Below are 57,671 nucleotides of genomic sequence, written 5' to 3'. Positions count from 1 at the left end.
AGCAAGGCGCCTCCGCCCCCTGATATGGTGGATATAATGTAACCGACTGTTCCCGCCAAATAGAGTAACAATAAGTTTACAAAGTCCGCTTCTGAGATTAGTTGGATCAATGATGTTTTAGCTGTTGTTCAATAATTTGCTAAGTGTTGCTTTTTCGGTCTATGGATTAATAAGGGTGAGGGGACTAGTAATGCCAGTAGTGAGCTGGCTGTGGTTTAGACCGTTGCAATGCCTATAAATAGCTTTTTTTGTATTTGTCAGAAGAAAACTGTCAATTGGTGCTATGGTAAGTTTTTTTCTCAAGTGCTATTATTTGCGTCTCAAGAAAATTTAATTGGCGTTCTATTACTTCGAATTGCTTGTTTTTCAATATTTCATTGTTCTTTCTAAGCGTTTCCAGTCTTATATGCAGCTCTTGCAAACGGGCTTTGACTGTTTCTTGTCGGAAGGCAAATTTACTTCCATTGATTTCGGACGTTATAAAAAAGTCTTTCATTTTCAAAGTTGTTGTGATAAAAATATTACCTGATAAAAATAATTTTGTTTGACCTTAATAGTAAAAAAGCAGAACAAGGTGTTCTGCTTTAGGTGGTTAAGTTGTTGTTTTTTTTTGGTTAGTTAAAACTGTTCTAATATCTGGATTCTTTTTTCTATAGGTGGGTGTGTGGCAAAAAGCCCGGTTATAGAAGCCATCAACCCTGATGATTTATCGGGCCGGTTTTCAATGAACATTTCTGCGACATCGGGGCTTTTTACAGATTTTACCTGATAGTTCCCAGATATTTTTCTCAGTGCAGAGGCCAGCGCCCTAGGGTTTTTGGTCATTTCTGCGGCACCACTGTCTGCCATGTATTCCCGGCTTCTGGAAATGGCAAACCTGAACAGAATGGACAATAGGTAAGCTACAATTGCGAGGACTAAAGCAATCAATAAGGCTTTATTGTCTTTGTCTCTTCGCCTATGACCTCCAAATAACATACTTCTAAAGGCAATTTGGGCTATGAAAGAGAAAATGCCCACAAATATGATACTGATTATAAGCAGTCTGACGTCTTTGTTTTTTATGTGCATCAGTTCATGCGCTATGACGCCTTCCAGCTCGCGGTCGTCCAGCTTGTTAATAATGCCTTCTGTAAGCGTAACAGTATAGGTTTTTTCGTTAATACCACTGGCAAAGGCATTGAGCGAATTGTCTCTGATGATGTTGATCTTAGGCATAGGCATTCCTTCGCTGATACATAAGTTTTCTACCAAATTATAGACCCTCATATTTTCTTTCCGTGAAAGGGGTTGTGCGCCTGTAGCCATTTTTATCATAGAACTGTGCATGAGAAAAGCTATGGTAAACCATATGGCTGTCCCTATGAAAACTACAGGTATAGCATCAACAAAGTAGTTGTTGACAGTAGACATGTCAGTATGCCCATTGGGGTCGTACATAGTAAAAAAGAAAAACAGCCAAACAGTGGCAAGTATCAGTAAAGGGAAACCCGCCAGGAGTAGCACCGATTTTTGGTTGTTTTTCCTGATCTGGGTTTGTATTCCTACATATTTAGCCATAGTAATCTTAGAATTTTATTTCAGGCGCTTTGTCCATATTGCCTCTGTCGGGGCCTACATCAAACATTGGTTTGGTATGGAATCCGAACATTCCAGCCAGCATATTAGCCGGAAAACTCTGAAGCGATGTGTTGTACTCTCGGGTGGCTGAGTTAAAGAACCTCCTAGAGGCTGCCAGTTTGTTTTCAATATCAGATATTTCAGCCTGTAGGTGCATGAAATTCTGATTTGCTTTTAGGTCAGGATAGGCTTCTACTTGCACGCGTAGTCCCTGTAGTGCAGAACTTAATTGGGATTCAGCCTCAATACGGCCATCCAAGCTGCCTGCATTCATAGCTTTGCTTCTTGCTTCTGTAATCTTGGTTAAAACACCTTCTTCATGTTTCATATATCCCTTTACACTGCCTAATAGTTGAGGGATAAGGTCATGGCGTTGTTTTAGTTGAACATCGATGTCTGCAAAAGCATTTTCTCTTCTGTTTCTCAGGCTAACCAATCTGTTATAAATACTGATGGTCATAATTACCAGAAGAGCTGTTACTCCTATTATTATCCAAGTAGTCATACGTGGTTTGTTTGGGTTTTAAAAATAATTAGTTAGTTGTATGATTTTTAATTTTAGTTGTCTTATTACAAGGTGTTTTTGCTTAAACAATCCTAGTTATAGGATGTAATAGTATTTATGTTTAAAATTGTTATTGTAATTATTTATTGTTTCATTCTATAACGCCTAAATCTATGAAAAAAACTTTACTTTTTACAGTATGTGCATTTTTTACCCTTTAACTTGTTTGCTCAGACTCAATTAATGAATGGTGATTTTGAGGAGTGGATAGATGAAGATGATTATATGTTAGCTGAGCATTGGGGGGCTATGAATTTTTGTGCGACTTTTGGAGGACAAAGTTCTTGTATGATAGTTTTAGAACGTAGTGATGATGCTCAGTCTGGGAACTATGCAGCTAAAATTATGAATTCGGAAGACGCAGGAGGGGATGTCACGCCTGGATATATGTGGAGCTTTGAAGATATGGAATCTTTTGGCCACCCTTTTGATGGACGACCTATCGCATTGACTGGTTACTATAAGTTTAACCAAGAAGGAAATGATGTTGGGGATTTATCTGTAGGTCTTTTTCATGATTTTGATGAGGATGATATGGATGAAGGTGCAGAAGGTCTAGCTGGGTCTGGATATTTAGAGTTTACATCTTCAGTGAGCGGTTGGACTCATTTTGTTATTCCTATCAATTACACAAATGAAGGGGAAATTGAAAGAGTCGTGGTTACGGCTAGCAGCAGTCAAGACGATGATAATGCTACGGCTGGAACTTATCTTATGCTTGATAACCTGCATTTTGCATATACAGAGGATGAGCTTGAAGAACCAACTTCTGTTTTGACCTCTCTTGAACTTTCTACACAGGTTTATCCTGTTCCTGCCAGTACACATGTAATTGTCGAGTGCCCTGTAGACATTCTTGGTACACGTGTATTGAATATGCATGGAGCTGTAGTGCCTGCTTCTTTTTCGGGAAATCAATTGAATATCGGCAACCTTAGTGGAGGGGTGTATATGGTAGAATTGGAAACTGCTGAAGGAGTGTTTAGGAAAAAAATCATTAAGCAGTAAAATCGGGTCTCTGACTTTAAAGCTTAATTAATAGGTATAAAACCAGTTTATAAATAGTTTTGGCCGTCACTATGTCAAGTGGCGGCTTTTTTCGTTTTTTGCAGGAAAACTCAATTGACTGTTTACTTGTTGGGTTCATGTCTATATTGTTCTTCAAAAAATTATGAAAGTAAAAAAAGGGTTAACGGTGTCCAGTTTTTTAATTATAAGTTTTCTCTTAATGGGCTATGTGGTTGAAAATCCATATAAGGCTCAGGATGGAAAGAAGCGTACTGTCAGCAAAGTAGTTAAAGCATCTAGTTCAAAAATTGGCTTTATCACCATGAAACAGCCTTTGCCTACACGTGGGATAGACCAAATAGATCCATTTCTGCTACTTCATCACCATGGCCCACATGAGGTTCAGCCTAACAATCCCGGACTTCCTTTTGGACCTCATCCTCATAGAGGGTTTGAAACGGTAACTTTTATTTTTAAAGGAGATGTCAAACACAAAGACAGCAACGGGTTTGAAAGTGTGATTAAAAGTGGGGGTGTGCAGTGGATGACAGCCGGTAAGGGGATTGTTCACTCAGAGCGATCGTCGGAAGCGTTTAAAAGAGACGGAGGCCCGCTTGAGTTGATTCAGGTTTGGGTGAATCTGCCTGCTAAAATGAAAATGTCTGAACCAAGTTATCAAGGGTTGCAGAAAAAAGATATTCCCTCTATAGTCAGTAAAGACGGAAAAACTACTATAAATCTTGTTTCTGGTTCTTGGGGTGATAAAACGGTGCCTCAGCGTGGGCTACACCCTATAGACTTTGTGTCAGTAGAAATGAAAGAAGGAGGTGTGCTTAAACGTGAGGTGGACAGGGAAAAAAATATTCTTTTTTATATACAGGAAGGAAGTCTGGAAGTAAACGGTACAAAAGCTAGTGCCCATCAGATGGTTGTTTTTGAAAATGATGGTGAGCTTCTGGAGGTTGCTGCTACTTCTGATTGTCGCTTTATCCTAGGTGCTTCTAAACCTATAGGTGAACCTGTAGCTTCGCAAGGGCCTTTTGTAATGAATAGTGAAGAAGAGTTAAAGCAAGCCATTGTGGATTACCATGAAGGGAAAATGGGCGTTTTAGAAGAGTAGGGGCATTAAGGAAAAAAGATGCTTTATGGAACATAAAAGTTAAAATTAGCATTGATAGGAGCATATTAATATTAAAAATATGCACCTCTTAAGACTTTCTTTAATGTTGTTTGTCGCAATATTGGCCTGTTTGCCTTCCCAAGCACAATCTGATAAGGGCGAAATGCCACGTTCTGTTATGGCTGATGAAACTAAGCTAGTCTTAAATGGTGAGGGCACGAGAAAGAAATTTTGGATTAACCTTTTTGATGGGGGACTGTACCTGAAGGAAAAGTGCAATGATGGCATGCGGGTTACATTGGCGAACGAGCCTATGGCTATTAAGCTAAAGGTTACCTCTGAATTGGTTACCGGAAAAAGGTTAGAAGAAAATATCCGCTCAGAGTTTGCCCGGGTTACGAATAATCAGATTGAACCGCTAAAGGCTCGAATCAATGCATTGTTGGAAGTTTTTAAGGAAGATATTGTTATAGGAGATATTTTTGACTTGGTTTATATTCCTGAGAAAGGCTTAGAGGTATATAAAAACAACTCCTTGCGGACTAGTATTAGAGGACTGGATTTTAAGCAAACTGTTTTTGAGACCTGGTTTGGTAATGATCCTGCAGACGCTAAATTTAAGAAAGGGATGCTGGGCAGCACCTCTTAATTCAGCCAGAGAAATCCTTGGGGTAAATGTTAAAGTTTTGGTAATTAGTATGATTTTAAGAAGTTACCGTTGTTGTTAGTGAAAAATTTCCATCTTATTTTGTAAATTTGTCTTGCAAAGGCATTATTTGCCATAAAAAGAACGTTACTTTCTTTATAAAAAGGAGCTTTTACATTAAATTTCCAGCTTTTAAAAAAATCGGAATAGAATAGGATGAAAAGAATAGTTTTAAATTTGCTTTTGGTGTTTCTTGTTACAGGAACCGCTTTTGCTCAGGACGCACCTGCTACCCTTCATCAGAAATGGGAAAATATCATAGACAAGTCTAATTCCTACCAGCATTATAAGGTAGTGCAGAAAACAGATCTCAATGATTTTTGGAGGAACGTTCAGGATACGCTTACCCAAATGAAAATGCAGCTTGCAAATGAGCAAAATCAGATTGTACAGCAGCAGGATCAGATCACGCAGCTTCAAAATGAAGTTAAAGATATTACAGCCAATTTGGAAGCCGAAAAAGCTGAAAAAGAAGAAATCCTTTTTCTCGGAAATTCAATAAATAAGTACACCTATGCCAACACACTTTGGATTATCGTAGGGTTGATTTTTCTTGGATGTGCTGTTTTGTTCTTCCTGTTTAAAAATAGTAATCGGGTTACTAAGCAAAAGATTGCAGATTATGACCACCTTTTCAATCGCTTCGAGGACTATAAAAAGAATACAATAGAGAAGGAAAGAAAGTTGAAAAGGGAGTTGCAGACGCACATCAACCTTATCGAAGAATTGAAAAATAGAAAGAGTAAAGTATAGGTATATCTTATTGAAATTTAAATTATTATATCCCTGTACTGCCTGGTGCAGGGATTTTTTTTGATCTTTTCAGTGCAATACAGATGGTTGGTATTGCATATTTCAGGCTTCAGGTAAATAGAAATCCCTAAAATATTAAGCCAAAGCTTTTTTATAAAAATTTAGAGTTGAACAGTCATAGACCCTATTCGTTTATCTATTATAGGAATTTTTGGTAATGGATAAAATATCACTTCAAAGGGTCAACGGAGTAATTTTCTTTCTTTTTGCGACTATTGCCGCTTTATACATTGGGTCTGCGTTTTTTATACCCTTGGTGGCGGGTATTTTTATTGCCACTTTGGTAGGGCCGCTTTGTCAAGCGCTTGAGAGTAAGGGAGTGGGTAGGCTGTTGTCTTCTTTACTGGTAACTCTATTTGTCTTTTTTGCTACCTTAGGAATTGGTATTTTATTAGTTGTTCAATTGCGGCAACTGATAGATGATTTGCCTCAATTAGAGCGAGAGTTGGAAAGCTTTCTCCGTAGGGTACAAGCATATGTTTTTTCTCAAACAGGCTTTTCGCCTGAACAGCAAAGGCAATTTATCCTGAATAGGTCAGATCAAATTTTGGCTCAATTGGAGAGTGTGATCCAAAAGGTTTTAGGGAATATCTTTACCACTACCCTTCACTTCCTACTGCTGATGGTTTATTTGTTCCTGTTTCTTTTAAAAAGGCACAAGTATGAGACCTTTCTCCTTATGTACCTGCCACAATCTAAAAAAGAGAAAGGTAAAGAGGTTATAGCCAAAACGACCCATGTAGCCCATCAGTATTTATGGGGGCGCATTCAAGTGATGACTTTGTTAGCTATAATGTACTTGATCACTTTTTGGATTTTTGATTTACGCCACATGGGTTTATTGACACTTTTTGGGGCTTTGGTTACTGTTATTCCTTTTGTTGGGCCTTTTGTAAGTGGTATTGTTCCTGTTGCTATGTTCATAATTGCAGGAGAAAGTATCAGCATTGTTTTGCTTTTCGCTTTCGTTGTACTTATCGTACAATTGATTGAAAGCTATATTTTTGAACCAATTATTATGGGTGCAGAGGTTCATTTGGCGCCTATTACCATTATTATTGCTATTATTTTAGGGAATATGATATGGGGGATTCCGGGAATGATCTTATTTGTGCCTATCTTTGCCATTGTAAAAATTGTTTCAGATCAACTGGAAGCTTTAAAACCCGTAGGCTGGCTTATTGGAAAACCCGAAAAGGGGCCAGGGGGAAGTATACGGAAAATGATCTTGGTCTTTGTTCAAAACGTCAAAAGGAGGAAATGACCTCTGCACATTAATGGTAGAAAAAATTCTAGATAACCTAAATATTACTGCTCTCAATAAAATGCAGGAGGCTTTTCTTGCCTCGGAAAACTTTAATAAAGATGTTATTTTACTATCTCCTACGGGAACTGGTAAGACCTTGGCGTTTTTGTTGCATGTAGTGCAGCGGCTTAAGCAAGGCAGTGGAGTGCAGGCCCTAATTATTAGTCCTTCCAGAGAATTGTCCTTGCAGATCGAACAGGTATTTCGCAATATGGGGACTGGGTTTAAGGTAGCCTGCTTTTATGGTGGGCACCCTATGAAATTAGAAAAGCAAAGTCTTATAGAACCGCCTGCGCTTCTGATTGGCACCCCTGGTAGATTGGCTGACCATTTAAGAAAAGGTAGTTTTGATCCTGTAAACATAAAGTCCTTGGTTTTAGACGAGTTTGATAAGTCTTTAGAGTTAGGGTTTGAAGATGATATGTCATTTATCATTGGTGAGCTTTCGGGGCTGAAAAAGCGTATACTTACTTCGGCTACAAAAATGGAGCAGGTACCGGCTTTTGTTAAAGCTGATCAACCAGTGACCATTGACTTTCTTTCAACTTCTACTCCTGACAAACTTACTATCAAGGTGGCAAAGTGCGACTCCAAATACAAGCCTGACAGTCTTTTTAACCTGGTGTGCGGTTTTCAGGGAGAGCAGTCCATCGTATTTTGTAACCACAGGGAGGCTGTGGAAAGGCTTTGTGCTTTAATAGCAGATCAGGGCGTGGGCGTAGAAATGTACCATGGTGGCATGGGGCAGGAGGAAAGGGAAAAAGCTTTAATTAAATACCGAAATAAAAGTGCGCAGGTGCTGGTATGTACAGATTTAGGTGCCAGGGGGCTTGATATACCTTCTGTAAAACATGTGGTGCATTATCAATTTCCTGTAGATGATACTGTCTGGACGCACCGAAATGGGCGGACTGCTAGGATGGGGGCTTCTGGTAGCGTTTGGTTGCTAATGACGCAGGACGAATATCTGCCTGCCTATCTAAAAGGTTTGCCAACGGAGGAAGAGGAAGTTTCTGAATGTGCGAGCCCGGTTTTGTCTGAATGGGAAACGGTTTATTTTGGTGCAGGGAGGAAGGATAAGGTCAATAAGATCGATATTGTCGGTGCTTTATATAAAAAAGGCCAGTTGTCCAAAGATGATTTGGGGTTGATCGAGGTAAAAGACAAAGCTTCATATGCCGCTGTCCGCAAAAGCAAATTAAAGAACTTACTCAAGCTCTTGGCGGGAGAAAAAATTAAAAACAGGAAGGTTAAATTCGGGATCCTTCGTTAAACCTAGGTTATGCATTAGAACTTTTTATTGTGTGGCAAAACAACAATGCGAGCGAAGTGGTTGGTTTAAAGTTGTTTTGCTGCTTAATCGAAAGTTTATTGCATATCTCAGGTTGAAAATTATTGTATTGAATGGGGGAGCTGCTTTTGCTTAAAATACAGTTTAAAGGTGGTGCCCTCGCCAACTTTGCTTTCTACTTCTATTTTTCCGCCCGCATTGTCTATCATTCGCCTTACGATGTATAGTCCTACACCACTGCCGTCTACGTGGTCATGCAACCTTCGGAACATCTCAAATATTCGGCTGATGTGTTCTTGTTTAATGCCCAAGCCATTGTCTTGAATTTTTAGTAAAATAAACCCGTTTGATGTACAGGTGGATATGTTGACCACAGGCGGTCTGTTCGGGTGGCTGTACTTAATTGCGTTATTTATTAGGTTGTAAAGTATGCTCCTAAAGTTTTTTTTCGTAAAGGTTATATTAGGAGCAGCGTCTACGTCTAAGGTGATTAAGGCACCTTTTTGTTTTATTTCTTGCTGAATTGTTTCTTCTATATTCTTTACCTCTTCTTGTACATTATTGATTACTTCGTTTTCTCCAAAGCTTTTTTGGGCTTTACTGATATCGGTCAGGTCTTGTATAGTGCCCCGGAACTTATTGATAGATGAAAATATAAAGGTTATAATTTCCTTGTATTCTTCATCAAAGTGCTCTTTCTCTTGTAAAAGTTCTTTTAGAGTGGATATTAGCCCTTCAATATTGGAGATAGGTGCCCTTAGGTCATGCGAAGCAGTATAAATAAAGTTATCTAGGTCATTGTTTATTTTTGTAAGCTCTTCGTTTTTAGTTAAAATGGTTTCTTTAAATTGCTTTTCTTCAGTTATATCCCTTACCTCGATGATTGTGGCTACAGGTTTGTCATTTTCAAAAATAGGGCTTGCAGCACAGGATACCGGAAAACTTGTGCCATCTTTTCTAAAGAAGACATCTTCATGGGCCCTGATTCTAGAGTTATCTGGAAGTGCTCGGTCTATAGGGCACTCTTCCATCGGATAAGGGGAGCCATCAGGACGGTGGTGGTGAATCATATAGTGCAGTGGCTTAGCACTTATTTCTTCAAAAGAGAACCCAAACATTTTCTCACCTGCCGGATTCATAAATCGGCAGAAACCTTTACTGTCCATTAAAAAAAGGCAAGAGGTTGCATTGTCCGTGATGGTTTTGTTTAGCTTGCTTTGATAGGCTAGAGCCTCACGGTTTTTCTTTTCTGAAGTTATATCCTGTTGTACACAAACAAATAATTTTCTCTCGCCAAGCTGAAGTGTAGAAATATTGCAATAAGTGGTAAAAGGTGTGCCATCTTTTTTAAGGTTTTCCCATTCCCCTTTCCAAACATCGTTATTTTTTAAATATTCTATGATGCTGTTTACTTTGCTTGAATTTTCTTCTTGCGGTAAATTGTTCTGTATGGTAACATGTTTTCCAATAAGTTCTCCTTCTTCATATCCAAACATCTCGTCTTCAGCCTTGTTGGTATAAAGTATATAGCCGTCAAGATCTACAAGGCTTACACCTTCAGCCATATTGTTAAGCACATGCGCTTGGAGCTTCAATGATTCTTCTGTTGACTTTTGGTCATGAATATCCGTTAGTGTGCCAAACCATTTTATAGCTTTGCCATGTTCGTTTTTCATAGGCAAAGCTCTTGCAATATGCCAACGGTACATTTGATCCGAGTCCCTTCTAAACCTATACACAGCCTCATACATTGTACCTTCTTCCCTTGCTTTTACCCATTCTGAAATAGCTTTTTGCAAATCTTCTGGATGAATGGGTGAGTCTCCTAACCTCGTATTAGAATTACCAAGCGTTAGCCCTGTATATTTTCTCCACTTCTCATTTACATATTCTAAGTTTCCTTCACTGTCTCTGATCCATACAATTTGAGGAACCGAGTCAGCTAATAATTTAAACCTGTTTTGACTTTCTTCTAAGGCTCTAGTTCGCTCCTTGACACGTAAATCTAGTTCTGCATTTGTTTTTTGAAGCTCTTGGTGTATCTCATCCAATTGCAGGTTTCTTTGATGGAGTGCCTGGTTGGTTTCCTGTAGCTGTAAATCTTTCTTTTTGCGTTCTGTGATATCTCTTATCCCAATAACTCTTACGCTTTCTCCTTTATACTGCATTTGCCTACCAATAATTTCAACAGGGAATACTGTGCCGTCTTTTCGCTTCCCCAGGGTTTCATAAGACGTTTCAGAAAGTGTTTTTACTTTCTCCAAAATTTTCGGATATTCTTCCTCCGTGGTAAACACTTTTATATGGCTGCCTATAAGCTCGTCTTTGCTGTAACCATACATTTCTGCTGCTACATGGTTAGCTTCTAGTATTTTAAAATTACTGTGTATGACAATTCCTTCAAAAGAAGCTTCTGCCAGACTTCTGAAATTTTCCTCACTTTGTGCTAGTATGGCGGTATTTATTTCTGTATAAGCTTGAAAAGCCAGATACTCTTTATATGTGTAATAGTCTTCAATTTCTTTTACCAGCACAATAATTTCTTCGGGGTCTGAAGTATATCTGGGGAGGAAATGAAAAAATGTATGCTTCTTAACATTGTAGGTTAAAACAGTGTCATCTACTACTACTCCTTCTTTAGGAATGTTTTCAAGCTGGTCGGTCTTAAGCTTTTCTATTATTTTTAACGCCCCCTCTACAGCTTTGTCTTCGGCTAGCTCTGTAAGTATATCTGCTGCGCGTTCTTTTAGAAATTGAAACCTTTCTTCTTCTGATAAATGACTAAAAAGGTTCAATAGGGGAAGCGCTACCTCTTTAGCCCTTTTTAAATCTTCTTTTACTACCTCGTCTAAATGATTGTCAAGTAGAAATCGTGCGTAGGATTGAAGCTTATATAGTTTTAAAAGTTTTTTGTTCATTTTCTGTTAATACAAAAAGCTATTATTCAAACCTGTATTTAAGGTTATTGTTTGGCGGAAAAGCTTTCAGCGATTAAAGCATTTTTTTTAATCTAATGCGCATAATGAAATTAGCCAAAATGAAGGTCGTTATTTTTTTCTAAATAATCCAGCCAACGTTTTTCCTAAATCATCAAGCTTACCAAGGTTTTCTCTTAGCGGTTGTAATACAGAAGGGTTTTTGTAGTCTATGTTATTGTTTACACCCAGTTGCATAGGGTACACCAATATAAAATTGTTTTCTTGAAAATATTTGTTTAGGTAAGAAGGTATTTTAGCCATTTTGTTGTGCCAAGAAGCAAGACCTTTTCTGCTAAGTATAATGAGCAAGTTGTCATTAGGTTTTACTTCGCGAGAAATGATAAGAAAGTCGTTCCAGTCTGAAAATTCCTTGAACTCGGCTTCTACTGGATGTTTGGCATGAATATCTTTTAGGTATGTAATAGTTGTTGACGAAGCGTAAAAGACCAATTTTGCGCCAGTGTTTCTTCCAATATTCCATACCCTGATCAACCAAAAAGGAAAACCTATTTCATTTTCAGCTTTTTCTGGCACTATGATCACATGTTTCTTGATCGTGGATAGTGGTTGAACCGATTTGTAAATCATAGTGGTGATGTTGCACCTGGAGAGGATGCCTTCTGTAAGCTGCCCTAAGAATGAATCGGTAATGCCTTTTTGTTTGTGCAGCCCTATGATCATGTCACTGATCTTATGTTCCCGGACTACGCTGTTTATGCCATTGGCAATGTTAATGTCGTAACGTAGTAATTGATGAAGGAAGTTGTCAGTTGCCGATGCTTTGACGGCGGCTTTGTCTAGGAGCTTTCTGGCATTTCTTTCAGCAGCGCCGTCTGTGCTGTTGTTGTTAATGATGTTTAGGGCGTATAAGCCTTCTTTGTTATGTTTAGATTTTACCGTTATACTGAGGTTGATCAATTCGTTGACACTTTCAGGATAGTTAATGGGTATTAAAATTCTCTCGGACTCATCCACTTCTTCTTCCTCTTTGCCAGAAGCTTCTTGCAATGCTATGTTTTGAGCTCCTTTTTGCGCTACGAATGATGCAATCGTGCAAGTAATTAGAATCATGAGTATGGTGCCATTCAGTACACTTTCATTCAAAAGCCGTATGGGGTCACCATCAGGAGTCTCGCCTATGATGATATTATATGCCACCAAAATGGCTGCCAATGTAGCTGCGGCCTGTGCATTGCTTAGTCCAAATATAAGACGACGTTGGTCTTTGGTGAATTTGAAAGATTTTTGTGTTAGCCAAGCAGCCAAAAATTTTGCAACAGTGGCAGTGGTTGTCATGGCTATGGCAACAATGATGGTGTCCAAGTCACGCACAAATGCTCTAATGTCTATAAGCATGCCCACGCCTATCAGGAAAAATGGTATAAATAAGGCGTTGCCGACAAACTCAATTCTGTTCATTAAGGCAGAGGTATGGGGGATAAGGCGGTTAAGTGCTAGCCCTGCAAGAAAAGCTCCAATAATGCCTTCCATGCCTGCTGCTTCAGCCAAGAAAGCTGCCAAAAAGACCATGCCTAGGACAAATATGTATTGGCTAATATTGTCATCAAATCTTTTGAAGAACCACCTTCCTAAAACAGGAAATCCCAGCAGTACCAAGATACCAAAAATCAGCACTGACATACTCAACCTTAACCAAAATTCGTGCGATAGCTCTCCTGTAGTCATGCTGACAATGACTGCTAGTACCAACAAAGCCAAGGTGTCTGTGATCATCGTGCCCCCGACAGTAATGTTTACTGCCTTGTTTTTGGATACACCCATTTTACTAATGATGGGATAAGAAATTAAAGTGTGCGAGGCAAACATACTGGCAAGGAGTACGGAGCTGGTCAGGGGGAAATCTAAAATATAAACCCCTACGGCAGTTCCTAGGATCATTGGTATTAAAAAGGTGTAGAGACCAAAAATGATACTTTTGTCGCTATTTTTCTTAAAGTCTGCAAGGTCTATTTCTAAGCCTGCTAAAAACATAATGTATAAAAGACCTACCGTGCCAAAAAGAATAATGCTACTGTCGCGTAGCATGAGGTTTAAGCCGTTAGGGCCTATTATTGCTCCCGCAATGATCAAGCCTATCAAGTGCGGTATCTTTATCTTATTTAGCAGGATAGGTGCAAAAAGAATGATAAAGAGTATTAATGAAAATATTAATATTGGGTTCTTTAAAGGAAAAGTTACCTCAAGCCCGGTTAGGAATATCAATGAAAAAAAATTAAAGTTTATTATACTTTCCATTCAAAGTAGCAAATGCTTCCATACAAAGTTATGAATTTTTTTATGTTTAAATAGTCAACTAGAATCTACAGCAGTACATGTATCAAGCCAAGGGGTAAAGATAGTTTTAAACTCTTTACATTTAACATTTCCTTTTGCACAAGGTTTTAGATTAAGGTAAAAAACAATAGACGGATATGAAAGTGAAGGTTTTGATGATGTTTGTAGGAGCATTGTTTCTACTAGGTTCATGTGGTGAACGCCCGGCAACCAGCGAAAGGAGAGGGCCTGCGCCTGAGGTGACTGACGCTAATTTGCTCAATGTAGTTGAGGAGGCATTGGCTGATATGAGAGATGTGGAACTGACCGGAGATCCGGATTATGATTTTGCAAGTCTGATGCAACGACATAAAGAGGCGGGTATACAAATTGCAGATGAACAAATAGCTAGGGGGGATGATGTGTTGCTTATTGAACTCGCCGAACGAGTGGTTCGGAATAGTGAGAGGGACTTACTAAGGTTTGAAGAGTTTACTGATGAGTTTACTCCTGAGGATGATAGAAGGACTTTTCGTGATGCAGTGAGCCGGTATTTGGAAGTGGCCGAAGATGAAGTGGGTGAAGTGGAAATAACTGGAGATGATATCGACAGCGAGTTTGCTCAAGCCATTGCCCTTCATCACGATCAGGGAGTAAGGCTGGCCAGGATCTATGAAACTTATGGACGCTCTGCTGAGCTTGTTGAGCTTGCAAGAAATATAATTGCTACCCAAGAAGCAGAATTGCACGCCTTAGATGCGTACATCAACGGTGAAGATGAGGATATTTAGTTACCTTAGGATTTTTTCTAGATAGGAAAGATGTTGAAGTTATTTTGCCACGCAATAGAAAGTTCAAATGCATATTTCAGGTTAAAACAAAAGCGTCTGCCGACTATCCAAGGCAGACGCTCCCTTGGTACCGGAAATTTATTTTTCCGTCAGAAGGGTATAACCAGAGAAAGTTTCAATCTGTCTATCTTAAAACCATTTATCAGGGTATTTTCTCAGTCCTGAAATGTTGTAGAGCAAAACGGCCACAATCAACAAGATGACAGCTCCCGTCCCAACCGGGAAAAGCACATACCAGTAGCCCATACTGGTAATTTTTTCACCCCCAATTACTGCTATTAATGCAGTTGCGCCTCCCGGTGGGTGGGTAGTTGATGTTAACTTCATTATTAATAGGGCCAATGAAACTGCCAATGCTGCAGAAATCCATAGTTCCGACACTGGCAGTAAAGCAATAGTAACACCAACCAAAGCTGATACGATATGTCCCCCCACCAAATTGCGTGGTTGAGACAATGGGCTCTTGAATTCTCCATAAAGTAGAATTGCAGAGGCACCAAATGAACCAATTAGCATGATAACTTCTCTTGAAGAGAATATTAAAGAATTAAGCAATCCTAAAATAGCTATTCCCATAAACCCTCCAAGCCATGAAAGCAAGTAGTCTAGCAGGTACACCTTGTACGCTACTTTGTACTGAAGCCTTAATTTTCTCACAAGTTTCGCCATTGTTGAAGAATAAAATTTTGTTTTGCTTTATGCTTTATTAAGTCTGTAGTATAAATTTTTGTTAACTGTAAAGTTAAAGAAATATTATTTTGTATGATATCAGTGTTATTACTTATATATTAGCTTTCGTTGTATAAGTATTTTTTATTACTTATAATGCGTGGATGTAACGAAGTATAATATGTGTTTTTGACTTGTGCTTAGGTTTTGTACGCACAATGTCTTTAGTTTGGTAAACTTTTTATATTATATAAGATTATTTATATATAGACGAAATATAGAATTTGACGTTATAGTTAGGTATTGCTTTTGTTTACTTTAAACCTTTTTTGATGAGATTTAATAAAGCTATTCTTTTTGTACTGTTTTTGTGCGCTCCAGTATTGTTTAGTTATGGTCAGAACCTGGCTGATAGTCTTGCTAATAGATACTGCAAAGAAGTATCCTTGGCAGATACTGTAACTAAAGAGTCTTTTGAGGAAATTTTACCTGATATTGACCATGAAATTTACTTCAAAGAGCCAGAGTTCGTAAAAACAGTAGCGGAAGAAATTGAAAAACAGAATATATCTTTTGAAGAGTTTTATGCCAATGTGTATAGCAACTTTTCAAAAAATTGTGAAGCTTATCAGGCGATATACCTCAGCAGTGAAGAAAATGAGCTGGAGTTGAAAAACCCTGATTTCTTTTTGGAGTCGTGGTGCGATTGCTTTGATAAGCATACTGAAGGTTTTATCGGCACTGGAGACTTGAGCAAGGTGATGAAAGACTGCAACGAAGAACTTACAGGAAAAAGACCATATAGAAGAAATGTGAAAAAAGAATTGAGAAGTAGGCATATGTCTGAAGAAAGCTTCTCAAATATGATTACCGCAGACTTTCTTACGCAGTGTGATCTAATTGTTAATCACATTTTCAGTGTACGGGCCGGTGAATTGGCCAAGAGCAGTAAACTATTGCAAGTTCATTTTCAGATGATGGAGAATAAATAAAGTTTATTTGTTTAGGGGGAAAAGTGAAGGGGGAAAGAATATGAAGTTTGTTTTTATATCTGACACACATGGAATGCATGACTTGGTTGAACTTCCTAAAGGGGATGTTTTGATACATTCCGGTGATGTGTCTCAAAAAGGTACGGAAAGGGAGATTAAAGACTTTCTGAAATGGTTTTCTAAACAGGACTATCAATATAAAATATTCATTGCCGGAAATCATGATTTCTTTTTTGAAAAAAAGCTGCCAGAGGAAATAAAGCCTTTAATTCCTGATAATGTTATTTACCTCGACGACAGTGGCACAGAAATTAATGGCTTGAAAATTTGGGGGTCGCCCATTCAACCTTGGTTCTACGACTGGGCTTTCCAGCGTCAAAAGGGGGAAGATATACAAAAACATTGGGACTTGATTCCCGACGATACAGATATTTTGGTCGTTCATGGTCCTGCATATGGTGTACTGGATAGCACTGTGTTTGACGAAAAAGTTGGTTGTAAGCAGCTTTTAAACAAGATAGAAGAGGTAAAACCTAAAGTGTTTATTTCTGGCCATATACATGAAGGCTATGGAATGGTGGAGCAAAATGGCATCAAATTTATCAATGCTTCGTTGTTGGATAAACATTACTTTTATAAAAACCAACCTGTGGTGCTTGAATTCTGATAGGATCAAGCACTACAGCTCAAGGTTAGTCAAGGTCGGAACCTCATTAGGTGGCACACACTTATGATTTTCTCAGCAGGCCCTATTTAATATTTAGTGCGATTTCGCCACGTGTTCTAAGGTAAATTTTCAGGTATTGTGTATCTGGGTCTGCTACAACTCCTAAAGGCTCAATGCTGTTTACCTTGCCTGTCATGGATACAACTTCTGATAGATCTTTATTAATGACAGAAGTTAGTGCCGTACAGGACTTTTTTAGCTCTTCGTCCAGCTCAAAAACCAACCTTTCGTTAATAAGGTCCTTAAAGTGGCTATGTTTTAACCAATCGGCTGTTTTCTTTAATATGTTTTTGGTCTCAAGGCTATAATCAAAGTCTTTGATTTTAATTTGCTTAGATTCTTCGTCATAGTAAGGTATGCCTGTAAACCATAATGTGCCATCTAGGGCTCCACTCACTTGCAGTTTTACAAACAATGCATTGCCTGAACCGCTGACCTTAATATCATTGACATATAGTTTTCTCTTTCCTATTTGAAAGACAGAGTCTGTATTGGCAGCGGCTAATAGCGAAGCCTCTTCAAAGGAAAGTCCGCCTGTAATGAGCAGGTCAAATCCTTCAGGAAAGGTAGACATTCTCTGGGGTTCGGGTACCTTTGTCAACGGTTTAGGCGAAGGTGTGTCTTTGTATAAAACTTCAGGTGCGGCTGTGAGTGCTGTTTTGATCTGTATTTTTTCCCCTGTCCAGTAATGTCGGATAAGTATATGTTTTGGGGGTTGAGGTTTATCCAAAGATTCTCTTGCAAAAAGTGGTGTTTGTTTAACTCTTGCCAGACAAGGTCCATGGTTTGAGGTAGATTTACATTTTGCTGGATTTGGTCATTTATTTCAGGCGTCAGGTCCGACAGAGCATTTTGTAGAGATTTTTTGACTTTATTGGTCACGTCAATGTTGATGGCCGTTAATTTGCAACGGTTTACCGGAACTATGTCCAATGGTTGGATGTGGTTTTTTAAATGCCAGTCCGGTGCAATGGAAAAATTGGCTGAAAAACCAATATTGTCAAGTGTTCGCTTGGGTTCTTTTATGCCACACGAAGTTGATACCAATGCGATAACCCGGGTTCTGCCTTCTGCTGCATACTTCACAGAAGTTTGTGCTACGACTTGGGCATTGTGCGTTGATAAAGTTATTGGGCTTCTTTCTGCATGGTATTTATATTGAAAGTCTTTGTTGATTTTTCCAGTTACCTGCACTTTTTCAGTTAGCCAATCATTTCCAGAAGAAATATTCTTGGGAATTAAATGATTTAATGTGTCTTCTAAAAAAGCTAAATCAATATTTACAGGTATGTTTATAAACGATTGGTGGTTGATAGGTATGTGGGACAAGGTGTCAGATACCGAGGGTGCTGACGGGCTAATTCTTTTGTTGCAAGAGTGAAAGAAAGGAAAAGTCAGCAACACTGCAAGAGCGAAAAAAGTACTTTTTACCATTATTGCATTTTTAAATAGATGTCTCATATAGGGTGCGCTGAAAAACGCCCGAAATATTGATCTGTTTATATTTTATTATGAGGTATAGGTACAAAGTTTTTTGGTCTTCATGTAAGGCCATGCGTAGTGTAGCCACAGGCATGCTTTGTGGCTACGCACACTTGTGACTTCTTCAGCAGGCACTAATATATAACTTTTAAATCTTTTACTTCCATATGGGCAATATCTGAGCAAAGGTCAATTGGATCTTGATAACAATCTATTCAATAAGTGGGTTTCTTATTTGCTTAAAAAGTAATTCGTATGAATAGAACTTCCTTCTGCATGGTGATTTTTTTATTTTCAATAATACTGCTGTCGGCCTGTCGGGAAAGGCATATGCCTACAGATGGGGGGCGCTTGGGTGATGAAGTGCCTGGGCATGTCACAGCTTCACTTTCTGAGTTAATGTTTCAATCATTGGAACAGATGAGGGCCATGGAGCTTACAGGAGACCCTGATTATGATTATGCCTCTTTGATGGTCATTCACCATCAAGTAGGTATTGCCATGACAGACTATCAAATAAGACGGGCGCAGGATACCATTCAGGTGGAAGTGTCCAGAGATATACAGGCTGTTCAGGAGCGGGAGTTGGACTATTTTTCGAACTACATTCATGCAGTTCATCCTATGCCTAGAAATGGGGCGCATTTGCCCGAACTGGAAAATTTTCTTCAGGAATTTGAAGAAGAAAAGGCAGCAGTAGATACGAAGGATGATGTTGAGGAAGATTTCCCTGCACTGATGATTTTACATAATGAAAAAGGGATTCAACTTGCCAATTTGCAAATGGAACACGGAAGGGTAGAGGAGGTGGCCGCAGTTGCAGAAGAGTCTGCAAACATAAAGCAAAGCCAGATTGAAACCCTTGAGGCACTTCAGGCCGGGGAGTAAGCTGTAGCAAAGGTGGAATACCCTGTAAAATCAGAAGCCGCACTGCGAGGAGTGTGGCTTTATCAAGATTCTGGCTCGTCTGGCATAGCATCCTCTTCATCAAGGGCATTTTCCCTTCGGGTTTGGATCTCTGCACTTTCATAAGTTTCACCATCTTTTATCTCATCGGGCATATTTATCCTAATGCTCTGGTGAAACTCTTCATGTTTTATATTGCTGTAGTTTTCTACTTCCACTTTTCCTGCTTTTTCTACATGCATCCATTTCATTTTGGCGCCGGCGGAAAATTCTACATCAGGTTCCTCTAGCGGTTTGTCTGATTTGAGTTTTTTGCCTTTCTCCATGCTATTTATTTCTCTTTGCTGGTTTTTGTTTCTCCTGTTTTGGTGTTTATTATTTTCTTGACCCACCTTTTGGCTCCTGCCGCTTTTCTGAGTATGATATTCCTATGGGTGGTTTCATTTTTCACTTCACCTTTTTTCTCGTCTTTGATGACGTTGTGCTTTTTTGTTTCAGAGGCAGCAGAAATCTCTGCTATATACCTACGGCCCTTTTCGTCTCTCTTTTCGTCTTCTGCCATAATTAAGCCTTGCTAAATGTGTCAAGATTTTGAAATTTTCTCTCCCGCTTTCTGAACCAGTTCTCCTGCTTTGTTTTCGCCTAAAGATTCCCCAGCAGATTGGATTTTTCCCCCTACTGTATTTGACTTTTGTCCATTGGAAGCGTTTATTTTATCCAGAGGGATAAGGTTTTTAAGCGCATCTGGGTTTTCGTCCAGGTACTTAAGGGTTCTTAACAGTATGTTTTCAACCCGTTTCAGTCGAACGTTGAGGTGGGCTTCTGCTTCAACCTCTTTTATCTCCAGCTTTACCTTTTCTATATGTACTTTGGTTCCTACTTCAATATTGACAAAGTTAGCAAGTTGGGCTTTGACAGAAATTTCAGCGTCAAGGTTTTCTACATCTAACTTGATTTCGCCCACTTTAAGCTTGGGAACATCAAGGATTACATCAGGTTCAGGCACTTTTTTCTCAGACGAGATATCAAAGTCTTTTTGTTCTTCGTGGCTGTTGTTTTTCTGGTCTTCTGACATAAATATTTGTTTTTTATAAGGTTAAAAATACAAAGGGGACAGGCCGCTTAACTGGCGGCCTGTTTAGTTCCTTGTCCTACTCCGCTGAGTGTGCCTTTGGCGCCCTCACCAATGCTTCCCGTGGCACTTCCGGCGCCTTCACCGATTTGCCCGGTAGCCTTTCCGGCACCTTCGCCAATTGGCTTTAGCACTTCAGTAAGCATATCAGCATTGTTGTCGAGCATTTCCATTACTCGAACCAGTACGCTTTTGACCCTTTCCAAACGTACTTGCAGGTATGCTTCGGCCCTTACACCCGTTATGATTACCTCTACCTGATCGAGATGGGCATGAACCCCGGCGTCTATATGTACCAGGTTCAGGGCTTCTACATGAAGGTCTACTCTTGCATCAATGTCTTCTACATTGATACGAATTTTATCTACTTTTACCTCAGGCACCTCAAGTATTACATCTACCTCTGTGCCATCTATTTCAGAAGGAAAGCCTAACGTATGCTTTTGTAGCTTTATTCTTTCCTCTCTGCTTTTCTCCTTCTGAGGTTTGTCTTCTGGTGTTACGTCTACCTCTGTTTTATCCTGGTTTTTCTTTTTCAGCTCCAGGTTCTGCTGCTTGTTGTTATTTTCCTTCCGCTCTCTTTTGGCTCTGTTTTCGTCCTTGTCTCTCTTTTTGCTCTTGTCCCTCGTAAACAGTTCTTTCAGCTTCATCCCTCTAGTATTTATGTTGTTATGTTTGCAGACATACTTCTGCTTTTAATATAGTGACGGCTTAGTGTTTTAGAAGACGTTTACATTTTTAAGCATCTTCTTTATGCCGACACCTAATTTAATGTTGCTAATGGCGTCTCCGGCTTTAGTCACTATGCCCTTAGCTCCTTGTCCCACACCTTGAAGAGTGTCTTTAGCACCTTGGCCGATGCTTCCAACTGCGCTTCCTGCTCCTTTGCCAACTTCACCAGTGGCTTTTCCTGCACCCTCTGCCACTGGTTTAAGTAGTGACTTCAGGATTTCAGGGTTATGGTCTAGTGTCTGAATCGTTCTGTTAAGAATTGTTTTGACCCTTTCCAATCTTGCCTTCAGGTATGCTTCAGCCCTTACCCCTTCGATTTCGATGTCTACTTTGCCAATGTGTACATTAGCACCGACATTAACTTTTACGAAATCAGCAATTTTGGCATTGACTGATACATGAGCATCCAGATTGCGTACTTTGACTTTTATTTCGTCAACTTTTACCTCCGGGATGTCAAGTATAACATCTGGCTCGGTTGGTTTGTTATCAGAAGTTTGTATTGTTCCTGATGAGTTCTTTTTTTGCTTCTCCTCGTCTTTGTCCTTTTTGTTGTTCTTGCCCCACATAGCCTTTCAAGTTTAGCATTGCACCATTAAACGGGGGACTGTTTATTAGACTTTTAGTCCCTTATAAGGAAAACAAAAATAATAGGCGCATGTTCATTAAAGCAAAATGAAACTTATAGCGTGTAGGGGAGAGGGGGAATATGATGTTTGCTGCTTGTTTTTATTTCTGTTTATACATCCAGCGAAGAAAAAGAGAAAGCGCTAATACTCCTATAAGTAAAATAATTATTGAGCCAATAGTTACGTTTTCGAAAGCCATAATGGTGAAGGATTATTCTTTTATAAAGATACTACTTTGGCCTAAGTTTGCAAAGGAAATTTTCGGATCTTGTTTTTGAGCAAATGAAAAGCCACTCCGGTTAGAAGTGGCTTTATTCGGTTAATGATTAATACAATATTGCATCTTCACCGTCATGCTGCCCATCTTCGTATTCTCCTTTCGTTTCATCACCAGCATTATCACCCTCACTGGCAATATGTAGTTTCAAAAAGATACTATCTCCTACAACTTCAGCTCCCCACATTTCTCTTTTGTGCATCAACCTATTATTATATTACCAGATGCGGTACAGCATGTTTGAAAAAAATACAGGTAAGGCAGGGGCAGGCCTAGAACCGCTTCGTGCAACGTCTCTACCTATACCACGGCCTCAAGTAACCCGGTCACAAATAAAAACGAACAAATGGCAGCTATATCCCCGAAAGCGAATACCATTCCAGCTGTTGTGCGTTCTTATAAGTCTGCTGTAACCAAACACGCTAACCGGTTGGGTTTAGAACATGCCTGGCAACCCCGGTATCACGATCGTATCATCCGAAATGAGACAGAATTCCAACGTATTTCGAATTACATTAAAAACAACCCAGCGAAATGGAAGGATGATAAATTTTTCGCAGCATGAGAGTTTTATTACACCCTTGTTGGCGGGGTAAAGTCGCCATCATCTGGTTGCTAATTGGCATTTAGCATAAAGAAACAAGCTCAGTTTACAAACCGAGCTTGTTCTGTAAGTATATAAAAACTAATTCTTGATGATCTTAAGTACCGAGATATTTTCCTTTTCTAGGACTTGCACAAAATAAATACCATTGCTGAGTCCGGAAAGATTAACATTATAGGTGAACACGTTGCCAGTTTTTTCAGCTTCAAAGGATAAATGTTCTCCTCCTGTAACGTCTAGCACCTTTATTTGTACAGGGCCGTTATAACTACTGTTTACCTCCAATGTAGCTTCAGCGTTTACTGGATTAGGGTAAACTTTAAAGCCGCTGTCCATTTCTTCAGCATTTACGCTGGTAATGATAACTTCATGTTCGTCTGACATAATTTTACAGCCTGCCATTACCTCTATTTTTACACTGTACATACCTGACGCTTCAGCAGTCATAGATCTATTGGTTTCACCATCTAGTCGTTCGCCGTTTCTATACCATTGGTATGATATCCCTTCGGAAGCTGTTAGCACGTTGTCTTCAGTCAAGACATATACATTAGGTTCTTCAAAAATCACAGTTACAGGTTCTGAAACATAAACTTTCCCGTCAACCTCAATGCGTACATGGTAGTCTCCGCTGCCTAGCCTGTCACTTTCAAAGATTCCGATACTGTAGGCCCTCTCATTGATGTTGTCCAGGTGATTCCCATCTTTATACCAGTAGTAGGTTGCGTTTTCTTTGTTAGGTACGCGTAAAGTAACTCTTTTCCCCGGGCATACCACAAACCTTCCATCATCGCCTGGCTGTAGGAAATTACCATCTTCATCTCGGACAATAAGGTCTACAGGTTTGGGGTCAGGGTCTTTTCTGACAATTGTAAAGTATTCATCAGTCACTATGCTGTCCTCGCAAAGAGAACCGAGAATTAGCCTATAAGAGCCGGCCTTCGAAATTGGAAAATCCCAATGCCAAATTGGCTCATCTAAAGTGTAACTCCATTCAATAAGATCTTCTCCTGTTTCTTCATGGACAATTTTATACAAATGACCAGCTATATTGTAAGTAAACCCTATATCTATAGTCGTGTCTTGTGATATCTCAATAATTCCGTCAGGCGCAAGACTTGCTTGTTCAGGGGCTACAGGAGTGACAATGTCTAACGTGTCAATTGTTTCAGCTATAATTCCTTCTTCTGGATGTATGGCCCTTACTGTAAAAATATTGTATCCTAATGGTGCAGATGGAGCAGTTGAGGGAAACTCCAATGGGAATCTCCTTTCATGGCTTTCTATCGGCCCCAAGGTAGTTTCGTGAGAGCCGACAAATTGTATTTCATGAACTCCCGTAAAAGTTATATCTCCCGACACATCTCCTTCCACATCAAAACCAAGTTCGAGGGGGCCATCTATAAGGCATGCAAAGTCATTGGCGCTAGGTATATGTAAATTTGTGATCTGTAGGTCTGGCAATGGAGGTTCATCGGTACGGGTTATAGTAAAATAGCCGTCAGTTACCACACTGTCTTCGCATAGTGACCTGCCAATTAGCCTGTAAGTTCCCGGTTCTGAAACATCCATGGTAAAATGTTGTATATGTGGTGGGTCTGAGATCATTTGCCAGTCGGTAAAATCCTCGCCAGATTCTTCGTGCACAATTTTAAAGAAATGTCCAACACCTCCACGTCCTCCGTCAACAACAATGGTGAAGTCGAATATAGTATCTTGGGAAATTTCAAAATCTACTTCTGGATGTGTAAACCCGGCATTTTCTACATCTACCTTTTGGACTACTTCGAACGAGCGACTGGATGTGAGTAGGGTATCACCGCCATTTATTGCGGCTACAATAAATAGGTGGTTTATAGTTGGGGAAGAAGGAAAACCTAAATCTGTGAACTGGTCTGTAAAGCTTCTTTCGTTATAAGGAATGGTGTCTAACCTGTTTTCAACAAAGGTCATCCATGAGTGTCTGTGAAAAGCCGTGAATTGTACGTCTTCCGGTACTTCGCCTTCCACATCAAATGCGAGTTCATATTTTCTGTCCTCGTCCAGACACACCCGGTCGTCATGGCCTACAATTCTTATGTTGGTGATTTCGAACTGCGGTTCTTCGTTATTTATGTCATTTGCTATGGCTGTAGCTTTCGTTGAGAACAATAATAGAAGCAATAGTAGATGGAACTTTAAAGGTTCTATCTCGGAAAATATGCGTGTAAGTTTCTGCATGACAAATAAAGTTTGTGATAAAGTGAGTTAAATGAAAGTATCAGTTTCCGAGTTCACGGTCAAAAGCAAAAAACTTTTGTTAGCTGGTTGTTAGTTTTTTATCTCATGTCGATTAGGGTTTGTATTTGGGAAAACCGAGTGCAGTATAAAATGTTTCATTTTTGGTTGTGGGTGCTATTATGATTGGTGGGTAATGGAAATTGCTAGTTTTTTAGTAATCTGGAAGGGGGTTACTTGCAGCTTTACAAAAGGGGAAGGGGTAGGAGGCCTAAATTGCTTAAAACACGACAAGCTTGGCCAAAGATGCCAAGCTTGTCGTGTTTTTTTGAGAATTTGATAGTATTTAATTCTTGATGATCTTAAGTACCGAAATATTCTCATTTTCCAGAACTTGCACAAAATAAATCCCATTGTTGAGTCCGGAAAGATTAACATTATAGGTGAACACGTTGCCAGTTTTTTCAGCTTCAAAGGATAAATGTTCTCCTCCTGTAACGTCTAGCACCTTTATTTGTACAGGGCCGTTATAACTACTGTTTACCTCCAATGTAGCTTCAGCGTTTACTGGATTAGGGTAAACTTTAAAGCCGCTGTTCATTTCTTCCGCATGTACGCTGGTAATGATAACTTCATGTTCGTCTGACATGATTTTGCAGCCTGCCATTACCTCTATTTTTACACTGTACATACCTGACGCTTCAGCAGTCATAGATCTATTGGTTTCACCATCTAGTCGTTCGCCGTTTCTATACCATTGGTATGATATCCCTTCGGAAGCTGTTAGCGCGTTGTCTTCAGTCAAGACATATACATTAGGTTCTTCAAAAATCACAGTTACAGGTTCTGAAACATAAACTTTCCCCTCAACCTCAATGCGTACATGGTAGTCTCCACTGCCTAACCTTTCACTTTCGAAGACACCAACACTGAATGCCCTTTCATTGATGCTTTCCAGGTGTTCCCCGTCTTTGTACCAGTAGTAAGTAGCGTTTTCTTTATTAGGAACTCGTAAAGTGGCCCTTGCGCCTGGGCAGATAACAAACCTTCCATCATCGTCTGGCTGTAAGTTGTTTCCATCTTCATCTCTTACTACAATCTCTATAGGCTTTTCTTCTATTTCTCTATGTTTGATCGTAATGAACCCATCAAGTCTGATACTGTCGAAGCACACTATTTCACCATCACTTGATACGCCTCTTCCGTACAACCTATAGGTTCCATCTTCAGAGATGGCTTCAGAAAAAGTAGCTGCGCCTAGTCTGTGGGTTACCCAGTCGGTAATACTGCTTCTAGTTTCTTCATGTACCAGCTTGTATTGTATCCCTTCAACTTGTTGTCCTGTGGGGGTGACCTCTACAAATTCACCTTCTTCTGGATTTATATATACAACCTCGTCCATTACTGTCCTGGTTTCCTCGCCACCGAGTACTGTGCCTGAAAGGTTGGCATTGGTCGGAACTTCAATGATTTCAGTAAATAATGTATCGCTTTGCTCGATTGTACCATTGTCCCTCGCTTCTATAAAAATACCATAGTCGCGATTCGCATAAGGGATATCTTCTGGAAAGCTCAATAAAATTTTATTGTTATCCGTGGCAGGAGTGCTACCAATTTCTGTAGAAGCAATCATGTCTGCGTCCGTCATCATGGCATAAAAAACAGTCCCCTCTGGGAAAGAGCCCTCCGTTTCAAACTCTAAGTAATAATCTTCTTCACGGTCAAGGCAGAGCACCCCGTTTTCAGAAGCTGGTAAATTGATGCTAGTGATTTGGCCCTCTCTTTCTTCAGTCCGTATAACAGTGAAATATTCATCAGTTACAACACTGTCTTCACAGAGAGATTGGATGACCAGCCTATAGGTTCCCGGTTCAGAGATTTCAGCATTTTGAACTATCACTGGAGGGTCTGGGATTCCTGCCCAATGGGTCAAATCTTCACCGGACTCTTCGTGTACAACTTTAAAAAGGTGGCCTATGCCTCTTTCCGCAGGGTCAGTACCCATGTAAAGTTCTATAGTAGTATCTTGAGTTATTTCAATTTCAGAAGGCATGCCCAAAGCAGCAGTTTCTATATCAATATGCCTGACAATATCAAAAGACTGGGTGTCCGCTGCTATTGTCTGGCCATCTTGTATGGCTTTCACCACGAATAAGTGCCTCCCGTCTGGAGAGGATGGAAAGTACTCTTCTGGAAATTCTCCGGGTATACTCCGTTCCTCGCTTGAAACAGTATCAAGATTGTAATATGCGACTGAAAGATAAGATATTTGGTATTCTGCCGTAAACTCTACATCGTCCGGAATGTCTCCTTCTGCATCAAAAGCTAGATCGTACGACAGGTCTTCGCCCAAACATACCAGTTCATCGTGACCTGAAATTCTGATGTTCGTTATTTCGAATTCTGGCTCATCTTCTTGGGTTACGGTAAAATAATCATCCGTTACCACACTATCTTCACAGAGGGATCTTCCTATCAGTCTATAGGTGCCTGGTTCGGAAACTTCAATAGATTTGTTAATGAATGGTGGATCAGTGATCATTTGCCACTCCGTTAAATCTTCACCGGACTCCTCATGAACTATTTTAAAAGAGTGGCCAATGCCCCCACTTCCTATGTCTACACTAAGGAATAGGTCCAGAATAGTATCTTGCGAAATTGCAAAATCCTCTTCGGGAGACATGATTTCAGCATTTTCTACATCTATCTTTTGGACTACTTCGAACGAGTTACTGGATGTGAGTAGGGTGTCATCGCCATTTATTGCCGCTATAACAAATCCGTGGTTTGTAACGGGGGAAGAAGGAAAGCCTGAATCTGTAAATTGACCTGTAAAACTTCTTTCGTTATAAGGAATGGTGTCTAACCTGTTTTCGACAAAGGTCATCCATGTGGACCTGTGAAAAGCCGTGAATTGTACGTCTTCCGGCACTTCGCCTTCCACATCAAATGCAAGTTCATATTTTCTGTCCTCGTCTAGACATACCCGGTCATCATGGCCTACAATCCTAATATTTGTGATTTCGAACTGCGGTTCTTCATCATTTTGTGCGTTGAGTTTTTCATAAGGTGTAATTATAAGTAGCGTTAGAAAGACATACTTTAATGTGAAAAATTCTGGTACAGTTTTTCTCATAATCTGTTTTGTTTGGTAAAAATTAACAATTCAGTTTAATCATCCGTGAGCTACGGGCATGGGACTATAATAAAAGTGGCTTTTGGTAACCTTGGATAGATGTTATTTAGAAGACGAAGTTTTATTGACCATCTGACTCTTTATTAAACCTGAAATATGCATTAGAACTTTCTATTGTGTGGCAAAATAACTTCAAATCAGACGCTTCGCTCGCATTTGGTTAACCATGTTTTAGCTTTTGCCGATTAATTTCCTGCTATGTATAATTGGGTTAACAGGATAGTGTAGAGATTGTTTGAGGTAAGAGGGGTATAAAAAAAAGCCTTTGCTGGAAACAAAGGCTTTTAAAAGGAGTGTTTTTAATTATTTGCTTAAGTATTTTGTATATGGTCTGCTTGATGTCGCTTCGTCGCCCGGTCTGGCTTGATACCACATGATTAACCTGCGGGAGCTAACTTCCAAGATATTGTAGATGCCTTTTCTTTCACCTTCATCAATGATAAGCTGATCACGGTTAATTTTGAAGTAAGCAGTATCTGTTTGAGCTGTTTCGGTGAAGATAATAGTCTTTTCGTGTTTGTCTATGGTAATGACCTGATGCGGATACTCAACATTCCTGATGGTCGTGTCAGGAAGATTGGTTGGTTGGAATTCAATACTGTCAGTTTCCCATCTGCCATGTAAACGGTCTTTAAGCGTTACTTCAGGGCTTCCGCCAGTACTTGGCCTGTCTTCAATCTCTTGGTCCTCTTCTGGTACCGGATCTTTTTTTGAGCAAGACCCAAATGTGAACAATGCTGTGAGGCCAAGTAAAACTATCGCTTTAAGGGTATAAGAACTCATTTTAAAATTGTAGGTTTTTGTAAAAATACACTATTTTGGAATTTTACAAAAGGTTTTTGTGTGAATATAACAGTCGTTATATTATTTTGTACTTTATTAATTTGGGGTTTGGGAAATGGCATAATATACTTTAAACAAAATAGTTCGATTAGCTAGTGTCAAAGAAAATACCTATTTATAGTATCAATGAATTTAGCCATAACAAATTGGCCAATGTCAAATATCAAGTAGAGGTCTTTGATGCTAATCGACATTTTAAAGTTGAATACCCACACAGGCACCATGGGTTTTATGAGGTGCTTTTTTTGACTAAAGGTTCAGGAAAACATGTTATAGATTTTCAAACCTATGTTATTCGCCCTTATAGTGTTTTTTTCCTGTCGCCGGGTCAAGTCCACACCTTAGAACTGTCAGATGACATTAAAGGGTATATATTTCTGTTTACTTCTGAATTTTACCTTTTCAACAAGCATAACAAAAACAGGCTGTTAGAGCTGCCTTATTTTTATCATTTGCAGGCAGAAACACCGCCGCTTTACATAGAAGATCCCGCAGATTGCCAAACGCTTGTGTCTTTATTTAAGTCAGCTTGTCGAGTACTTGATATTGAAGATCAAGAAGATAAAGAGGAGTCGCTCGCTGCATTGTTGGACTTGATTTTGCTCCACTGTAAAAGGTTGTATCCTAGTGTATCAGTGACTGGAAGTGCTAAAAAAGGGCGTTTGTTGGTAAAAAGGTTTAAGCAGCTTATTGAAGAAAACTATCAATATAACTACTCTGTAAGAGACTATGCGAATATGCTTGCCGTAACCCCGGGTCACTTGACTGAAACAGTAAAAGAGCTGACAGGAAGAACCTCTAACCAGCTTATTCATGAAAGGACTATTATAGAGGCTAAAAAACTGTTACAATATACTGAGTTAACAGTCACACAAATCTCACACGAACTTAACTTTAAGGACCAGTCTTATTTCGGCCGTTTTTTCAAAAAGCATACTGGTGTCACTCCTGATGAATTCCGTAAGCAATAGAGATGATGACAAAATCGGTTATTTATCAAAAGGAGGGGATTGTTAATGGTGGGATAAAATAAGCCCACAACTAATAAAGTCATGGGCTTAAATTTATATTCCGACTTAATTATGGTCTGGCTTAATGTTTGGGTTGTCAGGGTTTGTTACCCGCTTTTTTTGTTGCTCTTTACCTTTTTCAACCTCCACATCTTGTCTTTTTACCCGGTCTCTGATTGTTTCTTCTTTTTCCTTGACATCTTTTTTAAGATGGACTTCTTCTACGACACGGGCTTCCTTGTTTACTACAGGAACTTCTTTTTTCTCTCTGGCCTCTATGGATCCCTCTTTGAAGTTTTCTAGCTCGGCTTCAGTAGCTTTCCGATTAACTGGATTCCTCTCTACATTAATCTTTTCGGTTCTTAGCCTTAGTTTTTCCTCTACCGGCTTGTCTATAATACGGCTGCGCAATTTCACGCCTCCAGTATCTACTTTTTTCTTCCCGACATTCATTTCTTCCTCTATCACAGGAATAGTTTCAGACTTGTCAGTTGTTCTCTTTGAGCCAGTTTTTTCCTGATATCCTTTGTCTTTCTTTAGCTTTTCATCAATATCTACAGCACCGTTTTCATCAAGGATTCTGGCAGCGGTTTCAGCTTCTTGTGTTGACTTGCAGTGTACTGTAACCAATGTGCCTCCTGTTCTTGCGGCGTGGCTGTATGTGCGGGATTCTTCTGTATCTCCAAATAGGTTGTTGAAGAACTTTGAGAAGCTATCTTCCTCTTTCTTTTCACTTTTGGCGATGTTCTCTGGATGTTCTTCTCCCGCAATATCAATATTGTTAATTGGTATCCCAGCTTCTATTAGCTCCTGGGCAGCAATGTGTGCTTTGTCTGAGTAGTTAAATAATCCAACAACTGTTTTTGCCATAGTTTTTTTAGTTTAATTTTTGTTTCCCTTGTTTTTACCTCGCTCTACTTCTACCTCTTCTTTTCGAAGGGTTACTTTTTGTTGATTGGCACTGGTTGTTTTCTTTCTCGTTACCCTTACCTCTTCAACAAGTACTGTACGTTTTACAACTACTTCCTTTAGGACACTTATAACCGTGGTGTTCCCCTCATTTCGAATGGCAGGAGGCGGCTCGTCTACAAATTGATTTACCTCCACCCGTTCTACTTCCAATTCCTCATTTACCACAGGTACATCTACTTCAACCTCTTTTTCAGTTACATGCTTGTAAATGTGCACACTGCCGGTTTCTTTCGTTTCTTTTTCTACTTTTACCTGCTCTTCTATAACCGGAATTCTCTTTTCTTCCGGTTGAAAGTCTTTTGTCTCCTTTTGTTTACGGCCCTGGCCCGATGAATAGTCCATGTATCATTCGTTTGCTCATGTTCTGATATAGTAACAAAGGTATATGGGTAAAGTGTTTGAAAAGTGTTGTGTATAAGTTTAGTATTTTGGTTTTCAGTAGCTTTGTTCTTGTTGGATGAAGTGTTAAAACTTAGAGTTGGAAATAATAGTAAAATTTTTGTGAGGTATTGGTGACAGCGTTTTCCGGCCTTGTTTTTTCTGTACAGTAATCTAATGATTTCTTTCGGGCTAGCCACGGGCGCAAAGTCTATTTTTAAGGTCTCACGATTTTAGTAAATCCTATAAATCCGTGAAAAGTACCTAAACAAACGTGTAAAGCTTCATTGTTTCTGAAAAATAATTATGCAAATTTGTAGCGATGTAATCTGACACATCAGAATGATCATAAATAAACCTAAAATAACCAATGGCAAATTATTTTAATACCCTTCCGTTAAGGGAGCAATTAAACCAATTAGGTACTTGCGAATTCATGGACAGAAGTGAATTTGCAGACGGTGTAAATGCCCTAAAAGGAAAAAAGATTGTAATCGTAGGTTGCGGTGCGCAAGGTCTTAACCAAGGCCTTAACCTTAGAGACTCTGGACTTGATGTCTCTTATGCACTGAGAAAAGAAGCAATAGAACAAAAGAGACAAAGCTGGAAAAATGCTACTGATAATGGATTTACAGTAGGTACTTACGAAGAGCTTATCCCTACTGCAGACCTTGTTAGCAACCTGACACCAGATAAGCAGCATACTTCTGTAGTAAGTGCTGTTATGCCTTTAATGAAAAAAGGTGCTACGCTTTCTTATTCTCACGGTTTCAATATCGTTGAAGAAGGAATGCAAATCCGTGAAGATATCACTGTAATTATGATTGCCCCTAAATCTCCGGGCTCTGAAGTAAGAGAAGAGTATAAAAGAGGTTTCGGTGTTCCTACCCTAATTGCGGTTCACCCTGAAAACGATCCCGAAGGTAAAGGACTTGATTATGCTAAAGCATATTGCGTAGGAACAGGTGGCGACAGAGCAGGTGTACTTATGAGTTCATTTGTTGCAGAAGTTAAGTCTGACCTTATGGGTGAGCAGACTATCCTTTGTGGTCTTCTTCAGACTGGCTCTATTCTTTGCTTTGACAAAATGGTTGAAAAAGGCGTTGACAAAGGGTATGCTGCTAAACTTATCCAGTACGGTTGGGAAGTTATCACTGAATCTTTGAAGCATGGCGGTATTACTGCTATGATGGACAGACTTACCAATCCTGCTAAAGTTAAAGCTTTCGAACTTTCTGAAGAGCTTAAAGATATTATGCGTCCATTGTTCCAAAAGCATCAGGACGATATTATGAGCGGTCATTTTTCTAAAACTATGATGGAAGATTGGGCAAACGACGATGCCAACCTTCTTAAGTGGAGAGCTGCTACTGGTGAAACTGCTTTCGAAAAAACCGATGCATCAGATGTGAAGATAAAAGAGCAGGAGTTTTATGACAATGGCCTTTTAATGGTTGCTATGGTTAGAGCAGGTGTAGAACTTGCTTTCGAAACTATGACGGAGGCTGGTATCAAAGAAGAGTCAGCTTACTATGAGTCGCTTCACGAAACACCACTTATTGCGAATACCATCGCACGTAAGAAGCTTTTCGAAATGAACCGTGTTATTTCTGATACTGCAGAATATGGTTGCTACCTTTTCGACCACGCTTGTAAGCCACTTCTTGCCGACTTTATGAAGAAAATCGATACAGATGTAATCGGTAAAAACTTCAATGACGGAAAAGATAATGGTGTAGACAACAAGTCAATTATCGAAATAAACGAGGAGATCCGTTTCCACCCTATAGAAATTATAGGTGCTGAACTTCGTGCGGCTATGACTTCTATGAAGCAAATTAGCTTAGGTCAGGAATAATCTTCAGGTGAAGATATTTTAATTTTTATAGAAAGGCTGTTTCCGAGAGGGGGCAGCCTTTTTTTTAGTTCTTTTTAATGGAGTAGGTAGCTAGGGCGCGCTGAAAAACGCCCAAAACATTGATCTGTTGATATCTGTATAAGAATTAGGAGGTATGGATGCAAGGTTTTTTCGGTTATTTCTTATTTTTCCGTGCACATTAAAGTGAGAAGCTTTTAACCCAATACTTTTTTGGGCTAGTCACAAGCGCACAATCTACTTTATGGCCTTACATTCGAAGTATTCCAATACGTCTTCATGTAAGGCCATGCGTATCTTGCACACTTGTGACTTTTTCAGCAGGCCCTAACTAAAAAAGAAAACGGCTTGAGGTTGTCCCCAAACCGCTTTGTTTTTTGTTTGCTAACACTGAATCCTCTCTATATCCTTTTCAGGAACCTTACAAACATTGCCTTCTTTGTCTTGGGTTACTAAAACCTGAAGTTCATCTTCCCCAGGATATAAATCTCTTAGGTATTCGTCATTCATGACGGTCGTTTCCCTCCCTAAAACCCGGGCTTCAAGTTCCTCTCCAAACTCCATGGCAGATGGCGATTCGTTTATTATGAAAACCCTACATAGTCCATTTTCTGTATTTTCTTTCATGCTGATACCTTTTTTATTCAAGAACACATGTTTTATTCAAGAACACATGTGCCAAAAAATGAGTTGCAGGCTTGTGTTTCTTGCTCCCCTACTATTTTCTGTGATAGGATTTTGTGTCCTTTATAAGTTTTTTAATCAGAATATCTAAGGTTTATTAAGTATAAAATATGTATTTGAGGGCTATGTTTTTATTGAAACATTAAGGTTGTGGCATGGTTGTACTGGTATCGGAATTTAACTGAACCCATATGCCGCATTTTGCATCAGCTTTATACAAGGATTTATATAAAGGCATGCTTGAGAACCTGCCTGATGCTGTAATAGTTGTTAATCAGCAAGGAATAATTCGTGCAGCAAATAAACAGGCGGGAGAGCTTTTTGGGTATAGTGTGAATGAGCTGGAAAATAGCGAGCTGGACATCTTAATACCCAAACCTAGTAAAGAAATCCATAAGAAATATGTAGAGCAATATTTTGAAAGCCCTGCAAGACGGAGAATGGGGAACCATAGGGTTGTTAAAGCGCTTCGGAAGGATGGGTCGGAGTTTTATATTGATATAATTCTTGCTCCTCTCAAAGTGGAAGATGCGGTTTATTCTGTAGCCTCTTGTAGAGATATTGATGCTCAAAAAGGGCAAGAAGAAATTCTTTTTGAGGATAATTTAAAGCTTCAAACTATCAATAAGGAGCTGGAAAAATTTAGCTATACTATTTCTCATGATCTGAAAGCCCCACTGGCTAAAGTACAAGGTCTAATGGATATGCTCTTAGAAGATGTAGAAAAGGGTAAAAGTGCAAAAGAGCTTCAACAGGTTTCTCAATATATCAGTGAAAGTCTTTCTTCTATGAAAAATATGATTTCTGATGTATTGGATACAGCTAAAAATCGACCCTCAGAGGAAAGTGTCCATATCCGGGAAGTACTGGAAGAGCTTTACCGGTTGATAATTGTACCTCATAATTTCAAGTTAGTACTGGATTGTAATTTTGCTGTTGTATCCGGAGGAAAAGTTCAGCTTCTGCAGGTTTTGCTCAATTTAATAACTAATGCTATTAAGTACAATGACAAAGAAAGCGGGGAAATAGAACTTACTTGTCATAGTAAAGACGGGATGTATGAGTTTTGTGTTTCAGACAATGGAAAAGGTATTTCTGAAGAGCGACTGGAAAAAATTTTTGAGAAATTTGAAAAGGGGCAGGAGGAGGATTCTGACTCTCATGGTATTGGTCTGGCTACTGTAAAAGAAATTGTTGAGTCAAGGGGAGGGAAAGTTTATGCAGAAAGCAAAGGGGGGAAGGGTACTCAGGTGAAATTTTCATGGCCAAAAGCTAAATGATTTGGTGAAAATTATATTTAAGATCAATCCCCTTGAAGCCAAAGGTGGCGGTAAATACCACCACCTTTTGGGGTAAAATTACTCAGCTTTTTCTTCTTCAGCTTCAGGTTCCTCTTGTTGAGTTTCTTCTTCAGCTGCTTGGTTGTTTACTGCTATTTCCTCTTCAGCTTTTTCTTCTTCTTCCGTGGAGTTTTCCGGGACATTGGTCACTACTTCCCTTTCTAAATACTCATCATCTTGGAAAGATGGTCCTTCATATACATCATTGTCCTCTTCTTCCTCTTGCTTGTTTTCTTCACGCTCATAGTAAGGAAGTACCTCTACAATATTTGTAGTCACGATGTCCATAATGGTATAGTCAGAAACAGAGGTAGCAAATATTTCCTCTACATGGTCATAAGCTTCTTTGACATTGTTGCCACTTACCAGAATGATCTGGTTAGACTTTTTCTCTTTTCCACTTTGCTCATCTACAGTCACCATAGATACCTTACATTTATACCAGGTAAAGGCATCCTCACGGAAAACTAGTTCATGAACACGATACTTGCTTACTTTGAGCAAGATAAAATCTTTATAGTTAGAACCTATTTCATCATACACTCTTGCTTCTGCATCTGTAAAGCTAACAGCATCAATTAAATAGGTTTCTGTTACAGCGTTATAACCACCATCCGCATCTTCACGATGATATTTAAATTTACATTCAAACCAGGTAGACATATTGAGATTTATTTTTTGGATTATCCTTTAAAGTTAACTGGTATGTTTTAAAAAACCATGAGTTTTGTTGTCAAAAGTTCTACTTATTCTGGTACATTAAAAAACTGGTACCTGTTGAGGTTTTTGTGGTACTTGGGTTCACTGCCATAACTTAAAAGGGGCAAACTTGATTATTTATAAGAGGTTTATGTGTAAATAATTAGCATTTTTTTATGTTTTTTTGTAATTTATTTAACCTGAATTGTGCGATAGATTTCGGCATGAGGAGCAGAATAACAGTTAATCAGCACTTTTGGGTCGCAAAACATAGTAGTACTATCGTGAAGACACACATGTGAGCGAATGGATTGATTGTAAGTTATTTTGCTGCGTAATAGAAAATTCTATTGCACATTTCAGTTTTAGCCTAAGTTTATGTTGTACGATGCGAAAAAGCCGAAGACTCTTAGTGTTTTTTTGGTTTATAAAGAGATATAAAATTATAAACAGTATGCTTACAAGGCCTTTGAAAAAAATGATTTTTTTTGGAGTGATATGGGCATTGTGTGCGTTTTCTGTACTGGCTCCTGAAAACGATAGGTTTTTAGAAGTTTTGAATAATGCAGAAACAAACCATGTGAAAAAGGAGCTTTTTTCATTTTACCATGGAGGTATAGAACAGCGTGTGCATGCCAGCTTTTCACCAGACAGTGTGATTGCCCTGGCCAACACTTTTATGGGTACCCCTCATAAGCTTGGCGGGCTTAGTCGACAGGGGATTGACTGCTCAGGGTTAAATATGGTGGTATATAAGCAGTTTGGAATTGATCTGCCACGTAGCTGTCAAGAGCAAGCACGTTATGGCACTATTGTTCCCTTTCAAGATGAACTCCAGCCCGGGGATCTAGTATTTTTTTATAACTCTTATAAATCTTCAAAATTTATCACACATACTGGTATATATATAGGTGATGGTGAATTTATACATGCGTCAGACTCTAAGGGTGTAACCACGTCCAAGGTAAACGACCCTTACTTTTGGGGCGAAAGGTATTTGTTTGCCACTAGACTTGGAACCACATCAAAAGATAGCCTTTAATGATTATGTAAAATCGGCTTCTTTTTCAAAAAACTTGCCGCTGGCAAGTACTAGCAGTTTTAAGACACCTCACTTTTTATTAAACACTGAATCATTTGAGCCCAGGTTTAACTGCGCCGAACTATCTAATCTTAAAGAATTGTTTTAACTCTAAAGGACTTTTAATTGGTGCTTATGGAGATTAAGAACAGGAAAAAGGTTTCTTGGCAGATCGCTAAGGATGTTACGGGTAGAAGGGTGTTAATGGTAAACTATTATTTTATTGGTGAACCGGGCGAAGGAAATCCATGGGTTCTGGTAGACGCAGGAATACCGGAGTCTGGGAAGAAAATCATCAATGAAGCAGAAAGTCTTTTCGGAGAGAATAATCCTCCGCAGGCCATAGTTCTCACGCATGGGTATTTTGATCATATAGGGGCGTTACCAGAGCTCATTAGCAAGTGGCCTGATGTTAAAGTGTATGCGCATGAACGAGAAATGCCATATATAACAGGTAAAGCAGTTTATCCGGCGCCTGACTATCTTGCGAGCGGTGGCGGAATGGCCTTGCTTTCATGGGTACACCCTGTGAAACCTTTAGACCTAGGTGACCGGGCTGAAGCGCTGCCAAGTGATGGTAGTATACCGCACTTGCCTGATTGGGAGTATATTCATACAGCAGGTTATTCGGGTGGTCATGTTTCGCTCTTCAGGAAAAAAGATAAAGTTCTCTTGTCAGGAGATGCTTTTATCTCTACTTATCAGAATACTTTCTTTTCTATTCTTACTCATAAATATAGGGTGTATAGTCCGCCTGCTTACTATCCGGTGAACTACAAGCTGGCGCTAGAATCACTGAAAAAGCTTGCAGCCTTGGAACCAGCAGTGGCAGGAACAGGACATGGTATTCCGGTGTATGGTAAAGAATTAAAAGATGGTCTGCAAAATTTGATCAACTTACTTGAAAGGAAGCAATTGAAAAGAGAGGGTGACAAAACACCCATCTCACTTACTGACGGTGGAAATGTTAAGCCCCTATCGTCTTCTGAGACCATGGCCAGTGGTGCTTTAAAGTATATTTCAGGGTTTGCAGGATTGGTATTGCTTACGACCGCTGGGTATTTTATTTATTCAAAGATTCGCTCTAAGAGATAATAATCGATGTAGAGTAAAAAACGCTATGCACAAAAGCGGGTGATTTGAGGATTGGCGTGATAGAAGTTTTAATGCATGAAAAGGTGATAGCTTGTATAGGTTTAACCGAATTATGTAGTATGACTTCTAGTACGAAGAAATTAATCAAATCAGCCGCTTCTTACTCCTATTCTAAACCAGTACTAATATTTATGGGCATTATAAGCTGTTGGTGATGTCAAGACTTATGACTAACCCTATGGTTTTCTGGGGAGAGAAGGGTGAATGTTTTGGTGATTTTTTAATGTCCCATGGTATGTTTATAGATCTTTGGCCATGCATTCGTTTTTTGGTTCATTACGGTCTTGATCTTTTTAGAAAATATGGTAGGCTGACTTGAGTATCTTTTAGGTCTGTAAATGGTTTTTCAAAATATTTATAAAGAAGTGTAGATATTATTATAGTTAATATCCAATAAATTGCATACATCAGAAGCCCTTCTGATGGATTTTGTGGAGGGAAGTTGTTTGAAATTACCTGTGATAGAAGTCCTAAATTTATGAGATACATTGGGTAGGATATAAGGCTTATGTGTGTGATAATTCCCTTAAGTCTACCCTTTGCGGTTCTAAAACTTTCTGCGAAAGGTAGCAATAGCAAAGTTCCTGCCGAGGTAATGCTAAAAGAAAAGGTTTTATGGTAAAACTCATAAGGTTTGAAAGGGAAAAACCTTGAACTCAATAATAGTATTCCTATAATAGCAGCAATTGTCTTTTTCTCTGTCCATTTTTCCCGGTAGTAAAACTTTATCCAGGCAGCAAGAGCTCCATATCCCAAAGAATCCAAGCGTGTTAATACAGTTTTTCTAAAAGTTACATCCCACCAAAAACCGTTTACTTCTAAAGGAGAGATGTAAACTCTGTAGGCGAGAGGAAAAATTAGGAGAAGCAAAACTATTGCAAGAAACGCTTTCCTTAAGTGTAGAAATAATAGTGCTGATGCAATAAGTATAGGAATAAGTAGGTAGAACCACTCCTGTACTGCTAAGCTCCATGACTCCCAAAAAAAATCATGAAAAGGACCTGTTAAATTATGTGTAAAGACAAAAAAATGTAACGTAAATTGCTTTAAATCCCCATTGATGATCCCGTATTTTACTAATATGAAATTTACAAATAACAATAAGTAATAACATGGTAGGGTCTTTAGTGCTATTCTTTTCCAGAAAGTAAGTGTGCTTTGTAGTTTGGATTTGTCTTCATCTTTATAGTATTTGAGCAGTATGCTTCCGGTTAGGAATCCACTTATTACAAAAAAAAGCTCTACTCCGTCTACTATTCTGAACCAGGGAAAGCCTTCGAGTATGGTGTTGTTGAGCATAAATCCCCCATGCCCAGAGACAACTAAAAAAATCGCATACGCCCTTAGGCAATCCAGTCCAAAGTTTCTTTTTTGGTAATTTCCTCGAATTGAAAACAGGCTTTTTACTTCTCTTAACACAAGCGTAAATTACTCAAAAACTTGTATAAAGAGAAGGTTAAAATACAATAGTTGTATTACTTTCAGACCAAACTATAGTAAATGCTTCCTGCCACTACGGCTCCGGATACTGTTGAGATAAAATTGATCAAGTCATTGTTAATCCAAACAACACCTTTTACAAGAGAAGTATTTCCAGTGGGGTTTTCTGTAAATGAATAAGTGTCCTTGTTCTTATACAATGCTTGACAAATTGCGCCTAACCAAGAATCAAGGAATAATCCGAAAACACCTGCTAGAAAAACAGCAATAGCCATAGTGTTTAAATTTCCTGAATACGATGAGGCTAAAGGCAGAATGAGAATAGATGAGAAAACAATAAACCAAGCCCCAGCAATGCCACCTAAAGTACCTGTCAGCGTAATTCCTCCTGATAAGCCTTTGGGAATAGGTTTAAATGTAGTAATCAATACAGGTTTGGATGTGCTAAGGCTTCCAGTTTCTGAGGCCCAAGAATCGGCGTTTGCTGCTGCTATGCTTCCAATGGCTGCAACTACCATCAAGTCGTTGGGGAAAAAGTAGTTTAATACTATCAGTCCGGTGGCAGTGCCAAGATTTGCTAACGCTTGAATATAATCTCTAGCACCGTGTTTTTCCACAACCGTTTTGAGGTGCTGCTTTTCGGATTTTTTAAACTTTGAAAGTAAAGAAGAGGAGGCGAACATTAAAAAAACTATTGTTAGCAGAGAAAGCTGTTCAGTCCAGATAAACAAAGCACTGATTAGCAACATGGCGGTAAATCCGCTGGTCGAAACGGATTTTTTTCTATAAGAAAAAACGCTAACCCAAATACTGAAGACCTGAGCTCCTGCCAATAACCATATTGAAGTGTTCATACCTTTTTGCTTTTGGTTCTGATAGCTTAATACGGTAAAATATGAAAAAAGTAGAGATATAAAGCACTTTTAGTTCATATTTTTTTATGTTATAAGTTGCTCTATAGTGCTTTAGGTAAGCATGGAGTAGGATGGTCTTTGAACAAAAAAGGGTAGAGTAGGGGGTGTGAAGACGGAAAAGTTAGTTGAAAGCTTAATTTTCGAGATGTTTTTCTATCTAATTTAAAAAGGGCTAATATATTTAGCCCTTTTACAATTCTTATTTACTTTTTTCTACAGTCAAATACTTTTCGAAAACATCCGGATATAGATGCCCATATTGTTTTTCGCACCACTTCATCAGTTGTTCGAACTCTTCTACTGATACATGCCCCGTGGCTTTTTTGAGTTCTTTTTCAAACAAAAATTTGTCAAAGCTTACTTTTTTGAGAATCGTTTTTGTGTATTCAAGCATTTTTCAAGTTATAAGCTGGTGTAACTATGTTTTAGCTCATTTAACGTGAAAAGGGTATGTAAGGTTATGTTATTTTTTTTAAAATTTTGGTCTGACATATATGTGGTCTAACTTATGGCTTTTTTCCCTGTCATTTTGTTGGGAGGGGACGAGGTTGGATGCTAACTTGCTTATTGCGACATATATTTTTGTCAAATTCCCTTGTAAAAAAATAATAACCTCCCTCTTGTTGGTGTTTTCACCAACAAGCCTGTTCCAAATATGCCTTCTCCCGATATTCACCTTCCCTCTTGTTGGTGTTTTCACCAACAAGCAATGCTACCGGTAACAGTTACTTTTGGATTGATTTCACCAAAAAGCCTGTCCTAAATATGCCTTCTACCTCTCCCTCATACGCCGTCAGGTCTGGTATATACACCCACTATTACAACTCCCCACCACGTCATTGCGAGGAGGCACGACGAAGCAATCTAATCGTCAGGTCTACTATCATACCCCACCAATAATCAACCAACACAGCTAACGGCCACCAGATTGCCGCGGCATTGTTTCATAAGAAACATAAGACTGTAAGCTTTAATCCTATAGCTTTAACAACCCATATCTTGCGCCTCGCAATGACGGTTAAGTTTTGCTTTTCTGCTAATTACAGCCTTATTAGTAACCTGTCATTCCGTCCCGATAGCTATCGGAGAGGAATCTGCCAGACTTTGGCACCTACCATTGTAATAAGAGTAGATAAAGGCACTCATACTTTTACTCCAACAGATCCTTCCTTCGTCAGGATGACAAGAAGGGGTGTTAAGTGCAGAGGGTACTTTCATCTCAGGTCTAGTATCATACCCCACCAATAATCAACCAACACAGCTAACGGCCACCAGATTGCCGCGGCATTGTTTCATAAGAAACATAAGACTGTAAGCTTTAATCCTATAGCTTTAACAACCCATATCTTGCGCCTCGCAATGACGGTTAAGTTCTGTTTTTCTGCTAATTACAGCCTTATTAGTAACCTGTCATTCCGTCCCGATAGCTATCGGAGAGGAATCTGCCAGACTTTGGCACCTACCATTGTAATAAGAGTAGATAAAGGCACTCATACTTTTACTCCAACAGATCCTTCCTTCGTCAGGATGACAAGGAGGAGTGTTAAGTGCAGAGGGTACTTTCATCTCAGGTCTAGTATCATACCCCACCAACAATCAACCAACACAGCTCACAGCAAACAGATTGCCGCGGCATTTTTTTTATAAGAAACTAAAGGCTTAAAGTTTCAGACAAAGAACTTTACCGACCACTACCTTATGCCTCGCAATGACGGTTAAGTTTTGGTTTTCTGCTAATTATAACCTTAATGATAACCTGTCATTCCGAGGAACGAGGAATCTGTTAAAATTCGGGTGGAGGAGGTTAATGATGATTAATTAAAAGGTAAAAAAGTGAAAAAAATAGGTATAGCAACTTATAGGCTCAAGCAATAAGCTTACCTTCAAAAAGCACATTTTAAGGTATTTCTGTAGATACTACAGTTTTGTAACACAATCTATATCATAAATTCTGAGCAGGTTTAGGTGTATCCTTTCTGTCTCCGTAGGCTCTATTTCTACCTCAAAAGTACACTCTGCTTTTTTGTCATCTACTTTCTTATATGTAAAGCTATTGAGCGTAAGCCCTCTTTTTCTGATGGGTAACAGGATTCTGTCAATGGTCTCAGGTGTATGAGCGCATTCTATTTTCCAGGAGAATTTTTCCTTCATTTCAGATTTTGTCTTTAATTATAATACGATGCCGAACTACCACTTGTTATTAGTTGGCAAATATAGTTTTTTTTAGAATTGTCTCCCAAAATTCGGTCTGTAATTAATTTTTTAATGAAAAACTTCCTTATTTTGCATTTTCAATAAAATATAGGAGGTTATTTTGTTTTCGCTCGATAAACTATTAAGAGATAATATTAGAAAGGCAGAAGCGTATTCTTCTGCAAGAGATGAATATGAAGGTTCAGAAGGCATTTTTCTTGATGCTAATGAAAATTCGCTGGGATCAGTGACAGACCCTCCTTACCACCGCTATCCAGACCCCCTGCAAAGACCTTTAAAAGAGGTGATTGCCGCTATTAAAAGGGCAGACGTTAAAAATATATTTCTTGGAAATGGTAGTGATGAACCTATAGATCTGATCATAAGGATGGTTTGCAAGCCTGGTATTGATAACATTATTATCATGCCCCCAACTTATGGAATGTACCAGGTAAGCGCAGCCATTAATGATGTGGAAGTGAAAAAAGTCCCGCTGTCCGATGATTTTCAGATTAGAACGGAGGCTGTACTTGAGGCTGCAGATGAACATACCAAAATCATTTTTATTTGCTCACCTAATAATCCCACAGGAAATAGTTTAAAGGTTAAAGACATTGAAGAGGTGTTGAATAAGTTCAACGGACTTGTGGTTATAGATGAGGCATATATAGATTTCTCCCGGCATATAGGTTTTGTACCAAGGTTGAAAGAGTTTCCCAATTTGGTCATTTTACAAACCTTGTCAAAAGCTTGGGGCATGGCAGCATTGCGCTTGGGTATGGCTTATGCTTCTGAGGAAATTATAAGTGTTTTTAATAAAATTAAGCCTCCTTATAATATTAATGGCGCTTCTCAATCCATTGCACTGGAAGGGCTTAGGAAGGTGTTGAGCAAGGAGATGATGGTAGAGCAGATCCTGACGGAACGTGAACGCCTCAAAGATAATTTGCAAGGTTTGCCGGTTGTGGTGAAAATCTTTCCATCGGACGCAAATTTTTTGTTAGTCAAAACTACTGGCGGTAAGGCGGTTTATGAATTCCTTATTGAGAGAAAAATCATTACCCGTGACCGCTCTTCTGTTGTTTTATGTGAGGGGTGTTTGAGAATTACCGTAGGAACACCTGATGAAAATGATAAACTGATTTCGGCACTCAAGGAGTACAAATAAAATGAAAAAGAAAGTATTATTTATAGACAGGGACGGAACCATTATAGTAGAACCTGTTGAGGACAAACAAGTTGATTCTCTTGAAAAACTGGAGTTCCTGCCCGGCGCCATTACCAATCTTGCCAAAATAGCGGCAGAACTTGATTATATGTTGGTCATGGTAACCAATCAAGATGGCTTAGGTACAGAATCTTTTCCCGAAAACACCTTTTGGCCTGCTCAGGACAAAATGATGAAGACACTGGCCAATGAAGGAGTCAAGTTTGACAAAGTCCACATAGACCGTTCTTTTGAACATGAGAACCTGCCTACCAGAAAACCTCGTACAGGTATGTTGGAGGAGTATATGAACGGTGACTATGATCTTGAGAACTCTTTTGTGATCGGTGATCGTGTCACTGATATCCAATTAGCGAAAAACCTTGGAACCAAAGCTATTTATATTGGAGAAAATGTCCATAATGATGCAGCCTTGACCACTTTCGACTGGAACGAAATTTACCACTTTCTCTTAGGTGGAAATAAAAGAACCGCTACGGTGCGGAGGAAAACCAAAGAAACGGATATTTTTATAAACCTGAACCTAGACGGAACTGGTGTAACTAATATCAAAACCGGTCTTAGCTTTTTCGACCATATGCTGGACCAGTTGGGTAAGCACTCCTTATGCGATCTTACGGTAGAGGTGGAGGGTGATTTGCATATAGACGAGCACCATACCATCGAAGATACCGCTATTGCTTTGGGTGATGCTTTTGCCCAGGCCATTGGAGATAAAAGGGGAATTGAAAGGTATGGCTTTTTGTTACCAATGGATGACTCTTTGGCACAAGCTGCTATAGATTTTTCAGGTAGGAGTTGGCTGGTTTGGGAAGCTGAATTTAAGCGTGAAAAAATTGGGGATATGCCTACTGAAATGTTTTATCATTTTTTCAAGTCTTTTTCTGATGCTGCCAAATGTAATCTGAATATCAAGGTAGAGGGGGATAATGAACACCATAAGATAGAGGCTATTTTTAAAGCAGTGGCTAAGTCTATAAAAATGGCTCTGAAAAAGGATAAAGCGACGGCGCATATTCTTCCAAGTACCAAAGGGGTATTATAATGTATTTGTTGAAAAATTTGTAAAGAAAGCATTAGTGAAAGTAGCTATTGTAAAATATAATGCAGGTAACCTGCAGTCTGTAATGTTTGCATTAAACCGCTTAGGTATAGAGCCTATTGTTACCGACGATAAAGAACTTCTCCTTTCGGCTGACAAGGTGATCTTTCCTGGCGTAGGTCAGGCAAGCTCCGCGATAGACCATCTAAGGGCTAAAGGGCTTGATAAAGTATTGACTGCCTTAAAACAGCCTTTTTTGGGTATTTGCTTAGGCTTGCAGTTGATGTGCCGCCACTCTGAAGAAGGTGATGTGGATTGTTTGGGTATTTTTCCCGTAGATGTAAAAGTGTTCCCCCCTGAGGATAAAGTGCCTCACATGGGATGGAATGCTTTGCAAGGACTAAAGGGGGAGTTGTTCAAAGGCATTGACGAAGGTGGTTATGTTTACTTTGTCCATAGCTACTACGCTGGGCTAAGTGAGTATACTGTTGCAAAGACAGAGTATATTTTACCTTTTAGCGCCGCCTTGCAGAAAGATAATTTTTATGCAGCACAATTTCACCCAGAAAAGAGCGGTAAGGAAGGAGAGACTATTATCAAAAACTTCCTTGAGCTTTAATAATATAGAAATTAAGATGAACTTAATCCGGTGCATAGCAATTGTCGGCCTGTTTAGTGTTTTATGCTCATGTGGCGGAAACCAGGCTACGCATGAAAGAAAATCTCCTGAAAAGATTGCTTCTGATCCTATATTGCATGCATTGAACAATGCAGTGTCTGAAAACCCTAACAATATCAAGTTTTTGATTAGGAGGGGAGCGTATCTTTTTGAAGCTGGTATGCTAAAGAAAGCACTGCAAGATGCCGTACAGGCATCTGAGAAAGATGACAGGAGTTTTGATGCATGGTTTCTACGTGCCAAGTGTTTGGAAGAACTAGGTCAATATCCAGAGGCGTTGGAATCTGCTTTTTATGCTGAAAGGATTAAAGACAATCGTGCGGAGCTCATGTTTTTGTTGGCAAAACTTACCCTCCTTACGGGTAACACCATTAAGTCAGATCAATACTTGTTTAAAGCTTCAAGGATGGCCCCTGAGCATTCTGATATTTACCTGATCAAGGGAATGACAGCCATTGCGGCAAAAGACACTGCCCGGGGGTTACGTATCCTGCGGAAAGGGTATAACGAAGACCCTAGCAATAAAGGTGTGGTGCGCCAACTTGCCCGGACATACAACCATGCAGGCAAGAGCGACTCGGCCATGATCTTTGTAATTGCAGGCCAGAACTACCACCCGGAAGACCCGAGTTTACTTTTTGCCAAAGGGCAGGTGTTGTCTAAAAGTGGATTTAAAGAGAGTGCTTTGTATGCATTCCAGTCTTCTTTGAAATTTAACCCAGATTATATGCCCGCCAATAGAAAACTGGGAGAGTATTATTTTAAATCCGGTAATTTGGCAGGGTCTAAGATCTATTTAGAAAAAGTGCTTGAGCAGGATACCGCTTTGGCCGATATCAACTTGATGCTTGCGCGGGTTTATGAAAGGGAGGTGCAAAATGAAGAAGCAATTAAACTTTATAAAAGAATTTTATCTGTAAACCCAGAAGATACGGCCGCCCAGCTTTCTTTAAACCGTATCTACAATCGCTTCCCTGATCTGGCACCTGTTGAAAAACAGGTTAGCCTTGAAGAAGATGAAAAGCCAAAAAAGGCAACTAGTACAACATTACCGGCGCCTAGTTCAGAAAAAGCACCTGTAGAAGCCGGAGATAAGAAAAAAGAAGTACCTTTGCAGCCGGAGGTAAAGAAAGAGCAGGAATCTGGGAAGGATACCGCTGGTAAAGCGCCAGTGAAGAAGGACTCTTTAAAAGCTGCACCTAAAGCGCCAGCTTCTGAACAGGATGTTACTGAAGATCAGGAAAAACAGGACGAAAAGACAGGTAAGGCCGACAAAAAAGAAAAAGACGATAAGAAAGAAGAAGTTGCTGACGATGAGGATGAAAGTGATGAGGACGAGGGCAAAGAGAAAAAGAGAAAAGGATTGTTTAGAAGAAAATAAATTTTTTATTTAATAATGATCAGGATCACATTACCTGACGGAAGTGTCAGAGAATATGAACAGGGGACTACCCCCATGGATATTGCTCGTAGTATTAGCGAGGGACTAGCGAGAAATGTATTATCAGCGAAGGTGAATGGGACAGTGGTAGATGCCGATACCCCGATTCAGCAAGATGCCAATGTACAGTTGCTGACATGGAATGATCCTGAAGGGAAGTCTACATTCTGGCATTCGTCTGCTCACTTGCTGGCGGAGGCCCTGGAAGCGCTTTACCCTGGAGTTAAATTCGGTATAGGACCTCCTATTGATAATGGTTTTTACTATGATGTAGATTTTGGGGATAAAGTCTTTTCTCAAGACGAGTTCAAGGCTGTGGAGGATAAAATGCTTGAGCTTGCTAGGCAGAAGAATGAATATGTGCGGGAGGAAATCTCCAAAAAAGACGCCATTCAATACTTTGAAGAAAAAGGGGATGAGTACAAGCTTGACCTTCTTGAAGGTTTAGAAGATGGAACCATTACCTTTTATAAGCAAGGAGGTTTTACTGACCTTTGCCGGGGGCCACATATACCCAATACCGGGTTTATTAAAGCTGTAAAGCTTATGAATGTTGCCGGAGCCTATTGGCGTGGCGATGAAAGCCGGAAACAGCTTACAAGGATATATGGAGTTTCCTTCCCTAAGCAAAAGGGGCTTTCACAGCATTTGGAAATGCTGGAAGAAGCAAAGAAAAGGGACCATAGAAAGCTAGGTAAGGAGCTTGAACTATTTGCTTTCTCTGAAAAAGTTGGCATGGGACTTCCTTTATGGTTGCCTAAGGGGGCTATGCTGCGGGAACGCCTGGAAAGCTTTTTGAAAAAAGCCCAGGTAAAAGCAGGTTATTCGCCAGTGGTATCTCCACATATTGGGCAGAAAGAGCTTTATGTTACTTCTGGCCACTATGAGAAATATGGAGAAGATTCATTTCAGCCTATAAAAACGCCTCATGAAGGTGAGGAGTTTTTGTTAAAGCCAATGAATTGTCCCCATCACTGTGAGATTTATAAAACCAAACCACGCTCATATAAAGATCTGCCGATCAGATATGCTGAGTTTGGAACTGTTTACAGATATGAGCAAAGCGGCGAGTTGCACGGTTTGACCCGGGTAAGAGGGTTTACCCAAGACGATGCACATATCTTCTGCCGTCCGGATCAGGTAAAAGAAGAGTTTTTGAAGGTTATAGACTTGGTTCTATATGTTTTCAATACATTGGGTTTTGAAAACTATAAGGCACAGGTTTCACTGCGTGACCCAGAAAATACATCTAAATATATCGGTGGTGATGAGCAGTGGGACAAAGCTGAACAAGCTATTATAGAAGCCGCTGAGGAGAAGGATTTAAAAACCGTTACGGAAACCGGCGAAGCTGCTTTTTATGGGCCAAAATTGGATTTTATGGTCAAAGATGCGTTGGGTAGGGAATGGCAGCTCGGAACAATTCAGGTAGATTACCAGTTACCTGAAAGGTTTAAGCTTGAATATATAGGGGCTGACAACCAAAAACACAGGCCGGTAATGATTCATAGGGCGCCATTTGGTTCTTTGGAGCGTTTTGTGGCCGTGCTTATTGAACACTGCGCAGGAAACTTCCCTCTATGGTTGTCTCCTGAGCAAATTGCTTTGTTGCCTATATCTGAGAAATATGCCGATTATGCTCAAGAGGTATATCTTGATTTGGAAGAATCTGATATAAGAGGTATAATTGACCATAGAGACGAGAAAATAGGAAGAAAGATTAGGGATGCAGAAGTGAAAAAGATCCCATATATGTTGATCGTTGGGGAAAAAGAAAGAGAAGAAAAAAAGGTGTCCGTAAGAAAACATGGTACGGGAGATATTGGGAGCTTTAGTATAGATGAATTTAAAGCCTTTTTTAAAAAGGAAATTTCAGATACAATTAAAAAATCTTGATAAAAAAACAACTTTATTTTTTATCTGAAATATTTATTTATAATATTTGCATCTTGTTTTAATTCATAAGAATAAAGGAGGAATTTATACGTAATTAATGGCAAATTTTAGAGGACGAGTAGTAAGAGGTAAAGAAGAAGCACACAGGATTAATGAGAAAATCAGGGTGCCTAAAGTGCGACTTGTAGATGTTGAAGGTGGCGAAAGCGACATTGTTCCTACAAGTGAAGCGCTTGAAAAAGCTAAAGCTCAAAACTTAGACCTGGTTGAAATTGCACCTAAAGCAGATCCTCCTGTTTGCAAAATTATCGATTACTCCAAATTTAAGTACGAGCAAAAAAAGAAGCAGAAGGAACTTAAAGCCAAAGCGCACAAAGTTATACTTAAAGAAATAAGGTTTGGTCCTAATACCGATGAGCATGATTTTGAGTTTAAGCTTAAACATGCCATAAACTTCTTGAAAGATGGGGCTAAAGTAAAAGCATATGTGCACTTTGTCGGACGGTCTATTGTCTTTAAGGAAAGAGGCGAAATTCTCCTGCTTAAGTTTGCACAGGCACTTGAGGAGTATGCCAAAGTTGAAGAAATGCCACGGCTGGAAGGTAAGCGTATGATTCTTATGCTTTCTCCTAAAGTAAGTAAAAAATAGAATTCAATTATAGTAAATAAATAATAGAAAAATGCCGAAGGTTAAGATTAAATCAGGTGCGAAAAAGCGGTTTAAATTAACAGGTACTGGTAAAATTAAAAGAAAGCACGCTTTTAAAAGCCACATCCTGACTAAGAAAGAAACCAAAAGGAAGAGAAATTTAACTAAATCAACTCTTGTGAGCAAAGCTGACACGCCAAACGTAAAAGCAATGCTTAAAATCTGATATCTTTATCAGATTGAAGAAGGTTTAGAAAAAAATGTTTAACCGGGGATTTGGTCCTAAGTGCTAATTTAGAGCCGCCAAATACCAAAAAATTAAAATTATGCCACGTTCAGTACCAGCGGTAGCCTCCCGCGAAAGAAGGAAAAAAATTATTAAACAAGCCAAAGGTTACTTTGGTAGAAGGAAAAATGTTTACACGGTTGCTAAAAATGCCGTTGAAAAAGGTCTTGTATATGCTTACAGAGACCGTAAACAAAAGAAAAGAGAGTTTAGGGCACTTTGGATTCAAAGAATCAATGCGGCTGCCAGAGAGCACGGTATGTCTTACTCTCAGTTTATTGGCAAACTGGCAAAGGCTGATGTAAGCCTTAACAGAAAAGCCCTTGCTGACATTGCAATGAATGACCCTCAAGCTTTCAAAGCAATTGTTGACAAAATCAAATAATAGGATTATTCCTTTATAAATATTGAAAGCCAACGCTTACAGGGTTGGCTTTTTTTTATGTCTTTTTTTTTGACATGGTGGCGCATACATGAAGTTATAGGTAAGCAGCAGGATTCTTTTAGTAAGCACCTTAAACCAATGCATAAAAACCCATTTAGATTCTTGTTACATTTTTTTTGTCGTAAAAAAACAAAAAATGTAAAATAAACGTTAAGTTTGCAGTAAATATGCAAAAAGCTAAAGAATTATGCTTGTTCAATTCTCGATAAGAAATTATAGAACTTTCAAAGATAAGGCCACTTTAACCCTTGTCGCCTCTAATTATGATAAGGGGGTTAGGGAAGAAGAAAATATTATTAAAGAAGATAAATTTAATTTAAGAATTCTTAAAAGTGCTGTAATATATGGGGCGAATGCTAGTGGGAAAAGCAAGTTTATTGAAGCCCTCATGTTTATGAGACACTTTGTTATTTCTTCTTCAAAAGAAAGCCAAAAAGGGGATAAAATTGATGTTGAACCATTCAAGCTAAGTATAGAAACTGAGTACGCCCCAACAGAATTCGAAGTTATCTTTATTTATAAAGGGACTTTGTATAGATATGGATTTGAGGCTGATAATACTGAGGTTGTATCTGAGTGGTTGTATCATAAAAATAAAACTAAAGAAGTTGAACTCTTTTATAGAGAAGGGCAAAATTTCGATGTTCATACGCGTAGCTTTAGTAAGGGGCATACTATAGTTAAGGAAGGACTTATTAGAAACAATGCTTTATTAATTTCGGTAGCTGCTCAATTTAATGATGCAATTTCTGAAAATGTTATTGAATGGTTTAAAAAATTAGGTGCATTATCAGGTCTAAGAGAGGAAGGGTATCAAGGTTACACTGTAGGTAAGACGAGTGAAGTAGAGTATAAAACTAAAATACTTAAATTGTTACAAGCCGCTGACTTAGGAATTCAAGACATATTTATAGAAATGCTTGATACTGAAAAGTTGCCTAAAACTATGCCTAAAGACATTAAAGAGTTTATTCTAAAAAAATCTAAGGAGGAAAATGCTCAATTCCTTTCTGAAATTTATACTATTCATAAAAAATATGATAAAAATAAGAAGTTTGTAGGGAGTGTTAATTTCTCTCTAGACGATGATGAATCATTTGGTACTCAAAAATTTTATTATCTAACGGGGCCAATTTTAGATACTTTAGAGAATGGTTATACTTTAATTGTTGATGAATTGGATTCCAAGTTACATCCTAATCTTGTATGTAAATTAGTATCACTTTTTAATTCGAAAGTATTAAATCCTAAGAATGCTCAGTTGATTTTTAATACTCATGATACAAATTTGTTAAACTCTGGTTTATTTCGTAGAGATCAAGTATGGTTTACAGAAAAAGATAAGTTTGGAGAAGCTAGATTGTATTCGCTATCAGATTTTAAATCTGATGAGGTAAGAAAGACTGAAGCTTTTGAAGATAACTATATTCGTGGTAAATATGGAGCGATACCTTTTCTTGGATTATTTGATAATTTGATTTACGATAAATTGATGGTGCGTAATGAGAATGAAGAATAAAAAAGCTGAACAAGCTGAGGCAAAAAAACAGCATAAGGAATTATTAAAGGCTCATAGACGCAAAGAACCAAGATTAGAAAGGGAAGAACCTGAAAAGAGAATTAAACCAACTATATTAATAGTTTGTGAAGGAAAAAATACCGAACCCTCATACTTTGAAAAGTTTAAATTAACTTCTGCTACTATTAGAGCAATAGGAGAAGGATATAATACAGTTTCTTTAGTAGAAAGAGCAAAAGAACTATCGGAGAGGATTGAAAATGATAGTTCAACAAGAAAATATGACCAAGTGTGGTGTGTTTTTGATGCAGATCCTAAAGCTGATAATTCAAAACAAGCTGAAAGCTTTAATAAAGCTATTAAACTTGCGGAAAAATACGGATTTGGTGTAGCATACTCTAATCAAGCCTTTGAGTATTGGATAATTTTGCATTTTGAAGACCATCAAGGTGGAGCTTTTAACAGGTCTGGATATAATGATAAAATAAATAAATTATTAAAGCCTTACAAGGTGAAATTTGAAGGAGAAGGTTCAAAAATTATTACTGATTCAATTTTTGAACTATTAGAAGGAGTTGATGAAAAAACTCAAAAGCCTCGTGTGAAATTAGCAATAGAGAGAGCAAGGAGAAACTATGATTTATTTGATCATACTAATCCTGCAAAAGAAGAATCCTCAACAACTGTTTTTAAGCTTATAGAAGAAATATTGTTATATGTATAACCATTCGTCTTATGATATTGCCTGCCTGTAACAATGTATATGACCGATCACTGGAAGTGGCTGAAGCCGCAAGTTCAGAGTCTTTAGCAGCTTCAATTTTGGGGGATATTTTGGAGCTGTAAATCGGTGTCCAGGTCATATGCGAGACGTCGTACTGTAATACTTCATATGTTAGCCAACCTCAAAAAGTTGCTGGCAAATGGATAATCTGTTTGTTTTCTGTCTGCAACATTTTTGCGGGTATGCTTTCTATAATTGCAGACTTTATAATTTCTAAGAGTTTCTTTTTGATAAAGCTTCTGTGCGTAACGATACTAACTTCTCTTGCAGGCTGTGGATCTTGGAAGTAACGAACCTTGTCTGCTTGGTCTTCTGATAGGTCATAAACAGCCAGTTCTGGCAAAAATGTCATTCCGCCACGAATATCCACCATTCTGCGTAGGGTTTCTATGCTGCCTGCTTCATAAACTATACCGGAGTTTTTTGTTAGTCTTTTTTTGCAGAACAAGTTTACTTGCTCTTGCATGCAATGCCCTTCGTGCAGTATCAGTACTTCCTGTTCCGAATCAATGTCGGCTCGTGATAGGGTTTTCTTCTTAAATAAAGGATTGTTTTCACTTACATATGCGACAAATGATTCTATAAACAGCGGTACGATATTTAGTGCTAGGTTAGCTGTTGGTGTTGCCAGTAATGCTGCATCCAAATGGTCTCCTTTTAATTTCTCAATAATGTTTTCTGTAGTTAGCTCTTCAATAATTAACGTTATACCTGGATGGTCTTCTGCTATTTTATTTACAAAAAGCGGAATAACATATGGGGCAAGCGTAGGAATAACCCCTAGACGGAATTCTCCTGCTATGACTCCTTTGGCAAGATTTACGCTTTCATAAAGTGCTTCCGCCTCCTTCATGATCTTTTTTGCATGCTCTATTATCATTATACCTTCTGTTGTCGGTATAACAGGTTGTTTGCTTCTGTCGAATACCGTGATTCCTAACTCCTCTTCGAGCTTTTGAAGCTGCATGCTCAAGGTTGGCTGGGTTACATGACAGTGCTCTGCTGCGGTGCTGAAATGGCGGTATTTGTCTACTGCGAGCAGGTATTCCAGTTGTGATAATGTCATTATAGATTTTATTTATATTAATATAAAATTAATCAATTTGATTTATAATAGCAATTGCTACACCTTTGTATAACTAGATTACTTCATAAGGCCTGTAAGTGGTAAGGTGAAAAAAGCTTATCGTAATTAACCCATCAAGTACCTGTTGAGGGCAAAAGTGGGTGGGGATAAGTTGAAGTTCTACCCTTAGTCTTATGACGTAGTCCGGTTCAAAATAATTTTTCTTTCACAAACTAAAACAAATAAAGCAATGGCTATTAACAGAATTTTATCAGTAGGGTCTGAATTTCCTTCATTTAGCAAAAAAGCAGTGGTTTCCACGATCAAAGATCAAGAGTTTACCACTATTACTTCTGAAGACCATAAAAAAGAAGGCCAATGGATGGTTATGTTTTGGTGGCCTAAGGATTTTACTTTTGTCTGTCCCACTGAGCTTGCTGAGTTTAATTCAAAATTTTCTGATTTCTCTGACCGGGACGCTATGTTGATTGGTGCGTCTACCGATAGTGAATATGTACATGTCGCGTGGAGGCAAAACCACAGTGACCTGAAAGACTTGCGTTACCCTATGCTTGCAGATACCTCTAAATCCTTGGCTGAAGAGCTTGGTATCCTTGAATCGGAAGAAAAGGTGGCGTACAGAACGACCTTTATTGTAGACCCGCATGGTATCATTCGCTGGGTTAGTGTAAATGAATTATCTGTCGGTAGGAATGTGCATGAGGTGCTAAGGGTGCTTGATGCGCTTCAGACAGATGAACTTTGCCCTTGTAATTGGCAAAAAGGTGAAGAAACCATCAATGCTTAATGTATGGATATTCTTTATGTCCACCATCTAATTTTATGTACCCTGAATTATGCGATAGGTTGAAGCTCTATTGCATAATTCAGGTTTAACAAATTAAATTTTTAACACATATGGCTACTTTATTAAATGAAACTAAAGATAACCTTTTGAAAGAGGTTAATATTGGAGGGGAACAGCTTTACCCCATTCTAGAAAATATCGTTGGGCAAGAGCATAAATATATTAAAGACCTCAAGATCAATGTAAGCAATGCATTGAACGGCCAGTATATCAACCGAAAAGAAAGTTTGTTGCTCGCATTGGCTGTGGCCATTAATGAAAAAAATGCTGTACTTAGAGCAGGATTTTCAACACTTGCTATTGAAGAAGGGGCTTCAGGTCCGGAAGTGGCAGAAATTGCTGCTTGTGTATCTTTATTGAACGTGAACAATGTATTTTATCGTTTCAGGCATTTTGTGAAAAAAGATTTTTATCATGAGGCTCCTGCAGGGATAAAGATGTCCATTATGATGAACCCGGTTTTGGGCAAGGAGTTCTTTGAGTTGGTCAGCTTAGTTATATCCTCGTTAAATGGTTGTGAGATGTGTGTGAATGCACATGAGGAGAGCTTAATTAGGCTTGGCGCTTCAGAGAGCAGGATTTTAGAAGCCATTAAACTTGGGGCTGTAATCAAAGGACTGAGTCCGCTCGTGGTGGAATAAGTAGGGTTTCCCATTTAGTTATCTAATGTTTTAATTAGCTTACCAGGACTCGTTTAGTTGCTTTTTGCCTCGCCGGCAGGGCCTTACTTTTTTTCTTAGACAAAAAAACGTAAGCAAAAAAGTCAAGGCCTGTGATGAAATTTGCTAAACTTTATAACCATTACGCTATCCCGATAGCTATCGGGATGAAACTCACCCTCCTTGCGTCGGGCTCAAACAGCAAATTTTTTGGCCGCTCCATGGTTATAAAGTTCTTAACGCAATTTCATCAATGGCCGCCTTATTATCTAACAATGGCACATACAGCCATTTAAGGGAGGCTGTTTAAAGCATATTTTGGTATAAGTAAACAACTCAATATATCATAGAGACTTAAGCGAATCCTATAAGATAAAAAAGCCTTAAGGTTATTCCTTAGGGCTTTTTTTATCATCGTCTTTGATATTAAAGTGTTCTTTGTCCAGGTTAGAGCTGTCTTCGCTTGTAAGGATGTGTGAAAAGTAATTATACTTGCCTTTTAGTTCATCTTTTTTACTTTTCTTCCACATTGGAATACCTATAAAGTAAGCTGCCCTGCCTAGTACGTGGGCTGCCACTGGTGCCGTTAGCAAAAGAAAAACTATAGCAGTGAAACACCTAGCGGTGATGCTGGTGTCTTGAAAGTGGAGCGCTGCTGCTCCCAACATAAAACCTGTACCTAAAGTGGCTGCTTTGGTAGTAGCCGACATACGCATGTATAGGTCAGGCATACGTATGATGCCAATACCTGCCAATAGGATTAATAGCGTACCGAGTATCAATAATATAAATACTGCAATTTCTTTCATTGTTTCCCCCTTTTTTCATAATAATATGCAAATGCCACTGTGCCTAAAAACGCCAAAAGTGCAAGGATAAGCGCTACGTCTATGAAGACCATATTATCCTGGATAATGGAATAGGCGGCAATGATACCAATACTGATGGTTACCAGCAGGTCAAGTGCTATTACCTTGTCTGGTAGGCTTGGGCCTATGGCCACACGTACAAAAACCAATATAACTGATATGCTCAGTAAAGGTAAAGCTATATAATGGATCAAAAAGTCATTCATCGTACAATGTCTAAAATTCGTTTTTCGAAGTCTTTTACACTTTTTCTGGCCAGGTCTTCATCGTCAATATACATAAAATGTATGTAAATGACTTTTCTATCTGTACTCACGTCCATGCTCAGGGTGCCTGGCGTTAAGGTAATGAAGTTTGCCAATAAGGTTATTTCTATATCGCTTTTAGCTTCTAGTGGCACAGCTAATATGCCTGGATGCATATGGTGTCGTAGTGTGAGGATATCATAGGCTACACGTATGTTAGCTTTCACAAGCTCCACTAAAAAATATCCTACAAAAAGCAGCAACTTAGGAAGTTTATCAAAATACCTGGACTGTGTTTGGGTTCTAAGTACCAACCATAATATCAGGTAGCTTAATACAAACCCAAACATGAAGTTTGTAGGGTCAAACCTTCCGGTGAGGATTAGCCACACTATGGTTAAAAGTACATTGGCAAGCAAAAGCTGCATATTGATATTAATTTAAAACTGTTTTGACATATTGTTCAGGGTTCATAAGCTGCTCTCCGGCCTGGTATACGTAATCGAAGAAGAAAGCAGGGAAAAAGCCTATTAATAGAATAATTAAACAGTACAACATGATAGGGACAAGCATATACATGTTTTCTACAGTAAATAGTCTGAAAAAGTACAGCTGGTTTACTACAGGAATATTTATTTTTACCACCCCTGGTTCGTAGTTTTCTAGTGCTTCTTTCCAAAATGCCTCATTCCATATTTTGGTCATAGAGAACAAGGTAAGTAAGCCTGTAGCGAGTGAAATTATAATAATAATATAATGTTCTGCTTCAAAACCTGCCTTGGCTAAAAGAAATTTAGACCAAAAGCCTGATAGGGGAGGGATGCCTGCCAGTGAAAGCCCAGAAATAAGGAAGAGTACCCCTAGAAACGGGTGTAGGTTAAAGAGTCCACCCAGCTTTTTTAGCTCGTAGGTTCCTTTCAGCCGGTTGATCAAACCGCTGATAAGGAAGAGGTTGGTTTTGGCTATAATATTATGGGCAATGTAAAGCACTGATCCGGCCAAGGCTAATGGGGTATAAATACCCAGTCCCATAACCATATACCCAATCTGGCTGATAATGTGAAAAGAAAGGAGCCGTCGCATTTCTCCTTGAGCGGCTGCGCCCAGCACCCCAACTACCATCGTAAAACCTGCTATGTACAGTAAAATGGAGTGCGTAAAGGTGATGTGGTTGACAAAAACTAAAGTAAATACCCGTATAAGTGCATAAACCCCTACTTTGGTAAGCAGTCCGGCAAAAACTGCTGAAATGGCAATAGGTGGTGTGTGGTAAGAAGCTGGTAGCCAGAAAAATAGCGGAAATAAGGCTGACTTG

Annotated in this window: 56 protein-coding genes and 1 pseudogene (2 of these 57 only partly in view); 27 read left to right on the top strand and 30 right to left on the bottom strand. The window is 39.0% G+C overall.

What is annotated here, in order from left to right:
- The 4 genes from RCC89_17760 to RCC89_17745 form a co-directional block, all read right to left on the bottom strand.
- A protein-coding gene (locus RCC89_17760; GenBank protein WMJ74995.1) for a sulfite exporter TauE/SafE family protein crosses the window boundary here: on the bottom strand, positions 1-110 show its start. 646 nt of this gene lie to the left of the window's left edge; 110 of the gene's 756 nt are visible here — the first part of the coding sequence; it begins with the start codon at positions 108-110; the stop codon falls past the left edge of the window.
- Between the two features lie 161 nt (positions 111-271).
- On the bottom strand, positions 272-496 hold the full coding sequence (locus tag RCC89_17755; protein WMJ74994.1) for a hypothetical protein: 225 nt from the start codon (positions 494-496) through the stop codon (positions 272-274).
- Between the two features lie 122 nt (positions 497-618).
- The gene (locus tag RCC89_17750) at positions 619-1,560 is read right to left on the bottom strand and encodes a M48 family metallopeptidase (GenBank protein WMJ74993.1); all 942 of its coding nucleotides are present in this window, start codon (positions 1,558-1,560) and stop codon (positions 619-621) included.
- Positions 1,561-1,567: 7 nt separating this feature from the next.
- Positions 1,568-2,125: a LemA family protein gene (locus RCC89_17745; GenBank protein WMJ74992.1), complete on the bottom strand. Its 558-nt coding sequence runs from the start codon at positions 2,123-2,125 to the stop codon at positions 1,568-1,570.
- A gap of 243 nt (positions 2,126-2,368) precedes the next feature.
- On the opposite strand from RCC89_17745, the gene RCC89_17740 reads away from it, so the two are divergent.
- The 6 genes from RCC89_17740 (at position 2,369) to RCC89_17715 (ending at position 8,411) form a co-directional block, all read left to right on the top strand.
- Complete coding sequence (locus tag RCC89_17740) at positions 2,369-3,193, top strand: PCMD domain-containing protein (GenBank protein ID WMJ74991.1); 825 nt, start codon at positions 2,369-2,371, stop codon at positions 3,191-3,193.
- A 163-nt stretch (positions 3,194-3,356) separates the two neighbouring features.
- Complete coding sequence (locus RCC89_17735; protein WMJ74990.1) at positions 3,357-4,313, top strand: pirin family protein; 957 nt, start codon at positions 3,357-3,359, stop codon at positions 4,311-4,313.
- A gap of 79 nt (positions 4,314-4,392) precedes the next feature.
- Positions 4,393-4,962 carry a chalcone isomerase family protein gene (locus RCC89_17730; GenBank protein ID WMJ74989.1) on the top strand — a complete coding sequence of 190 codons (570 nt, stop codon included), beginning with the start codon at positions 4,393-4,395 and terminating at the stop codon, positions 4,960-4,962.
- 213 nt (positions 4,963-5,175) lie between these two features.
- The gene (locus tag RCC89_17725) at positions 5,176-5,772 is read left to right on the top strand and encodes a hypothetical protein (protein WMJ74988.1); all 597 of its coding nucleotides are present in this window, start codon (positions 5,176-5,178) and stop codon (positions 5,770-5,772) included.
- A 217-nt stretch (positions 5,773-5,989) separates the two neighbouring features.
- The gene (locus RCC89_17720; GenBank protein ID WMJ74987.1) at positions 5,990-7,096 is read left to right on the top strand and encodes an AI-2E family transporter; all 1,107 of its coding nucleotides are present in this window, start codon (positions 5,990-5,992) and stop codon (positions 7,094-7,096) included.
- 13 nt (positions 7,097-7,109) lie between these two features.
- Positions 7,110-8,411: a DEAD/DEAH box helicase gene (locus RCC89_17715; protein ID WMJ74986.1), complete on the top strand. Its 1,302-nt coding sequence runs from the start codon at positions 7,110-7,112 to the stop codon at positions 8,409-8,411.
- 119 nt (positions 8,412-8,530) lie between these two features.
- On the opposite strand, the gene RCC89_17710 is transcribed toward RCC89_17715, so the two are convergent.
- Together RCC89_17710 and RCC89_17705 are read right to left on the bottom strand one after the other, a co-directional pair.
- Positions 8,531-11,347 (bottom strand): PAS domain S-box protein, encoded by a 2,817-nt coding sequence (locus RCC89_17710; protein WMJ74985.1) that lies wholly within the window; start codon positions 11,345-11,347, stop codon positions 8,531-8,533.
- A 129-nt stretch (positions 11,348-11,476) separates the two neighbouring features.
- Positions 11,477-13,663, bottom strand: coding sequence for a cation:proton antiporter (locus RCC89_17705; GenBank protein ID WMJ74984.1), 2,187 nt, complete (start codon positions 13,661-13,663; stop codon positions 11,477-11,479).
- A 176-nt stretch (positions 13,664-13,839) separates the two neighbouring features.
- Between RCC89_17705 and RCC89_17700 the strand changes: the two genes are divergently transcribed.
- Positions 13,840-14,472 (top strand): DUF305 domain-containing protein, encoded by a 633-nt coding sequence (locus tag RCC89_17700; protein WMJ74983.1) that lies wholly within the window; start codon positions 13,840-13,842, stop codon positions 14,470-14,472.
- Between the two features lie 189 nt (positions 14,473-14,661).
- On the opposite strand, the gene RCC89_17695 is transcribed toward RCC89_17700, so the two are convergent.
- Positions 14,662-15,201, bottom strand: coding sequence for an HPP family protein (locus RCC89_17695; GenBank protein WMJ74982.1), 540 nt, complete (start codon positions 15,199-15,201; stop codon positions 14,662-14,664).
- A gap of 332 nt (positions 15,202-15,533) precedes the next feature.
- On the opposite strand from RCC89_17695, the gene RCC89_17690 reads away from it, so the two are divergent.
- Together RCC89_17690 and RCC89_17685 are read left to right on the top strand one after the other, a co-directional pair.
- Positions 15,534-16,193: a hypothetical protein gene (locus tag RCC89_17690; protein WMJ74981.1), complete on the top strand. Its 660-nt coding sequence runs from the start codon at positions 15,534-15,536 to the stop codon at positions 16,191-16,193.
- 40 nt (positions 16,194-16,233) lie between these two features.
- On the top strand, positions 16,234-16,860 hold the full coding sequence (locus tag RCC89_17685) for a metallophosphatase domain-containing protein (protein WMJ74980.1): 627 nt from the start codon (positions 16,234-16,236) through the stop codon (positions 16,858-16,860).
- An 82-nt stretch (positions 16,861-16,942) separates the two neighbouring features.
- On the opposite strand, the pseudogene RCC89_17680 reads toward RCC89_17685, so the two are convergent.
- Positions 16,943-18,354, bottom strand: a pseudogene (locus RCC89_17680) (DUF4403 family protein).
- A gap of 303 nt (positions 18,355-18,657) precedes the next feature.
- Here RCC89_17680 and RCC89_17675 point away from each other — a divergent pair.
- Positions 18,658-19,290, top strand: a complete 633-nt coding sequence (locus tag RCC89_17675; GenBank protein ID WMJ74979.1) for a DUF305 domain-containing protein — start codon at positions 18,658-18,660, stop codon at positions 19,288-19,290.
- 62 nt (positions 19,291-19,352) lie between these two features.
- On the opposite strand, the gene RCC89_17670 is transcribed toward RCC89_17675, so the two are convergent.
- The 9 genes from RCC89_17670 to RCC89_17630 form a co-directional block, all read right to left on the bottom strand.
- Positions 19,353-19,634, bottom strand: a complete 282-nt coding sequence (locus RCC89_17670) for a hypothetical protein (GenBank protein ID WMJ74978.1) — start codon at positions 19,632-19,634, stop codon at positions 19,353-19,355.
- Between the two features lie 5 nt (positions 19,635-19,639).
- On the bottom strand, positions 19,640-19,870 hold the full coding sequence (locus tag RCC89_17665) for a hypothetical protein (protein ID WMJ74977.1): 231 nt from the start codon (positions 19,868-19,870) through the stop codon (positions 19,640-19,642).
- 21 nt (positions 19,871-19,891) lie between these two features.
- Positions 19,892-20,383: a hypothetical protein gene (locus RCC89_17660; GenBank protein ID WMJ74976.1), complete on the bottom strand. Its 492-nt coding sequence runs from the start codon at positions 20,381-20,383 to the stop codon at positions 19,892-19,894.
- Positions 20,384-20,430: 47 nt separating this feature from the next.
- Positions 20,431-21,090, bottom strand: coding sequence for a hypothetical protein (locus tag RCC89_17655; GenBank protein WMJ74975.1), 660 nt, complete (start codon positions 21,088-21,090; stop codon positions 20,431-20,433).
- A gap of 69 nt (positions 21,091-21,159) precedes the next feature.
- On the bottom strand, positions 21,160-21,741 hold the full coding sequence (locus RCC89_17650; GenBank protein ID WMJ74974.1) for a hypothetical protein: 582 nt from the start codon (positions 21,739-21,741) through the stop codon (positions 21,160-21,162).
- Between the two features lie 386 nt (positions 21,742-22,127).
- Positions 22,128-22,280: a hypothetical protein gene (locus RCC89_17645; protein WMJ74973.1), complete on the bottom strand. Its 153-nt coding sequence runs from the start codon at positions 22,278-22,280 to the stop codon at positions 22,128-22,130.
- A 483-nt stretch (positions 22,281-22,763) separates the two neighbouring features.
- Positions 22,764-24,902 (bottom strand): T9SS type A sorting domain-containing protein, encoded by a 2,139-nt coding sequence (locus RCC89_17640; GenBank protein ID WMJ74972.1) that lies wholly within the window; start codon positions 24,900-24,902, stop codon positions 22,764-22,766.
- A gap of 343 nt (positions 24,903-25,245) precedes the next feature.
- Entirely contained in the window at positions 25,246-28,035 is a 2,790-nt protein-coding gene (locus tag RCC89_17635; protein WMJ74971.1) for a T9SS type A sorting domain-containing protein, read from the bottom strand.
- A 363-nt stretch (positions 28,036-28,398) separates the two neighbouring features.
- A complete protein-coding gene (locus RCC89_17630; protein ID WMJ74970.1) occupies positions 28,399-28,878 on the bottom strand; it encodes a hypothetical protein in 480 nt (159 codons plus the stop codon).
- A 155-nt stretch (positions 28,879-29,033) separates the two neighbouring features.
- Between RCC89_17630 and RCC89_17625 the strand changes: the two genes are divergently transcribed.
- Positions 29,034-29,909 (top strand): AraC family transcriptional regulator, encoded by an 876-nt coding sequence (locus RCC89_17625; GenBank protein ID WMJ74969.1) that lies wholly within the window; start codon positions 29,034-29,036, stop codon positions 29,907-29,909.
- A 105-nt stretch (positions 29,910-30,014) separates the two neighbouring features.
- On the opposite strand, the gene RCC89_17620 is transcribed toward RCC89_17625, so the two are convergent.
- A complete protein-coding gene (locus RCC89_17620) occupies positions 30,015-30,818 on the bottom strand; it encodes a YsnF/AvaK domain-containing protein (GenBank protein WMJ74968.1) in 804 nt (267 codons plus the stop codon).
- A gap of 12 nt (positions 30,819-30,830) precedes the next feature.
- Positions 30,831-31,262: a DUF2382 domain-containing protein gene (locus RCC89_17615; protein ID WMJ74967.1), complete on the bottom strand. Its 432-nt coding sequence runs from the start codon at positions 31,260-31,262 to the stop codon at positions 30,831-30,833.
- Positions 31,263-31,668: 406 nt separating this feature from the next.
- Between RCC89_17615 and ilvC the strand changes: the two genes are divergently transcribed.
- Positions 31,669-33,156, top strand: a complete 1,488-nt coding sequence (gene ilvC, locus RCC89_17610) for a ketol-acid reductoisomerase (GenBank protein ID WMJ74966.1) — start codon at positions 31,669-31,671, stop codon at positions 33,154-33,156.
- A gap of 402 nt (positions 33,157-33,558) precedes the next feature.
- Here the strand turns inward: ilvC and RCC89_17605 are convergent, their stop codons facing one another.
- Positions 33,559-33,801 (bottom strand): hypothetical protein, encoded by a 243-nt coding sequence (locus RCC89_17605; protein ID WMJ74965.1) that lies wholly within the window; start codon positions 33,799-33,801, stop codon positions 33,559-33,561.
- Positions 33,802-34,049: 248 nt separating this feature from the next.
- Here RCC89_17605 and RCC89_17600 point away from each other — a divergent pair, with 248 nt between their 5' ends.
- Entirely contained in the window at positions 34,050-35,138 is a 1,089-nt protein-coding gene (locus tag RCC89_17600; GenBank protein ID WMJ74964.1) for a PAS domain-containing sensor histidine kinase, read from the top strand.
- A 78-nt stretch (positions 35,139-35,216) separates the two neighbouring features.
- On the opposite strand, the gene RCC89_17595 is transcribed toward RCC89_17600, so the two are convergent.
- Positions 35,217-35,861 carry a DUF4494 domain-containing protein gene (locus RCC89_17595; GenBank protein ID WMJ74963.1) on the bottom strand — a complete coding sequence of 215 codons (645 nt, stop codon included), beginning with the start codon at positions 35,859-35,861 and terminating at the stop codon, positions 35,217-35,219.
- Positions 35,862-36,375: 514 nt separating this feature from the next.
- On the opposite strand from RCC89_17595, the gene RCC89_17590 reads away from it, so the two are divergent.
- Together RCC89_17590 and RCC89_17585 are read left to right on the top strand one after the other, a co-directional pair.
- A complete protein-coding gene (locus RCC89_17590) occupies positions 36,376-36,939 on the top strand; it encodes a C40 family peptidase (GenBank protein ID WMJ74962.1) in 564 nt (187 codons plus the stop codon).
- A gap of 174 nt (positions 36,940-37,113) precedes the next feature.
- Complete coding sequence (locus tag RCC89_17585; GenBank protein WMJ74961.1) at positions 37,114-38,073, top strand: MBL fold metallo-hydrolase; 960 nt, start codon at positions 37,114-37,116, stop codon at positions 38,071-38,073.
- Positions 38,074-38,409: 336 nt separating this feature from the next.
- On the opposite strand, the gene RCC89_17580 is transcribed toward RCC89_17585, so the two are convergent.
- From RCC89_17580 to RCC89_17565, 4 genes are all read right to left on the bottom strand, one after another.
- A complete protein-coding gene (locus tag RCC89_17580) occupies positions 38,410-39,552 on the bottom strand; it encodes an acyltransferase (protein ID WMJ74960.1) in 1,143 nt (380 codons plus the stop codon).
- Between the two features lie 62 nt (positions 39,553-39,614).
- Complete coding sequence (locus RCC89_17575) at positions 39,615-40,427, bottom strand: DUF92 domain-containing protein (protein WMJ74959.1); 813 nt, start codon at positions 40,425-40,427, stop codon at positions 39,615-39,617.
- Between the two features lie 259 nt (positions 40,428-40,686).
- Positions 40,687-40,881: a hypothetical protein gene (locus RCC89_17570; GenBank protein WMJ74958.1), complete on the bottom strand. Its 195-nt coding sequence runs from the start codon at positions 40,879-40,881 to the stop codon at positions 40,687-40,689.
- A gap of 1,523 nt (positions 40,882-42,404) precedes the next feature.
- A complete protein-coding gene (locus RCC89_17565) occupies positions 42,405-42,638 on the bottom strand; it encodes a hypothetical protein (GenBank protein WMJ74957.1) in 234 nt (77 codons plus the stop codon).
- Positions 42,639-42,801: 163 nt separating this feature from the next.
- Here RCC89_17565 and hisC point away from each other — a divergent pair, with 163 nt between their 5' ends.
- The 10 genes from hisC (at position 42,802) to RCC89_17515 (ending at position 52,589) form a co-directional block, all read left to right on the top strand.
- On the top strand, positions 42,802-43,848 hold the full coding sequence (hisC, locus tag RCC89_17560; GenBank protein WMJ74956.1) for a histidinol-phosphate transaminase: 1,047 nt from the start codon (positions 42,802-42,804) through the stop codon (positions 43,846-43,848).
- A gap of 1 nt (position 43,849) precedes the next feature.
- Entirely contained in the window at positions 43,850-44,953 is a 1,104-nt protein-coding gene (gene hisB, locus RCC89_17555; protein WMJ74955.1) for a bifunctional histidinol-phosphatase/imidazoleglycerol-phosphate dehydratase HisB, read from the top strand.
- 34 nt (positions 44,954-44,987) lie between these two features.
- Positions 44,988-45,569 (top strand): imidazole glycerol phosphate synthase subunit HisH, encoded by a 582-nt coding sequence (gene hisH / locus RCC89_17550; GenBank protein ID WMJ74954.1) that lies wholly within the window; start codon positions 44,988-44,990, stop codon positions 45,567-45,569.
- Complete coding sequence (locus RCC89_17545) at positions 45,559-47,010, top strand: tetratricopeptide repeat protein (protein ID WMJ74953.1); 1,452 nt, start codon at positions 45,559-45,561, stop codon at positions 47,008-47,010. Before hisH ends, RCC89_17545 begins: the two co-directional genes overlap by 11 nt.
- A 15-nt stretch (positions 47,011-47,025) precedes the next feature.
- Positions 47,026-48,966 (top strand): threonine--tRNA ligase, encoded by a 1,941-nt coding sequence (gene thrS, locus RCC89_17540; GenBank protein ID WMJ74952.1) that lies wholly within the window; start codon positions 47,026-47,028, stop codon positions 48,964-48,966.
- Between the two features lie 97 nt (positions 48,967-49,063).
- The gene (infC, locus tag RCC89_17535) at positions 49,064-49,615 is read left to right on the top strand and encodes a translation initiation factor IF-3 (GenBank protein ID WMJ74951.1); all 552 of its coding nucleotides are present in this window, start codon (positions 49,064-49,066) and stop codon (positions 49,613-49,615) included.
- A 31-nt stretch (positions 49,616-49,646) separates the two neighbouring features.
- On the top strand, positions 49,647-49,841 hold the full coding sequence (gene rpmI, locus RCC89_17530) for a 50S ribosomal protein L35 (GenBank protein WMJ74950.1): 195 nt from the start codon (positions 49,647-49,649) through the stop codon (positions 49,839-49,841).
- 100 nt (positions 49,842-49,941) lie between these two features.
- Complete coding sequence (rplT, locus tag RCC89_17525; protein WMJ74949.1) at positions 49,942-50,286, top strand: 50S ribosomal protein L20; 345 nt, start codon at positions 49,942-49,944, stop codon at positions 50,284-50,286.
- A gap of 247 nt (positions 50,287-50,533) precedes the next feature.
- Positions 50,534-51,865, top strand: coding sequence for an ATP-binding protein (locus RCC89_17520; GenBank protein WMJ74948.1), 1,332 nt, complete (start codon positions 50,534-50,536; stop codon positions 51,863-51,865).
- Positions 51,855-52,589 (top strand): RloB family protein, encoded by a 735-nt coding sequence (locus tag RCC89_17515; GenBank protein WMJ74947.1) that lies wholly within the window; start codon positions 51,855-51,857, stop codon positions 52,587-52,589. Before RCC89_17520 ends, RCC89_17515 begins: the two co-directional genes overlap by 11 nt.
- 181 nt (positions 52,590-52,770) lie before the next feature.
- Here the strand turns inward: RCC89_17515 and RCC89_17510 are convergent, their stop codons facing one another.
- Positions 52,771-53,715: a hydrogen peroxide-inducible genes activator gene (locus tag RCC89_17510; GenBank protein WMJ74946.1), complete on the bottom strand. Its 945-nt coding sequence runs from the start codon at positions 53,713-53,715 to the stop codon at positions 52,771-52,773.
- Positions 53,716-53,965: 250 nt separating this feature from the next.
- Between RCC89_17510 and RCC89_17505 the strand changes: the two genes are divergently transcribed.
- Positions 53,966-54,523 carry a peroxiredoxin gene (locus tag RCC89_17505; GenBank protein ID WMJ74945.1) on the top strand — a complete coding sequence of 186 codons (558 nt, stop codon included), beginning with the start codon at positions 53,966-53,968 and terminating at the stop codon, positions 54,521-54,523.
- Positions 54,524-54,633: 110 nt separating this feature from the next.
- Positions 54,634-55,224 carry a carboxymuconolactone decarboxylase family protein gene (locus tag RCC89_17500; protein ID WMJ74944.1) on the top strand — a complete coding sequence of 197 codons (591 nt, stop codon included), beginning with the start codon at positions 54,634-54,636 and terminating at the stop codon, positions 55,222-55,224.
- 407 nt (positions 55,225-55,631) lie between these two features.
- Here the strand turns inward: RCC89_17500 and mnhG are convergent, their stop codons facing one another.
- The 4 genes in view from mnhG to RCC89_17480 are tightly spaced (at most 7 nt apart) and all read right to left on the bottom strand, a layout consistent with a single transcriptional unit that may run on beyond the window.
- On the bottom strand, positions 55,632-56,051 hold the full coding sequence (mnhG, locus tag RCC89_17495; GenBank protein ID WMJ74943.1) for a monovalent cation/H(+) antiporter subunit G: 420 nt from the start codon (positions 56,049-56,051) through the stop codon (positions 55,632-55,634).
- Entirely contained in the window at positions 56,048-56,317 is a 270-nt protein-coding gene (locus RCC89_17490; GenBank protein ID WMJ74942.1) for a monovalent cation/H+ antiporter complex subunit F, read from the bottom strand. The genes mnhG and RCC89_17490 overlap by 4 nt, the downstream gene beginning before the upstream one ends.
- Positions 56,314-56,784 carry a Na+/H+ antiporter subunit E gene (locus RCC89_17485; GenBank protein WMJ74941.1) on the bottom strand — a complete coding sequence of 157 codons (471 nt, stop codon included), beginning with the start codon at positions 56,782-56,784 and terminating at the stop codon, positions 56,314-56,316. Before RCC89_17485 ends, RCC89_17490 begins: the two co-directional genes overlap by 4 nt.
- A 7-nt stretch (positions 56,785-56,791) precedes the next feature.
- Positions 56,792-57,671: the 3' portion of a proton-conducting transporter membrane subunit gene (locus RCC89_17480; GenBank protein WMJ74940.1), read on the bottom strand. Its footprint extends 668 nt past the window's final position; only the last 880 of its 1,548 coding nucleotides appear in the window; the start codon falls outside the window, past its right edge — the gene reads right to left on this strand; it ends in the stop codon at positions 56,792-56,794.

The organism is Cytophagaceae bacterium ABcell3 (genome assembly GCA_030913385.1).
In the GTDB taxonomy this organism is placed as follows: Bacteria; Bacteroidota; Bacteroidia; order Cytophagales; family Cytophagaceae; genus ABcell3.
This window is presented reverse-complemented; position numbering and strand designations above follow the sequence as displayed.

Bases quoted from the DNA above. Each gene is read 5' to 3' on its own strand.
- RCC89_17755 (WMJ74994.1), bottom strand. From the start codon at position 496: ATGAAAGACTTTTTTATAACGTCCGAAATCAATGGAAGTAAATTTGCC.
- RCC89_17750 (WMJ74993.1), bottom strand. From the start codon at position 1,560: ATGGCTAAATATGTAGGAATACAAACCCAGATCAGGAAAAACAACCAA.
- RCC89_17745 (WMJ74992.1), bottom strand. From the start codon at position 2,125: ATGACTACTTGGATAATAATAGGAGTAACAGCTCTTCTGGTAATTATG.
- RCC89_17740 (WMJ74991.1), top strand. From the start codon at position 2,369: ATGAATGGTGATTTTGAGGAGTGGATAGATGAAGATGATTATATGTTA.
- RCC89_17735 (WMJ74990.1), top strand. From the start codon at position 3,357: ATGAAAGTAAAAAAAGGGTTAACGGTGTCCAGTTTTTTAATTATAAGT.
- RCC89_17730 (WMJ74989.1), top strand. From the start codon at position 4,393: ATGCACCTCTTAAGACTTTCTTTAATGTTGTTTGTCGCAATATTGGCC.
- RCC89_17725 (WMJ74988.1), top strand. From the start codon at position 5,176: ATGAAAAGAATAGTTTTAAATTTGCTTTTGGTGTTTCTTGTTACAGGA.
- RCC89_17720 (WMJ74987.1), top strand. From the start codon at position 5,990: ATGGATAAAATATCACTTCAAAGGGTCAACGGAGTAATTTTCTTTCTT.
- RCC89_17715 (WMJ74986.1), top strand. From the start codon at position 7,110: ATGGTAGAAAAAATTCTAGATAACCTAAATATTACTGCTCTCAATAAA.
- RCC89_17710 (WMJ74985.1), bottom strand. From the start codon at position 11,347: ATGAACAAAAAACTTTTAAAACTATATAAGCTTCAATCCTACGCACGA.
- RCC89_17705 (WMJ74984.1), bottom strand. From the start codon at position 13,663: ATGGAAAGTATAATAAACTTTAATTTTTTTTCATTGATATTCCTAACC.
- RCC89_17700 (WMJ74983.1), top strand. From the start codon at position 13,840: ATGAAAGTGAAGGTTTTGATGATGTTTGTAGGAGCATTGTTTCTACTA.
- RCC89_17695 (WMJ74982.1), bottom strand. From the start codon at position 15,201: ATGGCGAAACTTGTGAGAAAATTAAGGCTTCAGTACAAAGTAGCGTAC.
- RCC89_17690 (WMJ74981.1), top strand. From the start codon at position 15,534: ATGAGATTTAATAAAGCTATTCTTTTTGTACTGTTTTTGTGCGCTCCA.
- RCC89_17685 (WMJ74980.1), top strand. From the start codon at position 16,234: ATGAAGTTTGTTTTTATATCTGACACACATGGAATGCATGACTTGGTT.
- RCC89_17675 (WMJ74979.1), top strand. From the start codon at position 18,658: ATGAATAGAACTTCCTTCTGCATGGTGATTTTTTTATTTTCAATAATA.
- RCC89_17670 (WMJ74978.1), bottom strand. From the start codon at position 19,634: ATGGAGAAAGGCAAAAAACTCAAATCAGACAAACCGCTAGAGGAACCT.
- RCC89_17665 (WMJ74977.1), bottom strand. From the start codon at position 19,870: ATGGCAGAAGACGAAAAGAGAGACGAAAAGGGCCGTAGGTATATAGCA.
- RCC89_17660 (WMJ74976.1), bottom strand. From the start codon at position 20,383: ATGTCAGAAGACCAGAAAAACAACAGCCACGAAGAACAAAAAGACTTT.
- RCC89_17655 (WMJ74975.1), bottom strand. From the start codon at position 21,090: ATGAAGCTGAAAGAACTGTTTACGAGGGACAAGAGCAAAAAGAGAGAC.
- RCC89_17650 (WMJ74974.1), bottom strand. From the start codon at position 21,741: ATGTGGGGCAAGAACAACAAAAAGGACAAAGACGAGGAGAAGCAAAAA.
- RCC89_17645 (WMJ74973.1), bottom strand. From the start codon at position 22,280: ATGCACAAAAGAGAAATGTGGGGAGCTGAAGTTGTAGGAGATAGTATC.
- RCC89_17640 (WMJ74972.1), bottom strand. From the start codon at position 24,902: ATGCAGAAACTTACACGCATATTTTCCGAGATAGAACCTTTAAAGTTC.
- RCC89_17635 (WMJ74971.1), bottom strand. From the start codon at position 28,035: ATGAGAAAAACTGTACCAGAATTTTTCACATTAAAGTATGTCTTTCTA.
- RCC89_17630 (WMJ74970.1), bottom strand. From the start codon at position 28,878: ATGAGTTCTTATACCCTTAAAGCGATAGTTTTACTTGGCCTCACAGCA.
- RCC89_17620 (WMJ74968.1), bottom strand. From the start codon at position 30,818: ATGGCAAAAACAGTTGTTGGATTATTTAACTACTCAGACAAAGCACAC.
- RCC89_17615 (WMJ74967.1), bottom strand. From the start codon at position 31,262: ATGGACTATTCATCGGGCCAGGGCCGTAAACAAAAGGAGACAAAAGAC.
- ilvC (WMJ74966.1), top strand. From the start codon at position 31,669: ATGGCAAATTATTTTAATACCCTTCCGTTAAGGGAGCAATTAAACCAA.
- RCC89_17605 (WMJ74965.1), bottom strand. From the start codon at position 33,801: ATGAAAGAAAATACAGAAAATGGACTATGTAGGGTTTTCATAATAAAC.
- RCC89_17600 (WMJ74964.1), top strand. From the start codon at position 34,050: ATGCCGCATTTTGCATCAGCTTTATACAAGGATTTATATAAAGGCATG.
- RCC89_17595 (WMJ74963.1), bottom strand. From the start codon at position 35,861: ATGTCTACCTGGTTTGAATGTAAATTTAAATATCATCGTGAAGATGCG.
- RCC89_17590 (WMJ74962.1), top strand. From the start codon at position 36,376: ATGATTTTTTTTGGAGTGATATGGGCATTGTGTGCGTTTTCTGTACTG.
- RCC89_17585 (WMJ74961.1), top strand. From the start codon at position 37,114: ATGGAGATTAAGAACAGGAAAAAGGTTTCTTGGCAGATCGCTAAGGAT.
- RCC89_17575 (WMJ74959.1), bottom strand. From the start codon at position 40,427: ATGAACACTTCAATATGGTTATTGGCAGGAGCTCAGGTCTTCAGTATT.
- RCC89_17570 (WMJ74958.1), bottom strand. From the start codon at position 40,881: ATGCTTGAATACACAAAAACGATTCTCAAAAAAGTAAGCTTTGACAAA.
- RCC89_17565 (WMJ74957.1), bottom strand. From the start codon at position 42,638: ATGAAGGAAAAATTCTCCTGGAAAATAGAATGCGCTCATACACCTGAG.
- hisB (WMJ74955.1), top strand. From the start codon at position 43,850: ATGAAAAAGAAAGTATTATTTATAGACAGGGACGGAACCATTATAGTA.
- thrS (WMJ74952.1), top strand. From the start codon at position 47,026: ATGATCAGGATCACATTACCTGACGGAAGTGTCAGAGAATATGAACAG.
- infC (WMJ74951.1), top strand. From the start codon at position 49,064: ATGGCAAATTTTAGAGGACGAGTAGTAAGAGGTAAAGAAGAAGCACAC.
- rpmI (WMJ74950.1), top strand. From the start codon at position 49,647: ATGCCGAAGGTTAAGATTAAATCAGGTGCGAAAAAGCGGTTTAAATTA.
- rplT (WMJ74949.1), top strand. From the start codon at position 49,942: ATGCCACGTTCAGTACCAGCGGTAGCCTCCCGCGAAAGAAGGAAAAAA.
- RCC89_17520 (WMJ74948.1), top strand. From the start codon at position 50,534: ATGCTTGTTCAATTCTCGATAAGAAATTATAGAACTTTCAAAGATAAG.
- RCC89_17515 (WMJ74947.1), top strand. From the start codon at position 51,855: ATGAAGAATAAAAAAGCTGAACAAGCTGAGGCAAAAAAACAGCATAAG.
- RCC89_17510 (WMJ74946.1), bottom strand. From the start codon at position 53,715: ATGACATTATCACAACTGGAATACCTGCTCGCAGTAGACAAATACCGC.
- RCC89_17505 (WMJ74945.1), top strand. From the start codon at position 53,966: ATGGCTATTAACAGAATTTTATCAGTAGGGTCTGAATTTCCTTCATTT.
- RCC89_17500 (WMJ74944.1), top strand. From the start codon at position 54,634: ATGGCTACTTTATTAAATGAAACTAAAGATAACCTTTTGAAAGAGGTT.
- mnhG (WMJ74943.1), bottom strand. From the start codon at position 56,051: ATGAAAGAAATTGCAGTATTTATATTATTGATACTCGGTACGCTATTA.
- RCC89_17490 (WMJ74942.1), bottom strand. From the start codon at position 56,317: ATGAATGACTTTTTGATCCATTATATAGCTTTACCTTTACTGAGCATA.
- RCC89_17485 (WMJ74941.1), bottom strand. From the start codon at position 56,784: ATGCAGCTTTTGCTTGCCAATGTACTTTTAACCATAGTGTGGCTAATC.